The 44,008-nt window shown below is 72.3% G+C and carries 42 protein-coding genes (1 of these 42 cut by a window edge); 28 read left to right on the top strand and 14 right to left on the bottom strand.

Features of this window, described 5'->3' with window-relative positions:
- Positions 1 to 1,781, bottom strand: a 1,781-nt coding sequence (locus tag BLQ63_RS22105; protein ID WP_143015041.1) for an HNH endonuclease signature motif containing protein, incomplete at its 3' end; no start/stop codon positions are given.
- Positions 1,782 to 2,208: 427 nt separating this feature from the next.
- Positions 2,209 to 3,510: a BNR-4 repeat-containing protein gene (locus tag BLQ63_RS22100; RefSeq protein ID WP_091039710.1), complete on the bottom strand. Its 1,302-nt coding sequence runs from the start codon at positions 3,508 to 3,510 to the stop codon at positions 2,209 to 2,211.
- Positions 3,511 to 3,696: 186 nt separating this feature from the next.
- Here BLQ63_RS22100 and BLQ63_RS22095 point away from each other — a divergent pair, with 186 nt between their 5' ends.
- The 7 genes from BLQ63_RS22095 (at position 3,697) to BLQ63_RS22065 (ending at position 11,347) form a co-directional block, all read left to right on the top strand.
- Positions 3,697 to 4,455: a GAP family protein gene (locus BLQ63_RS22095; RefSeq protein ID WP_091039696.1), complete on the top strand. Its 759-nt coding sequence runs from the start codon at positions 3,697 to 3,699 to the stop codon at positions 4,453 to 4,455.
- Positions 4,456 to 4,605: 150 nt separating this feature from the next.
- A complete protein-coding gene (locus tag BLQ63_RS22090) occupies positions 4,606 to 6,297 on the top strand; it encodes an ABC transporter transmembrane domain-containing protein (RefSeq protein WP_091039695.1) in 1,692 nt (563 codons plus the stop codon).
- Positions 6,290 to 8,029 carry an ABC transporter ATP-binding protein gene (locus BLQ63_RS22085; protein WP_091039694.1) on the top strand — a complete coding sequence of 580 codons (1,740 nt, stop codon included), beginning with the start codon at positions 6,290 to 6,292 and terminating at the stop codon, positions 8,027 to 8,029. Before BLQ63_RS22090 ends, BLQ63_RS22085 begins: the two co-directional genes overlap by 8 nt.
- Before the next feature lie 75 nt (positions 8,030 to 8,104).
- Positions 8,105 to 9,046 (top strand): alpha/beta hydrolase family protein, encoded by a 942-nt coding sequence (locus tag BLQ63_RS22080; protein ID WP_091039693.1) that lies wholly within the window; start codon positions 8,105 to 8,107, stop codon positions 9,044 to 9,046.
- A gap of 24 nt (positions 9,047 to 9,070) precedes the next feature.
- The gene (locus tag BLQ63_RS22075) at positions 9,071 to 9,259 is read left to right on the top strand and encodes a hypothetical protein (RefSeq protein WP_091039692.1); all 189 of its coding nucleotides are present in this window, start codon (positions 9,071 to 9,073) and stop codon (positions 9,257 to 9,259) included.
- 145 nt (positions 9,260 to 9,404) lie between these two features.
- Positions 9,405 to 9,746 (top strand): YbaB/EbfC family nucleoid-associated protein, encoded by a 342-nt coding sequence (locus tag BLQ63_RS22070; protein WP_091039691.1) that lies wholly within the window; start codon positions 9,405 to 9,407, stop codon positions 9,744 to 9,746.
- A gap of 146 nt (positions 9,747 to 9,892) precedes the next feature.
- Positions 9,893 to 11,347: a family 43 glycosylhydrolase gene (locus tag BLQ63_RS22065; protein WP_091039690.1), complete on the top strand. Its 1,455-nt coding sequence runs from the start codon at positions 9,893 to 9,895 to the stop codon at positions 11,345 to 11,347.
- 22 nt (positions 11,348 to 11,369) lie between these two features.
- On the opposite strand, the gene BLQ63_RS22060 is transcribed toward BLQ63_RS22065, so the two are convergent.
- A complete protein-coding gene (locus BLQ63_RS22060) occupies positions 11,370 to 11,948 on the bottom strand; it encodes a CGNR zinc finger domain-containing protein (protein ID WP_091039689.1) in 579 nt (192 codons plus the stop codon).
- Between the two features lie 47 nt (positions 11,949 to 11,995).
- Here BLQ63_RS22060 and BLQ63_RS22055 point away from each other — a divergent pair, with 47 nt between their 5' ends.
- The 5 genes from BLQ63_RS22055 to BLQ63_RS22035 all read left to right on the top strand — a co-directional run bounded on the left by BLQ63_RS22055 (position 11,996) and on the right by BLQ63_RS22035 (position 17,297).
- Complete coding sequence (locus tag BLQ63_RS22055) at positions 11,996 to 12,712, top strand: metallophosphoesterase (RefSeq protein ID WP_091039688.1); 717 nt, start codon at positions 11,996 to 11,998, stop codon at positions 12,710 to 12,712.
- A gap of 102 nt (positions 12,713 to 12,814) precedes the next feature.
- The gene (locus BLQ63_RS22050) at positions 12,815 to 13,123 is read left to right on the top strand and encodes a GNAT family N-acetyltransferase (RefSeq protein WP_091039687.1); all 309 of its coding nucleotides are present in this window, start codon (positions 12,815 to 12,817) and stop codon (positions 13,121 to 13,123) included.
- Between the two features lie 100 nt (positions 13,124 to 13,223).
- Positions 13,224 to 15,926, top strand: a complete 2,703-nt coding sequence (locus BLQ63_RS22045; protein WP_091039686.1) for an AAA domain-containing protein — start codon at positions 13,224 to 13,226, stop codon at positions 15,924 to 15,926.
- A 74-nt stretch (positions 15,927 to 16,000) separates the two neighbouring features.
- Complete coding sequence (locus tag BLQ63_RS22040) at positions 16,001 to 16,288, top strand: ArsR/SmtB family transcription factor (RefSeq protein WP_091039685.1); 288 nt, start codon at positions 16,001 to 16,003, stop codon at positions 16,286 to 16,288.
- A 13-nt stretch (positions 16,289 to 16,301) separates the two neighbouring features.
- A complete protein-coding gene (locus BLQ63_RS22035) occupies positions 16,302 to 17,297 on the top strand; it encodes an LLM class flavin-dependent oxidoreductase (RefSeq protein WP_091039684.1) in 996 nt (331 codons plus the stop codon).
- 129 nt (positions 17,298 to 17,426) lie between these two features.
- Here the strand turns inward: BLQ63_RS22035 and BLQ63_RS22030 are convergent, their stop codons facing one another.
- Positions 17,427 to 17,792, bottom strand: coding sequence for a branched-chain amino acid transporter permease (locus tag BLQ63_RS22030; RefSeq protein WP_091039683.1), 366 nt, complete (start codon positions 17,790 to 17,792; stop codon positions 17,427 to 17,429).
- Positions 17,785 to 18,519 (bottom strand): AzlC family ABC transporter permease, encoded by a 735-nt coding sequence (locus tag BLQ63_RS22025; protein ID WP_091039682.1) that lies wholly within the window; start codon positions 18,517 to 18,519, stop codon positions 17,785 to 17,787. Before BLQ63_RS22025 ends, BLQ63_RS22030 begins: the two co-directional genes overlap by 8 nt.
- 117 nt (positions 18,520 to 18,636) lie before the next feature.
- On the opposite strand from BLQ63_RS22025, the gene BLQ63_RS22020 reads away from it, so the two are divergent.
- On the top strand, positions 18,637 to 19,779 hold the full coding sequence (locus tag BLQ63_RS22020; RefSeq protein ID WP_091039681.1) for a nucleoside/nucleotide kinase family protein: 1,143 nt from the start codon (positions 18,637 to 18,639) through the stop codon (positions 19,777 to 19,779).
- 150 nt (positions 19,780 to 19,929) lie between these two features.
- Here the strand turns inward: BLQ63_RS22020 and BLQ63_RS22015 are convergent, their stop codons facing one another.
- A complete protein-coding gene (locus tag BLQ63_RS22015) occupies positions 19,930 to 21,072 on the bottom strand; it encodes a Gfo/Idh/MocA family protein (RefSeq protein ID WP_091039680.1) in 1,143 nt (380 codons plus the stop codon).
- A 201-nt stretch (positions 21,073 to 21,273) separates the two neighbouring features.
- Between BLQ63_RS22015 and BLQ63_RS22010 the strand changes: the two genes are divergently transcribed.
- From BLQ63_RS22010 to BLQ63_RS21975, 8 genes are all read left to right on the top strand, one after another.
- On the top strand, positions 21,274 to 22,665 hold the full coding sequence (locus BLQ63_RS22010) for an ABC transporter substrate-binding protein (protein WP_091039679.1): 1,392 nt from the start codon (positions 21,274 to 21,276) through the stop codon (positions 22,663 to 22,665).
- A gap of 62 nt (positions 22,666 to 22,727) precedes the next feature.
- A complete protein-coding gene (locus tag BLQ63_RS22005; RefSeq protein WP_091039678.1) occupies positions 22,728 to 23,666 on the top strand; it encodes a carbohydrate ABC transporter permease in 939 nt (312 codons plus the stop codon).
- The gene (locus tag BLQ63_RS22000) at positions 23,663 to 24,646 is read left to right on the top strand and encodes a carbohydrate ABC transporter permease (RefSeq protein WP_091039677.1); all 984 of its coding nucleotides are present in this window, start codon (positions 23,663 to 23,665) and stop codon (positions 24,644 to 24,646) included. The genes BLQ63_RS22005 and BLQ63_RS22000 overlap by 4 nt, the downstream gene beginning before the upstream one ends.
- Positions 24,643 to 25,527 (top strand): NAD-dependent epimerase/dehydratase family protein, encoded by an 885-nt coding sequence (locus BLQ63_RS21995; RefSeq protein WP_091039676.1) that lies wholly within the window; start codon positions 24,643 to 24,645, stop codon positions 25,525 to 25,527. The genes BLQ63_RS22000 and BLQ63_RS21995 overlap by 4 nt, the downstream gene beginning before the upstream one ends.
- A gap of 38 nt (positions 25,528 to 25,565) precedes the next feature.
- A complete protein-coding gene (locus BLQ63_RS21990) occupies positions 25,566 to 26,822 on the top strand; it encodes an enolase C-terminal domain-like protein (protein ID WP_091039675.1) in 1,257 nt (418 codons plus the stop codon).
- Positions 26,819 to 28,093, top strand: a complete 1,275-nt coding sequence (locus tag BLQ63_RS21985; RefSeq protein ID WP_177155056.1) for an ROK family transcriptional regulator — start codon at positions 26,819 to 26,821, stop codon at positions 28,091 to 28,093. The genes BLQ63_RS21990 and BLQ63_RS21985 overlap by 4 nt, the downstream gene beginning before the upstream one ends.
- On the top strand, positions 28,090 to 28,959 hold the full coding sequence (locus BLQ63_RS21980) for an aldose epimerase family protein (protein ID WP_091039674.1): 870 nt from the start codon (positions 28,090 to 28,092) through the stop codon (positions 28,957 to 28,959). Before BLQ63_RS21985 ends, BLQ63_RS21980 begins: the two co-directional genes overlap by 4 nt.
- A 9-nt stretch (positions 28,960 to 28,968) precedes the next feature.
- Positions 28,969 to 29,814, top strand: coding sequence for a sugar phosphate isomerase/epimerase family protein (locus BLQ63_RS21975; protein ID WP_091039673.1), 846 nt, complete (start codon positions 28,969 to 28,971; stop codon positions 29,812 to 29,814).
- Positions 29,815 to 29,876: 62 nt separating this feature from the next.
- Here BLQ63_RS21975 and BLQ63_RS21970 read toward each other — a convergent pair whose 3' ends face one another.
- A complete protein-coding gene (locus BLQ63_RS21970) occupies positions 29,877 to 30,884 on the bottom strand; it encodes a LacI family DNA-binding transcriptional regulator (protein WP_091039672.1) in 1,008 nt (335 codons plus the stop codon).
- Between the two features lie 143 nt (positions 30,885 to 31,027).
- Here BLQ63_RS21970 and BLQ63_RS21965 point away from each other — a divergent pair, with 143 nt between their 5' ends.
- Both BLQ63_RS21965 and BLQ63_RS21960 read left to right on the top strand, forming a co-directional pair.
- Positions 31,028 to 31,732 (top strand): ThuA domain-containing protein, encoded by a 705-nt coding sequence (locus BLQ63_RS21965; RefSeq protein WP_091039671.1) that lies wholly within the window; start codon positions 31,028 to 31,030, stop codon positions 31,730 to 31,732.
- Complete coding sequence (locus BLQ63_RS21960; protein ID WP_091039670.1) at positions 31,717 to 32,808, top strand: Gfo/Idh/MocA family protein; 1,092 nt, start codon at positions 31,717 to 31,719, stop codon at positions 32,806 to 32,808. The genes BLQ63_RS21965 and BLQ63_RS21960 overlap by 16 nt, the downstream gene beginning before the upstream one ends.
- A gap of 217 nt (positions 32,809 to 33,025) precedes the next feature.
- Here BLQ63_RS21960 and BLQ63_RS21955 read toward each other — a convergent pair whose 3' ends face one another.
- The gene (locus tag BLQ63_RS21955; protein WP_091039669.1) at positions 33,026 to 33,856 is read right to left on the bottom strand and encodes an AraC family ligand binding domain-containing protein; all 831 of its coding nucleotides are present in this window, start codon (positions 33,854 to 33,856) and stop codon (positions 33,026 to 33,028) included.
- On the opposite strand from BLQ63_RS21955, the gene BLQ63_RS21950 reads away from it, so the two are divergent.
- Positions 33,855 to 34,286, top strand: a complete 432-nt coding sequence (locus BLQ63_RS21950; RefSeq protein WP_091039668.1) for a DUF2000 domain-containing protein — start codon at positions 33,855 to 33,857, stop codon at positions 34,284 to 34,286. The two genes, BLQ63_RS21955 and BLQ63_RS21950, sit on opposite strands and share 2 nt — an antisense overlap.
- A gap of 39 nt (positions 34,287 to 34,325) precedes the next feature.
- Here the strand turns inward: BLQ63_RS21950 and BLQ63_RS21945 are convergent, their stop codons facing one another.
- The 5 genes from BLQ63_RS21945 to BLQ63_RS21925 form a co-directional block, all read right to left on the bottom strand.
- Complete coding sequence (locus BLQ63_RS21945; RefSeq protein WP_091039667.1) at positions 34,326 to 35,258, bottom strand: UbiA family prenyltransferase; 933 nt, start codon at positions 35,256 to 35,258, stop codon at positions 34,326 to 34,328.
- A 261-nt stretch (positions 35,259 to 35,519) separates the two neighbouring features.
- Positions 35,520 to 36,692, bottom strand: a complete 1,173-nt coding sequence (locus BLQ63_RS21940; protein ID WP_091039666.1) for an ABC transporter permease — start codon at positions 36,690 to 36,692, stop codon at positions 35,520 to 35,522.
- Positions 36,679 to 37,362, bottom strand: a complete 684-nt coding sequence (locus tag BLQ63_RS21935; RefSeq protein WP_245681046.1) for an ABC transporter ATP-binding protein — start codon at positions 37,360 to 37,362, stop codon at positions 36,679 to 36,681. The genes BLQ63_RS21940 and BLQ63_RS21935 overlap by 14 nt, the downstream gene beginning before the upstream one ends.
- Positions 37,359 to 38,405 (bottom strand): peptidoglycan-binding protein, encoded by a 1,047-nt coding sequence (locus tag BLQ63_RS21930; protein WP_143015040.1) that lies wholly within the window; start codon positions 38,403 to 38,405, stop codon positions 37,359 to 37,361. Before BLQ63_RS21930 ends, BLQ63_RS21935 begins: the two co-directional genes overlap by 4 nt.
- Positions 38,402 to 38,911: a hypothetical protein gene (locus tag BLQ63_RS21925; protein WP_143015039.1), complete on the bottom strand. Its 510-nt coding sequence runs from the start codon at positions 38,909 to 38,911 to the stop codon at positions 38,402 to 38,404. The genes BLQ63_RS21930 and BLQ63_RS21925 overlap by 4 nt, the downstream gene beginning before the upstream one ends.
- A gap of 142 nt (positions 38,912 to 39,053) precedes the next feature.
- On the opposite strand from BLQ63_RS21925, the gene BLQ63_RS21920 reads away from it, so the two are divergent.
- A complete protein-coding gene (locus BLQ63_RS21920; RefSeq protein ID WP_091039663.1) occupies positions 39,054 to 39,722 on the top strand; it encodes a response regulator transcription factor in 669 nt (222 codons plus the stop codon).
- Positions 39,719 to 40,870, top strand: a complete 1,152-nt coding sequence (locus tag BLQ63_RS21915) for a sensor histidine kinase (RefSeq protein WP_091039662.1) — start codon at positions 39,719 to 39,721, stop codon at positions 40,868 to 40,870. The genes BLQ63_RS21920 and BLQ63_RS21915 overlap by 4 nt, the downstream gene beginning before the upstream one ends.
- A 6-nt stretch (positions 40,871 to 40,876) precedes the next feature.
- Here the strand turns inward: BLQ63_RS21915 and BLQ63_RS21910 are convergent, their stop codons facing one another.
- Complete coding sequence (locus BLQ63_RS21910) at positions 40,877 to 42,034, bottom strand: GyrI-like domain-containing protein (protein WP_091039661.1); 1,158 nt, start codon at positions 42,032 to 42,034, stop codon at positions 40,877 to 40,879.
- 158 nt (positions 42,035 to 42,192) lie between these two features.
- On the opposite strand from BLQ63_RS21910, the gene BLQ63_RS21905 reads away from it, so the two are divergent.
- Positions 42,193 to 43,278, top strand: coding sequence for a LacI family DNA-binding transcriptional regulator (locus BLQ63_RS21905; RefSeq protein WP_091039660.1), 1,086 nt, complete (start codon positions 42,193 to 42,195; stop codon positions 43,276 to 43,278).
- 43 nt (positions 43,279 to 43,321) lie between these two features.
- A protein-coding gene (locus BLQ63_RS21900) for a ThuA domain-containing protein (protein ID WP_091039659.1) crosses the window boundary here: on the top strand, positions 43,322 to 44,008 show its 5' portion. It continues 84 nt past the right edge of the window; 687 of the gene's 771 nt are visible here — the first part of the coding sequence; the start codon lies at positions 43,322 to 43,324; its stop codon lies off the right edge, out of view.

Genomic DNA, 44,008 nt, shown 5'->3' with positions numbered 1-44,008 from the left:
CTGGGCATGGTGAGGGGCCCGATCCCGCGTGGTGGGTTCGGGCTGCGCCTGGCGTGTGGCGCTTCCCCCAGCAGTGGCCTGCTGGGGCAGGGTAAGAACGGCGGTTCCCCGAAGTCGGTCGACCGAGAAGGGCCCGGCCCCGGTGCGGTGGCGGTGGCGGTGAGGGCGGGCTCCGACCTTGATCGACGCCCTTGGGCGGCTTGGGGTTCGGGGTCCGGTGTTGTGATGGCGAAGCGTTCTCGTGCTTTGGCCCTGGCGGCTTTGATCGCGGCGAGGGTTTGCCGGCGGTCGGCTTCTTGGTCGAGGGCGTCCAGGTCGGGTGTGAGGGTGTCGGACCATTCGGTGCGGTAGAGCCCGGTCGGGAAGGCATCCCAGTCCGAGTCTCGGTGCTCGGCGTCCATGTCGGCGTCGGAGCGCCAGTCTGAGCACCCGCATTCGGTGTTGTCAGTGCCGCTGTGGCCGTGCACCCCTTTGATACCGGTGCCGTCACTGGCGGTGGCACGCTTGGCGTGGGGGTGGTCGTGGTGGGTGATGAGGGCCTGGCCGGGGCCGGTCTTCTCCACCGACCAGCCGGTGGTGTGCACGCGGCCGTGGTGGAACCGGCAGACCAGGATCAGGTTGGCCGCGTTCGTCAAGCCGCCGTCGGCCCAGTGGGTGATGTGGTGGGCTTCGGTCCAGGCGACCGGCCGGTCGCAACCGGTCCAGATACACCCCTCAGGCTGCTCCAGCTCGAGCTTGCGGCGCAGGGCGACATTCGGCAGCCGCAGCGCCCGGCCGAGCTCGACAGCCTCGCCTTCCTCGTAGTCGAAGACCGAGGGGACGACACCGGCTTCACAGGCCAGCAGACGCGCCTGGGCGACACTGACGGGCTGGCCTTCCAGAAGGGGCAGGCGCCCGGTGTCCTGGCCCTGGAGCGTCTGAACGTCGACGGTGAGGTCGAGGGTGGCGGTGTGCCCGTGGCGGGTGGCGGCTTCAGGTGACGTGCCGTATCCGGCGAGGAGTTGGTGGAGGGCTTCGGCGTGCCGGTTCGCCTGCGGGGGCAAGACCCCTTCGGCGTCCTGCTCGTCTTGGCGCGGTGGCGGGCAGGCGGTCTTCAAGTACTTGTCCAGGAGCCTGCCGGTGGCATCGGAGAGATCGCCTTCCAGGTGCCACATGCCGTTGCCCTGCTCGGTCAGCTCCAGGCGTTGCAGGGACTGCTCGCCCAGGGCATCGAGGAGTTCGGTCTCCTCGGCGATCGCGGCCCGCAGCTCATCGAGGTGGCGGCGCAGGTCCTTGAACGAGGCATGCGCGCAGTACTCGCTGACCATGGCTTCGGGGGTCGTGCAGGTGACGTCGGGGTCGAAGGGTGAGGCGACCGGGGCCCTGAACGGTGTCTTGGCGAACTGGCGCATGGCCGGGGTCTGGTCGAGCTGGCGGACGGCATAGGCGACCTGGTCGATCCTGGCCGCTCCGGTCGTTGCCGCCCGTGCCAGGACGGTGAACTTGCGGGCGAGGCGGGCGATGGCCGCGATCGAGCCTGCCGTGTTGAACGTGAAGTCGAACTGCGACAGCAGCAGATCCCGCAGCGCGGAGAACCCGAACTGGGAGCGGTGGAGATTGGCCTCGTTCATCGCGATCACCGCCGACAGGACTTGCGCATGCTGGGCATTGATCAGCGAGGCGGCCGCATCGAGCGTGGAGCGGAGGGCCTGCGCCCGCGAACGGGAATCGGCCGGAACGAGGAGAGAGCCAGCAGCGGGGGCGGTGAGCGAGTGGTCCGGGGTGGTGGTGCACGTGCTCATGGGTCTCGTCTCCCTTCCGCTGTTCTCGAAGGTGTTCCCGCTTTTCGATCCCGCGTTCTATACCAATAGTGACATGCCAACCGCGCACTGTCATCACTCGATGGAGTGAACATTCCATTGAGGACCATCAATGTCGCCCTTGAGACCGCCTGCACCGCAACACAACCCGCCACCCGCCTCAGCGCTCCGCGCCTCGGGACCAGGGGGCCTGACGGCCGCCACCCGACCCCACCCGCCACTCACCTCTTCGTCGCCGCCCGCTCTGACCCCGCCCCCATCACCCCCGCCAGACGACGAGCCACCCCACTCCAAGTCCACCCCTCCACCGCCGCCTTCCCTGACCTCCAGCAAAACTTCACCCTGACTCGGCGACGAACCGCAGTTCGACCTGACATCACTCGCAGGTCCTCGCCTGACGGCATCGTCCCTAGCGCACCCGGTCGAGCAGGACTATCTCGCACGCGTAGTGCTGCGACGCCGTCATTGAGCCGCGGAACCACAGCAGCGGGGCCCGCGACGGGTCTCCCGGCGCCACGATCGGCCGCAGATTGTCCACATCGGAGTTCTCGGTGACCGGCGTCCACGTCCACGACGCCCCGCCGTCGGCGGTCTGCCCGGCGAAGATCTCGTGGTGCGCCAGCCGCTCCCCGCTTCCCGGGTCGACCGGCGTCGAGACGTACACGGCGTCGAGGTCGTACGGGTCGATCGCGGCCAGGCCCGTGTAGTCCTCCTCGTGCGGCATCAGACCCGGCCCCGCCTGCGCCATCTCGCTCACCTGCCACTCGCCACCGGGAGCCAGGCGGGCGTAGAAGAACCGCAGGTCCGGCACCGGGCGCTTGCGGAAGAACCGCTCCTCGGGGTCGCCGCCGAAGCGCGCGGTCAGCACCGCCGCCACCGTCCCGTCCCCGGACCGGCGGATGTCGGTGGTCCAGCAGTGGGAGATCCGCTCGCCGCCCCATTCGGACCCGGCCGCCAGCACCGTGGTCAGACCCTCCTGCGAGAACGCTTCCCCTTGCAGCGCTTCGGGGTCGAGCACGCCGCCGTCGCTGCGGCGGAGCACCCCGCCCTCCAGGTAGCCGTGGTAGACCGAGTTGTCGAAGTCGCGTGGGTGGTGGTCGGTGGTGACCAGGTCGATCCGCTCGCCGGCCCCGCCCGCGTAGCGCGTGTAGCCGTTGACATAGCCGACCTTCGGACGGGTGAAGAGCTTGCCCGCGTACGCCCACGTGTCGCCCTCGTCGTCCGAGACGAGCGCACACTGGTCGTCGTTCACCGCCCTCGCGAAGCAGTACAGGCGACCGTCCACGGCCCGCAGGTTCGAGTAGGTGACGCCCCGGCCCCCGGTGAGGGCGCTCCAGTCGAAGGTCCGCTCGGGACCCCACCGGGTCGCGTCATCGGGCTCCGAGACGCGCCAGCGCGTCAGGTCGTCGGTCTTGTGCCTGGTGTAGACGGCCAGCCAGCGCCCGTCCGAGCGGCGCCACAGGGCGGGCACGTCGTGGTCGTCGGCCTCCAGGCGCTCGTGCAGCACGACCACTTCGGAAGCGCCGGTGCGCAGGTCCACGACCGCGAGCTCGACGTTGCCCGAGCGGGCCTCGCCGCCGGGCCCCTCGGCGGCGGCGATGGAGCCGACGACGAGGGTCTGCGACGCGGGGTCGACCAGCGCCCGCTCGTCCTGGAACCAGCACCACGCGCCGTTGTCGTTGACCACCCGGGGTTCGGGACCTGGCTGCATGCGGACCTCCTTCGGCGGGTCCGCGAAGCGCGGACGCATCGAGACCCGACACTATCTGCAAACGTTCTCCAATCCGAACGAGGCCCCTCCGCTCCTTTCGGATTGCCACCAAAGGTGCACGCGCCCTGCGAAACCTCACTCCCGCGACCGACGCGGACCGCCCCCGCGACTCCATACGCTCCACGTATGGACCTCACCCTCGCCGCCTCACTCGCCGCGCTCGCCCTGATCGACTCGACGAGCTTCGGCACGCTGCTCATCCCGATCTGGCTGCTGCTCGCGCCCGGACGCGTCAAGGCCGGCCGGATGCTCGTCTACCTCGGCACCATCGCCGTCTTCTACTTCGCCGTCGGCATGGCGATCGTGCTCGGCGCGACCACCTTCATCGAGGACATCGGCGCCCTCATGGAGACCCGCGCCGCGATGTGGGTCCAGCTCGTCCTCGGCGCCGGCCTGCTCGCCCTCAGCTTCCGGTTCGACTCCAAGAAGCGCAAGGAAGGCGGCGGCCGCGTCGCGCGCTGGCGCGAACGGGCCCTCGGCATCGAGGAGGCCGACGCGGGCGGCACGGACGGCGGGACGCGCACCAGGCGCGGCTCGGCGCTGTCCCTGGTCGGCCTCGCCGCCGGCGCCGCCACCCTCGAGGTCGCGACCATGCTGCCCTACCTCGCCGCCATCGGCATGGTCACCGCCGCCGGTCTCGGCGCCGCCGGGACCACCGCGACCATGGCCGGCTACTGCGCCGTCATGATCCTGCCCGCGCTCGTGCTCCTTGGCGCCAGGCTCGTGGCCCGCGACGCCGTCGAACCGCTCCTGGTGAGGATCAACAACTGGATGACCAAGAACGCGGCCAGCACCACCGGCTGGGTCATCGGCATCGTCGGGTTCCTCCTCGCCCGCGACGCCGCCGTGCGCCTGGGCCTGCTCGACGCGCTGATCAACCGGTGACGCCCGCGGACGTGGGCGGGCACACCTTGCCAAGCAAGTTAGCCTTGCCTAATATTTCGGTGACCGCCCCGCCGCCCGCAGACAGGACCCCATGCCCCCGCGCTATCGCAACCAGCCCGCCCGCCGTGCCGCGACCTCCGGGCCCCGGCCATGAGGCTCCCGCGCTGGTTCCAGGCCCCCGCCGAGCCGATCCCCGTGCGACCCATCCGCGTCGACGCGGACACCACGCCGCGCCGGCTCGCCGCCCGCGTCATCCTCGGCGCCCCCGGGTACACCGCGCCCGCCGGGGCGCTGGCCGTCGGCCACCAGATCGGCGAGGCCCTCGTCCCGGTCATCATGGGCTTCGCCATCGACCAGGCCGTCGCCACCGGCGACCCCGTCCGGCTCGCCCTGTGCCTGGTCCTGCTCGCCGCCGACTTCGCGATGCTCTCCTACAGCTACCGGTTCGGCTCCCGCATCGGCCTGCTCGGCATGGAGGCCGTGCAGCACCGGCTGCGCACCCTCGTCGCCGGACGCCTGCTCGACCCGACCGGCGTCGCCGGCCGCGCCGGGCTCCCGGGCACCTCGCTCTCCATCGCCGCCACCGACGTCAACGTCCTGTCCCGCGCCGTGTTCATCGCGGTCTTCCCCGTGGGCCAGTTCGCGGGCATCCTGCTGTGCGCGGTGGTGCTCCTGGCGATCTCCTGGCAGATCGGCCTCATCGTCCTCATCGGCGTCCCGCTCCTGCTGCTGCTCATGGACCGCGCTGGCGGGCCGCTGCGCCGCCGCTCCGAGCGCCAGTCCGAACTCGCCGCCGAGGCCTCCGGGAAGGCCGCCGACCTCCTCGCCGGTTACCGGATCCTGTCCGGCCTGGGCGCCCAGGCCGCCGGGGCCGACCGGTACCGGCGCGCCAGCCGCGACGCCCTCGACGGGAGCCTCCACGCCGCGGGCGCCCAAGGCGTCTTCGTCGGCTCCATGAACCTCGCCACGGGCCTGTTCGTGGCCGGACTCGCCGTCGTCGCCGGACTGCGCGCCCTCGACGGGGACCTCACCGTCGGCCAGCTCATCACCGTCGTGGGCATCACCCAGTACATCATCGGGCCGATCGGGTCGTTCGCCTCCGCGTTCGGGCCCATGTGGGCGGGCGCGCTCGCCGCCGCCGCCCGGGTCCTCACCGTCCTCACCCTCGCCCCGAGAGTCGAGAACCCCGGGACCGCCAGCCCCGAACCGGGCGAAGGACACCTGCGCCTCACCGGCGACGACGACCTCCACATCGCCCCCGGCGAATGCGTCGGCCTGCGCGCCGGACCGGCCGAGGCCGCCGAGCTCGCCGCGGTCCTCTCCGGCGCCGCCGAGCCCCGCAGCGGCACCGCCACCTGGCAGGGCCGGCCCCTCGGGGACTTCGACCTGGACGCGTTGAGGGCCTCGATCCTCGTCGTCCCCCACCACGCGGCCCTGTTCGACGGCACCATCCGCGAGAACGTCGCCCTCGGCACCGCCTCCGAAGAACGGACCGCCGCCGCCCTCGAAGCCGCCGACTGCGCCGAGATCGTCGAATCCGCCCCCGACGGTCTCGACGCCCAGGTGGGCGACGACGGCCTGCGCCTGTCCGGCGGCCAGCGCCAGCGCCTCGCCCTCGCCCGCGCCCTCGCGCAGCACCCGCCGCTGCTGGTGCTCCACGAGCCGACGACCGCCGTCGACTCGGTGACCGAGGCCCGCATCGCCGAACGGCTCCGCGCGGCCCGCGGCCCCTACTCGACCCTCCTGATCACCGACGCGCCCGCGCTCCTGGCCGTGTGCGACCGCGTGATCGGCCCCGACCGCGCCGAAACGAGCCGCAGTGACGAGCACGCCCATGAGTGACCACGGCACCCGCGAGGCGCTGCCCCTCGCCGACGCCGCGCAGGTGCGCGCCGAAGTGCGCCTGGCCCTCAAGGGCGGGACGTGGAAGGTCGTCGGCGTCGTCGCGCTCCTGACCCTCGGCGCCGCCGCCGGCCTGGTCACGCCCTGGGCCCTCGGCTCCCTCGTCGACGCGGTCGCGAACAGCGAAGGCGCCGAACGCATCTGGTGGATCGCCGGTGCCATCGCCGCCGGCTCGCTCGTGGCCGCCATCGCCGACGGCGTCGGCCAGGTCGGCGCGACCCGCCTGGTCGAGCGCGTCCTCGCCTCCACCCGCGAGCGCATGGTCGCCCGCGGGCTCGCCCTGCCGCGCGCGGCCCTCGAACGCGCCGGCGCGGGGGACCTCGTCAGCCGCTCCGGCGACGACGTCAACGTGGTCGCCGAAGCGGCCCCGCTGGTCGTCCCCGCCGTCGCCGGTTCGGCGTTCTCCATCGCCATGACCGTCGTCGGCATGGCCGTCCTCGACTGGCGCTTCGCCGTCGCCGCCGTGCTCCTGGTCGCCCCCGTCCACGCGCTCACCCTCAACTGGCACCGCAAGACCGCGCCGGACGTCTACGAGGCCGAGCGCGCCGCCATGGCCCACCGCGCCCACCACCTGCTCGCCTCGCTGCGCGGCATCGAGACCGTCCACGCCTTCGGGCTCTCGCGCCCGCACGGCAAGCGCATCGCGGCCGTCTCGTGGGCCGTCGCCCAGTGGTCGGTGCGGGCCCAGACCGTCGTCAACGGGTTCTTCGCACGCTTGAACTTCGCCGAATTCCTCGGCATGGGCTCGATCCTCGTCGTCGGCTTCTGGCTCGTGCGCGAAGGCCAGGGCACCGTCGGCGCCGCCACCACCGCGATGCTGTTCTTCCTCAGGCTCTTCGACCCGATCAACCGGCTCATGATCGTCGTCGACGACCTCCAGTCCGCGCTCGCGTCGATGCGCCGCATCGTCGGCGTCATCGGCGCCGACCGCTTCAAGGCCCCCGAGCACACCGAGCCCGAGAGCGACGCCGCCGCCGAGGTCGAGGCCCTCGACTTCGCCTACACGCCCGGGCACCCGGTCCTGCGCGGCATCGACTTCCGCATCGGCCCCAAGGAGACCGTGGCGCTCGTCGGCTCCTCCGGCGCCGGCAAGAGCACCCTCGCGGCGCTCATCGCGGGCGTCCTCGAACCCGACGCCGGGCGCGTGTCCGTCGCCGCCCGCGAAGGCGGCCCGGCCGTCGCCCTGGTCACCCAGGAGGTCCACGTCTTCGACGGGACCCTCCGCGAGAACCTCGACCTGGTGCGCCCCGGCGCGACCGACGACGAACTCGAGGCGGCGCTGCGCCGCGTCGGCGCCGAATCCCTTCTGGCCCTTGCAGACGGGCTCGACACCGGCATCGGCGACCGCGGCCTCGAACTGACCCCCGCGCAGGCCCAGGCGCTCGCGCTGGCCCGCGTGGTCCTGCTCGACCCGCGCCTGGCCGTCCTGGACGAGGCCACCGCCGAAGCCGGCAGCGCCGACTCGGCCGCGCTCGACGGGGCCGCCGCGGCGGCCCTCGAAGGCCGCGCCGGACTGCTCGTGGCGCACCGCCTCGACCAGGCCGCCAAGGCCGACCGGATCGTGGTCATGGAGCACGGCCGCATCGTCGAGGAGGGCACTCACGAGGGCCTGGCCGCCGCCGACGGGCCGTACGCCCGCGCCTGGAGCCTGTGGACGCGGGGCCGCTCGTGAACGGCACCGGCGGGCGTTGACGGCCGCACTAAGATCGAGCGACCAGCACGCCCTCCGAGCCCACAAGGACCCACCGTGACGACAACGGCCGACACCGAAGCCAAGGCACCCAGGAAGCGCCGCCGCGGGCTGCGCGCCGCCCTCATCTCGCTCATCGTGATCCTCGTGCTCGCCCTCGGCGCGCTCGGCGGCGCCGGCTGGTACTTCTCCGGCGAGGTCATCGACGTCGACCACTCCGCGAGCGAGTACGACCTCACCGTCGAGGCCGTGGACGATGCCACGGTGACGCTCCCGCGCGGCAAGCACACCGAGAAGCCCGGCACCTGGGGTCTGTCCTGGGAGGACGGACAGGCGCTCATCGGCGACGTCGTGGACTCCGATGAGGACAGCGTCACCCGCGCGCTCGACCGCGTCCTCTACGGCGACCTCGCCGAAGGCACGAAGGTCCGCGTCGACACCTACGGCTTCCGCGGCGACCCCTCCACCGCGCTCGGGCTCGACTTCACCACGGTCGACATCCCGACCGACCTCGGCGACATGCCGGCCTGGCACCTGCCCGGCGACGGCCCGACCTGGGTCATCACCGTCCACGGCCGCAACGCCGACCCGGGGGAGACCCTGCGCGGCATCGACACCTACCAGAGCCTGGGCTACCCCGTCCTCGCCGTCACCTACCGCAACGACGAGGGCGCGCCCGAGGCCCCCAACGGCAAGCACAGCCTCGGCGCGCACGAGAGCGACGACATCGCGGACGCGGTGGACTACGCGCTGGCGAACGGCGCCGAGGACGTGATCCTGCACGGCTGGTCGATGGGCGGGGCGATCGTCACGACCGCCGCCCGCGAGCTCGAGGACCCCGCGGTCGTCAAGGGCATCGTGCTCGACTCGCCCGTGGTGGACTGGAACTCCACACTCGACATGCAGGCGGCGGACCGGGACGTCATCGCGCCGATCACCTGGGCCGCCAAGCGGATCGTGGAGTGGCGCGCCGACCTCGACTTCGACGACCTCGACTAGCGGAACTTCGCCGACGAGTTCGACATGCCGATGCTGCTGTTCGTGGACACCGCCGACCTGACCGTCGACCACACCGCGACGCTCGACTTCGCCGAGATGCTCCCGGCCGACCGGACCACGGTCGTGACCACCGCCTCGGGCCACACCGCCTCCTGGAACGAGGACCCGGCCGCCTACGCCGCGGCCCTGGAGACGTACCTGTCGAGCCTCTGATCCGCCGGGTCCGCACGTCCGAGAACGTCGTTACGCCGGACTTGCGGACCCGCGGACTCGGCCGTGAGGCGAACGGCCGGTGAATCCCGAAGGGACATTTGTGAACGGCGAGAGCCGTTGTAGCGCAACGTGGCAGAATTGACCGATGATGGATAACCATGGCCCCGACGAGCGCATCCCCGAGCGGCCGTTGACGTCCGGCATCGCCGAGGGCGTCCGCGCATTCGTCAAGCAGATGACCGACCTCGGGCGGCGGGCCGAACCCCTGCGGCACCTCCTGGAGCCCTCCGGCATCCGGGCCGAGGCCCCCGGCGGCGAGGTGGCCGTGACCGTCACCGCCGGCGGCGCGCTGATCGCCGTGGACTTCGGTGCGGGACACGAGGAGATGGACGAGGACGACCTCGCCGCGCTCGTCCTCGCGACCTACGACCGAGCGCTGGCCGACGCCGAACGGCACCGTCGCGAAGGGATCGAGGAGACCGCCTGACGCCATGACGGCGTTCCGAGCAGGACGCTCAAATATTCGCGTGGTTCGATGTATTGACTTGGCGGACCGGCCTGGTTACCGTGAACATCACCTGGTGGCCACCATGTTCGGATCCGTCCCAGTTCGATCGACCACACGGAGTTCCCATGCACCGCGCACCCCTCAACCGCCGACGGCTCTTCCAGACCGCCGGCGCCGCGGCCCTCGTCACCGCCGCCTCCACCTTCGGCATCCCCGCCCCGGCCTCGGCCGCGCCCGGCGTGCTCTACAGCAACGCGCTCGTCCAGCAGCGCGCCGACCCGCACATCGTGCGCCACACCGACGGCCACTACTACTTCACCGCCAGCGTCCCGGCCTACGACCGGATCATCATGCGCCGCTCCACCACGCTCCAAGGCCTCGCCACGGCGCAGGAGTCCACCATCTGGTCCAAGCACTCCAGCGGGCCCATGAGCCACCACATCTGGGCGCCGGAGATCCACTACATCGACGGCAAGTGGTACGTCTACTTCGCCGCCGGCCGCGCCGACGACATCTGGGCCATCCGCATGTACGTCCTCGAGAACGCCGGCGCCAACCCCATGTCCGGCACCTGGACCGAGCGCGGCCAGATCGCTCTGCAACGCGACTCGTTCTCCCTGGACGCCACCACGTTCACCAACGGCTCCACCCGCTACCTGTGCTGGGCGCAGAGCGACCCCGAACTCGGCTCCGGCACCAGCCTGTACCTCGCCGCCATGTCCAACCCGTGGACGATCACCGGCACGCCGGTGCGCATCTCCAAGCCCACCAACTCGTGGGAGGTCATCGGCCACAAGGTGAACGAGGGCGCCGCCGTCGTCAAGCGCAACGGCCGGATCTTCATGACCTTCTCGGCCAGCGCCACCGACGCGAACTACGCGGTCGGCCTGCTGACCGCCTCGCAGAGCGCGAACCTGCTCAGCGCGTCGTCGTGGACCAAGAGCGCACAGCCCGTGCTGCGCAGCAACGACAACACGAGCCAGTTCGGCCCGGGCCACAACTCGTTCACCGTCTCCGAGGACGGCCAGAGCGACATCCTCGTCTACCACGCCAGGCCCTACAAGGCCATCAGCGGCGACCCGCTGTACGACCCCAACCGGCACACCAGGATCCAGAAGTTCTACTGGAACGCCGACGGCACCCCGAACTTCGGCGTCCCGGTGGCCGACGGCGCGACGCCGTACCGGTTCGCCGCGTACGGCGCCTCGGGCGTGTACCTCAACCACTGGGAGTTCCGCCTGCGCGCGAACGCGACCGCGGCGATGCTGGCCGACTCGCAGTTCCGGATCGTGACGGGCCTGGCCGGTTCGGGCACCGTCTCGCTGGAGTCGGCGAACTACCCGGGCTACTACCTGCGGCACAAGAACTACGAGATCTGGGTCGAGCGCAGCGACGGGACGGCGCTGTTCCGCTCGGACGCGAGCTTCCACCGCCGCAGCGGCCTGGCCGACTCCGGCGCGGTGTCGTTCGAGGCCTCCAACGCCGCGGGCCGGTACCTGCGCCACGTCGACGGCCTGGCCTACGTCCAGACCGCCGCGACCGACGCCGAGCGCGCCGCCGCGACCTTCCGCCTCGAATAGCCGCCGAGGCGCCGCACCGCGGTCAGCGACGGCGTTCGGCGAAGCGGGCGGCGCGGGCCCGGTTGCCGCATGCGGTCTTGCACCACTGCTGGCGGCCGTGGTCCTGCACGAAGTAGCGCACGCAGCGCGGGGCCTGGCACGAGCGCAGCCGCGGCGCCAGCGGCCCGGTGAGGAAGTCGGCGACCCCGAGCGCCAGCGTGCCCTCCACGAGGACCTGCCCGGTCGCCTCCGTCTCCAGTCCGCGGCGGACGCCGTGCTCGCCGATCGCGAAGACCGGCCTGGCCTCGAGCGCCGCGAGGGCGGCCGTGAGGCGCTCGCCCGCTTCGCCGTCGCCCATGCGCGGCTGCCGCTCGACGCGGCTCGCGGGGTGCGGCGCGACCGCGGCCGCGAACGCCGAGCGCGCGGCGAAGCGGATCGCGCGGACGGCCTCGGCCTCTTCGGGGCGGCGCGGCGGCAGGCCGGGGAAGTGCCCGGCGAGCCAGGCGTCGACGTCGCGGTCCGCGGCGAGGCTGTCGGCGACGCCGCCGTGCCCGTCGTGCGCGATGGTGCCGACGAGGGCGAGCGCGGTCGCGCCGTCGGCGCCGTCCGGAAGCGCTGGCATTGGTACCACCTAACGGTAAAACGGAATTTAATGTTAGCGTGGCGGGCATGAGCCTCACCCTGCTGCACCTGAGCGACCCCCATCTCGACGGCGAACCCGAACGCGCCCAACGCCTCCGTGCCGTCCTCGACCTCCTGCCCGCCTCGCGCCGGCCCGACGCCACCGTGGTCACCGGCGACGTGGCCGACACCGGCGCCGCCGCCGCGTACGACCAGTTCCGCGCCGAGATGGACGGGCGCGAACCGTGGCTCGCCGCCCCGGGCAACCACGACCACGCCGACCGGTTCGCCGAGGCGTTCGCCTCCGGCGCACCGGTGAGCGCCCTTGACGTCGGCCGCCTGCGCGTCATCGGCATCGACGTCACCGTCCCCGGCAGCGACCACGGCGAACTCCGCCCCGACGCCGCCGAGGCCGCGGCCGCCCTGGCCGAGGGGGCGACCGCCACGGTGCTCGCGTTCCACCAGCCGCCCGCCCCGATCGGACACGCCTACATCGACTCGATGCCTTTGGTCAACCCCGACGCCCTCGCCGGCCTCGTCGCCCGCATCGGCACCGTCGCCGCGATCCTCTGCGGCCACGCGCACACGGCCGCGGCCGCCACGTTCGCCGGCGTCCCCCTGCTCCTGGCGCCGGGCATCGTCTCCGCCCTGGGCGCCGACCCCGACCGCACCCCGCTGACCGACCGCGAGCACCCGCCGGGGCTGGCACTGCACCGGTTCGACGAGGACGGCACCGTCACGACGTCCTTCCACTACGCGGTCTGATTCCCGAAAGGCGGCCCCTCCCGCTATCGAAACGCGACTTCGCGGGTACTCCGCAGAATCGGGCCTACAGTGATTCGAGAACGCCCGACGAAGGAGGAACGCATGGCCGTGGAAGTCGCCGACGCACCCGAGCGCAGCCGATACGAGGCGTGGATCGACGGTGAACTCGCCGGATTCGCCGAATACCGGCGCAAGGACGGCACGATCACCTTCTCCCACACCCATGTCGAATCGTCCGCGCAGGACGCGGGCGTGGGCTCGGCGCTCGCGCGCCACTCGCTGGACGCCGCCCGCTCCGCGGGCGAGCAGGTCGTGCCCGTCTGCCCGTTCTACGCCGGGTGGATCGAACGCCACCCCGACTACGCCGACCTGCTCCACGCCGATGCCCCGCGGCTGGGGGAGGAGACGTAAGCAGCCTCGACGGCCGGCCGGCCGAGACCCCCTGCCGCGGGTCCGGCCGGGCCGCCGCGGTTGACCACGCGGATTCGTGACCACGCCCTAGACTGCGCTCATGCCCGCGGCCCGACTCCTCAACGCCCTCGCCGACCTCGCCCCGGCGGCCAAACCGCCCACCTACGACCACCTCGGCGCCATGGCCGTCTGGGGCACCGCCCTCGACGCCGTCACCGGCGGCGCCGAACTCGCCTCCTACGACGAACTCCACCGCGACGAACGGCTCCTGCGGCAAGGCTGGGGCGTCGTCATGGGGCGCATCGAGATCGACGGCAAGCCGCACAAGGTCCGCCTCCCGCTCGTCAGCCGCCCCGTCCGCCTCACCGCCGACGGCCGCGGCGGCAGGCAGCGGATCGTCCCCGCCGGCGACACCACCGTCCACGCGGCCCTCGCCGGCGGCGAATACGCGCCCCTGCTCGAAGCCGTCTTCGACCCCGAGGCCGACCCCGCCACCGCATGGCTCGCCGAAGCCGCCGCCGCGGCCGGATTCGCCGGCGCCGCCGTCACCGAGAAGGCCCCGCGCGACAAGGACCCGATGGCGGTCGTGGCCCGCCCCGTCGTCTACATCGACCGCGACGCCGCCCCCACCCCCATCGCCGCGGGCCTGCGCGACTGGGCCGCGAAACCCGGCCTCGAACACACCGCGTTCGCCGCGATGTACGACCCGCGCACCGACGCCGCACCCGAGGCCGACACCCCGCCCCGCTGCGCCCTCCCGCTCAGTCGCGAGCAGACCGCCGCCGTCGTCCAATCCCGCACCCAGCCCGTCACCGTCATCGCGGGCGCGCCCGGCTGCGGCAAGAGCCACACGCTCGCGGCCATCGCCCTCGACGCGGTCGCCGCCGGGGAGTCGGTGCTGCTCGCCACCCAGTCCGTGCACGCCGCCGACGTCCTCGCCGCCCTCCTCGAACGCCACCCCGGACCCGTCCCCGTCCACTTCGGCGACACCGAGCGGCGCGACCGGTTCCAACTGCGCCTGGGCTCGGGCACCGTCAAGGGGCACAAGGCCGGCGCGGTCGACAAGCACCGCCGCGCCGCCGACGACGCCACCGCGTACACCGACCGCGTCGAAACCGAGATCGCCACCTGGCTCGACCTGGAGGACAAGCGCCGCCGCGCCCGCGACCTCCCCGACTTCCTCCTCAACGACTTCCCCGGCCTGCGCGACGCCGACCTCGACGAGGTCGAACGCCACCTGCGCCTCGCCGAGCGCGAGGACGGCGGCTGGTGGGCGCGCCTGCGCGCACGCCGCTCCACCCGGCGCCTGGCCCGCCTCGCCGGCGCCGACGGCAACCCGGTCGCACTGCGCCGCGCCGTCGAGGCCGCACGCGACCAGCGCGGCATGGCCCTCCTCGCGTCCAACGGCGGCCTGCACCTCGAATCACTCTGGCGCGCACTGGAACAGGCCGACACCGACGCCGCGGCCGCCGTCGGCACCGCCCTGCGCTACGAAGCCGAATCGGACGAGCGGCGCTCCGGCAGGTCCCGCCGCGCGCTCGCCGGCCTCGCCACCGGCCTGCGCGCCGCGCGCACCGGCCGCCGCGCCCTGCTCGCGGGACTCGACGCCGACGCCCTGCTCAAGGCGATGCCGCTGTGGGTCGGCACCGTCGGCGACGTCGAAGACCTCCTCCCGGCCGTACCCGGCATGTTCGACCTCGTGATCCTCGACGAGGCCTCGCACATCAACCAGCTCCGCGCCGCGCCCGCGCTGGCCCGCGCCCGCCGGGCCGTCGTCGCCGGCGACCCGAGGCAGCTGCGGTTCGTCTCGTTCGCGAGCGAGGACAGGCTGACCGAGGTCCTCGGCCGCCACGGCCTCACCGACCGCGCGCCCCAGCTCGACACGGGCCGCGTCAGCGCCTACGACCTCGCCACCGGCGCCGGGCCGGTCGTCGAGCTCACCGAGCACCACCGCAGCGTCCCCCACCTCATCGGCTTCTCCGCCGCGCGGTTCTACGACGGCCGCGTCAAGCCCGTCACCACGCACCCGCGCAACCACGAGGCCGACGCCATCCACCTCCACCGCGTCGAGGCCGCCGCCTCCGGCAAGGGCGTCGTGAAGTCCGAAGTGGACGCCTCGCTGGAACTCCTGGCCGAACGCGTCGAGGCCGGCGACCGCGGCATCGCGGTCATCACGCCGTTCCGCGCCCAGGCCGAGGCCATCGAGGCCGGGATCGTGCGCCGCTTCGACCTGGACGCGATCCGCCGCCACGGCATCCGCGCCGGGACCGTGCACGCGTTCCAGGGCAGCGAGGCCGACACGGTGATCGCCGCGCTCGGGGTCGCCGCCGCCGATCCGGCCGGGCGCCGCCGGTTCGCCGCCGGGGCCAACCTGTTCAACGTGATGATCACCCGCGCCCGGCACCGGCTGCACGTCGTGACCGCGATCGGCGACGCCGACGGCCTCATCGGCGCGTTCCTCACCTACGCCGACAGCCCGCCCCGCTCGCCCGAACGCGCCCGCCACCCCGACGCCTGGACCCGTGAGACCGCCGACGCCCTGGCGCACAGCGGGGTCAAAGTGCGGACGGCCTATCCGGTGGGGCACTGGAGCGTGGACCTCGTCGTGGGCGACGGCGAGGACGCGCTCGGCGTGATCACCGCCGTCCACCCCGAGGGGCCCGCCGCCCACCTCGCCCGCCACCGGGCCCTGCGCCGCGCCGGATGGCGCCTGGCGGACGCGTTCCCCTCCACCTACGGCGACGACCCGTCCCGCGCCGCGGTCGCCCTCCTCACCGACTTCAAGGCGGGCTCGGCGCGGTGACGAGGCTCATGGTGCCGCCGACCCGGCCGCCGGGATAGTTTCGGCAATAAGCGAAATACCGAAGGACGGCCGACGTGCTCGACGAATGCAAAGCCCTGTCCAACGAGACACGGCTGCGGATCCTCGACTGGCTCAAGGACCCCGAGGCGAACTTCGCCTGCGGGGACACCGCCGAACTGGGCGTGTGCGCCGGGCTGATCCAGCTCAAGGCGGGCACGTCCGCCTCCACGGTGTCCGCGCACCTGGCGGTCCTCCAGCGAGCCGGCTTCCTCCGGGCCACCCGCCGCGGCCAGTGGATCTACTACCGCCGCGACGAAGCGCGCATCCGCGCCTTCACCGAGACGCTCCACCGCAGTCTGTAGAAAGGCACCGAACATGCCCGTAGCCCTGTCGATCCTCGACCTGGCGCCGATCGCGCCCGGACGGACCGCGCGCGACAGCCTCGCCGCGAGCGTCGAGCTCGCCCGCGCCGCCGAACGCAGCGGCTACCGGCGGGTCTGGTACGCCGAGCACCACAACATGCCGACCATCGCCTCCAGCGCGACCAGCGTCGTCATCGGCCACGTCGCCGAGCACACCGACACCATCCGGCTCGGCGCCGGCGGCATCATGCTGCCCAACCACTCCCCGCTGGTGATCGCCGAGCAGTTCGGGACCCTGGAGACGCTGTTCCCCGGCCGCATCGACCTCGGCCTCGGCCGCGCGCCCGGCACCGACCGCAACACCATGCTCGCCATCCGCCGCGCCTCGACCTCGGCCGACGCGTTCCCGCAGGACGTGCTCGAACTCCAGGGCTACCTGCGCGGCGAGTCCCGCATCGAGGGCGTCCAGGCCGTGCCGCGCGCCGAAGGCGTCGTCCCGCTGTACCTGCTCGGCTCCTCGCTCTTCGGCGCCCAGCTCGCCGCGCGCCTTGGCCTGCCGTACGCCTTCGCCTCCCACTTCGCACCCGACGCCCTGCACGAGGCGGTCGCCGCCTACCGGGAGCAGTTCGAGCCGTCCGAGCAGCTCGCCGAGCCCTACGTGATCGCCGGCGTCAACGTCTTCGCGGCCGACACCACCGAGGAGGCCCTGGCCCAGAGCAAGATCTCCTACCGCAACCGCGCCCGCGCCTTCATCAAGCGCGGCCAGGGCGGGCCCGAGTTCACCGACGACGAGATCGACGCGTTCCTCGGCTCCGTCAACGGCCAGCAGCTGTCGGCCATGACCAGGTACACCGCCGTCGGCACCACCGAGGTGGTCGGCGAGTACCTGAAGGACTTCGCCGCCGCGGCGAGGGCCGACGAGCTCATCACCGCCCACCACGCCGAGCAGGTCGCCGACCGCATCCACTCGGTCGAGCTCACCGCGAAGGCCTTCGCGCCCGGCGAATAAGCGCGCTGCCGCTCGATCAGGGCGGTCGGACCCGACCCAAGGCGGGCGGCGACAAGGGCCGGGCGGCCGTTCCATCGCCGCACGACTGAAGGTCAGCCTGGTCCCGGCCGCGCTCCTTCGGCTGCGGTCTCAGAAGAGGCCGGCGAGTGCGCCGGCCGCGTCGAGGTTGACCAGCAGCACATAGGCGAAGGTTCCCGCGCCGACGCTCAGCAGGGTCCTCCGGCCGCCGAGCAGGTGCACCGCGACGGTGACGCCCACGGCGACGAGGGCGCTGACGGCGTTGGCCGGATCGTCGATCAATGTGCCGCGCAGTGTCACGGCGGCCAGGATCGCGAGCACGCCCACGGGCATCCACAGCGTCAGGCTCCGCACCAGGGCCGAGGCGCGCAGCGGCTTCAGCGCGGCGAACGGCGCGGCCCGCAGGGTCAGGTTGATGGCGAAGACGGTCACCAGGACCGCCGCGAGGTACCACGGGTCGAGCGTCACGTCAGGCATCGGAGTCCTTTTTGGAACGGTAGACGCCGAACGCGAAGCGGGCCAAGAGGAGCAGCACGTACAGCAGCAGCGCCACGAAGAGCGCCGCGTCGGGCGCGAGGACGATCGCCGCGGTGAAGCTGAGCCCGGCCAGCACCAGCGACGGCACCTGGGCCTTCGAGCGGGCGGTGTCGAGGGTGAGGGTCACGAACAGGGCGCAGAGCGCGAATTCGAGGCCCTTGACCGGGCCGGGCATGACCGAGGCGATCGCGACGCCCGTCAGGCCGCCGCCGACCCAGTAGAGCTGGAACGCGACCTGCAGCGTCAGGAGCCGCCACGGGCTCCACTCCTCCTTGGCCGCGGCCGTGACGGCGTAGGCCTCGTCGGTGAGCGCGTAGACCGAGTACGCCTTCGCGAACCGGTTGCGCACCACGTGGAGCGGGAACGAGAAGGCGTAGAACACGTGCCGGAAGTTCACCAGGAGGGTCGTGAGCGCGATGGTGGCGACCGGCGTGGCCGTGACGATCAGGCCGATGAGCAGCAGTTCGAGCGAGCCCGCGTACGCCATGACCGACAGGGCCGGGGCGATCCACCACGGCAGGCCCGCCTGGACCACCAGGAGGCCGAACGCGATTCCGATCGGGAACATGCCGAGCCCGGCGGCGAGCGAGTCCCGGATGCCGGCCGCGACCTCGGTCCGGCGCGATCGGGCGGGCGGCGCCTGGGCGGGCGCGGAGCTGAGCGTCATGCACCGATGATCGCACCGATGGTGCACTTCATGAACGCGAGTATTGCTCCGGTGATGCCGTCGCGATCCGCCGAAAACGATTGACAGCAGCTCCTGAGCACCGCTTACGCTCGGCCCATGGACAGCACTCCGCTCCTCTGGCTCATCGGCGCCGCCGGTTCGGGCAAGACCGTCACCGCTTGGGAGATCTTCGCGCAGCTCGCCGCCGAAGGCGTGCGGGCCGCGTACGTCGACGCCGACCAGGTGGGCATGGCGCATCCCGTCCGGCCCGAGGACCCTGACAACGAGCACGTCAAGGCCCGCGGCATCGGCGCGGTCTGGTCGGGGTTCCGCGCCGCCGGCGCGCAGTGCCTCATCGTGTCCGGCGGCGTCGGGAACGTCGCGACCGTGGCCGACTTCGCCGCGCAGGTGCCCGGGGCGGCGATGACGATCGTCCAGCTCGCGGTGGGATCCGAGGAGCGCCGGACCCGGCTCATCGGGCGCGGCGGCTCCGAGTACCTGATCGAGCCCGCGGCCGCGCTCGCCGCGGCGCTCGAACGCGACCCCCTCACCGAGCACCGCGTCGACACGACCGGAACGACCGTGAAAGCGGCCGCGAAGCTGGTCCGCGAACGCGTCGGCGACTGGCCCGGCGCGACCCCGAGCGCCTGGCCGCCGCGCGATCTCGACCCGCCTTCTTCCACTGGGGACGAACGCGTGCCGATGGTCTGGGTCTGCGGCCCTTCGGGAGTCGGCAAGTCCACCGTCGCCTTCCCGGTCTACATGCGCCTCCTGGCCGCCGGCGCCAGGGCCTCGTACATCGACCTCGCCCAGATCGGCTGGGTCCGGCCCGCCGCCGCCGACGACCCCGGCGACCACCGCCTCAAGGCCCGCAATCTCGCGGCCCTGTGGCGCGCCCACCGCGCCGCCGGATCCGAGTACCTCGTGGTGTCCGGCTCCGGCGGGGGAGCGGCGGGCGTCCGCCACTACCTCGACGCGATGCCCGGCTGCGTCCCGACGATCGTCCGCCTCGACGCCGCACCCGACGTGATCGCCGAGCGCCTTCGCATGCGCAGCAAGGGCATCGGCGTCGAGCTTCCCGGCGACGAGATCCGGGGCCTCGCGGGAGCGGACCTCGAGCGCCGCATCGAGGACGCGCACGCGGAGGCGGCCCTCCTCGAACGGGACGGGATCGGCGACCACCGCCTCGACACCGGCGACCGCGACCCGGACGACCTCGCCGACGAGATCTACGCCTTGATCGGCCTGCGGGCCGACTGAGGCGGCTCCGCCGAGCGCAGCCGCGAGCGGGCGGGCGGCTCAGTAGAACAGCGTCGGCCACATCAGCTCTCGCCTCGCCGCCGCCGCCGCGAGCGGGCGGGTCGGCGCAGCCGATGCGGCGAAAGGCCCCTCGGAACGCGACGCGGCGGCCTAAGCGGCAGCGCCGTCCTCGGTGCGCGTGACCTCGGCGTCGTACTTGCCGTCGATCACGTCGGCAACGCGGATCGGCCGCCCCAGTGTCGCCGACAGGTAGACCGCGCGAACCGTGGCCAGCGCGAGGAACCCGTCGTCGAGCGTCACCAGCGGCGCCCGCCGCTCGCGGATCGCCCCGACGATGTCGGTCCACTGCGTCAGGTGCGGGTTGCCGTACTGGCCCGGCTTCAGCTCCTCCAGCGCGGCGTTCTCCAGCTCGCGGCGTACCTGGTCGCCGCTCCACTCGCCGTCCTCGGCGTCGCGGGCGTGGAAGAACGTCAGCTCGTCGGCGGCGATCACGGCCGACCCGTCGGTGCCGTGGACCTGAAGGCGCACACCGAGGTCGGGGTAGGCCGTGGTCGAGGCGTGGAGTGTGGCGAGCGCACCGGACGCGAACCGCAGGATGGCGACCGCGACGTCCTCGACCTCGATCCGCTCGTGCGCGAGCCGCGCGGTGTGGGCGACGACGTCGACCGGCTCGCCGAGGAACCACAGCAGCAGGTCGAGCGTGTGCACGCCCTGGTTCATCAGCGCCCCGCCGCCGTCGAGGGCCCAGGTGCCGCGCCACGCGGCCGAGTCGTAGTACTCCTGCGTCCGGAACCAGTCCACATTGGCCGTCGCGGAGGCCACCCGGCCGAAGCGGCCGGCGTCGAGCGCGCGCCGCACCGCCAGCGAGGCGGTGTCGTGGCGGTGCTGCGAGATGACGGCCACGACCTGGTCGGGCCGCTCGGCCGCCGCTTCGCGAAGGCGCCGTGCGGGTTCGAGCGCCACGTCGAGCGGCTTCTCGACCACGACGTGCAGGCCCGCTTCGAGGGCTTCGAGCGCGAGTGCGGCGTGCGTGCCGCTCAGGGTGCAGACGACGACCACGTCGATCCCGCCCTCGGCGAGAGCGGCGGCCAGGTCGACGTGGACGCGGGGCGCGGCCTGCCCGAGCCCGGTGAGCAGCTCCGACACCGACTCGGCACTGGGGGCGTAGGGGTCGACGAGGGCGGCGACCTCGAGGTCGGGGGAGTTGGCGGCGACCTCGGCGTGGAGGCGGCCGATCACGCCGCAGCCGACGACGGCGAGGCGGAGGGGCGAGGCGGTGGGCGGAGTGCTCATTGCTTGGTCTCCTTGGTGATCGCGGTCGGAGGGGAACACGGTACGTCCGGGCCGGGGCCCGTCCCGGCGGCGTCCCGGCTAGCGGGCGGAAAACTCGGGGACCGACAGCCCTTGACTTAGTAACACTAATGGATTTACTTTATTGGCTACATGTTGACCAGCCCGCTCGGATCACGGGCCCAAACCCTCTCAGGAGTTTCAATGACGAAACTGACACGCCGGCACGTGCTCGCGGCCGGCTCGTCCGGTGCGGTCGTCGCACTCGCGGGCACCGCCGCGTGCAGCGACCCCGGCGCCGACAGCGCGAGCGGCGACCTCGACCCCTCGGCCGACGTCACCATCTCCGTCGGCGACCAGCCGACCGAGGACAAGCCCGAAGAACTCGCCGCCTTCAACAAGCGCATCGAGGAGTTCGAGGCCGAGAACGCCAACATCACCCTCGAGCCCTCCACCGAGGTCTGGGAGGCCCAGACCTTCCAGGCCAAGCTCGCCGGCGGCACCCTCCCCACGGTCATGGGCGTCTCGCTCACCTACAGCTACGAGCTCATCGACAACGGCCAGCTGCCGAACATGACCCCCTACCTGGAGGAACTCGACCTCGTCAAGGACCTCAACCCCCTCGCCCTCGACAACGCCAAGGACGAGAACGGCGACATCTACACCATCCCCACCGGACTGTTCTCCGTCGGCATCGCCTACAACCGCAGGATCTTCGAGCAGGCCGGACTCGACCCCGACACCCCGCCCGCCACCTGGGACGAGGTGCGCTCCTTCGCCCAGACCATCAAGGCGAACGTCCCCGACGTCACCCCCTACGCCCAGATGACGACCAACAACACCGGCGGCTGGATGCTCACCACCATGACCTACAGCAACGGCGGCCGCGTCCAGAACGACGCCGGCACCGAGGCCGTCATGGGCGAGGAGACCATCGCCGCCCTCCAGCTCCTGCACGACATGCGCTGGACCGACGACACCATGGGCCGCGAATTCCTCTTCGACCAGGAGGCGGTCCGCCAGGCCTTCGCCGGCGGCACCATCGGCATGGTCCTCCAGGCGCCCGACGTCTACATCACCCTCATCCGCGACTACGGGTTCGACCCGGCCGACGTCGGCGTCGGGGCGCTGCCGCAGGGCGGCGCCGGGAACAACGGCACCCTCACCGGCGGCACCCTGAAGCTCTTCGACGCCAAGGCGACCCCCAACCAGCTGCTCGCCGCCGCCAAGTGGATCAAGTTCTACGAGCTCGAGAAGTACTACGACGAGGCCGCGGCCCTCGCCGACGCCGAGTCGAACGCCGCCGACGGCAACCCCGTCGGCCTCCCCGGACTCCCGCCGGTCTCCCAAGAGGTCTACGACCAGTACCTCACCTGGATCGAGCCGCACATCAACGTCCCGCTCGAGCAGTTCGCGAGCTACACCTCCTCGACGCTCGAACTCATCGCCGAACCCCCGGCGGGCACCCAGCAGACCTACGCCGCCCTCGACCCGGTGGTGCAGCAGATCCTCACCGACGAAGGCGCCGACATCGCGCAGGCCGTCGCCGACGCCAACGAGACCGTCCAGGGCATCATCGAGCAGGCCGCCAGGTAACACCGAGCCGGCCGGCCGGGCCCCGCACCGGGCCCGGCCGGCCCTCGGAACGGAGACCACCCATGACAAAGACCCTCGACGCGCCGCCGGCCGCGACAGCGAGGCGCCGCAAGCGCTTCAACCTCACCCGATGGGCCCAGGGAGGCGGACTGCACGCCGTGCTCTTCGCCGTCCCGGTCGTGCTCGTCTACGTCTACTTCAGCTGGGGCCCCGTCATCCAGGGGCTCATCCTCAGCTTCCAGAAGACGAACCTCGTCCAGCCCGCCGAATGGGTCGGCTGGAGCAACTTCACCTACGTCCTCGCCGACCCCGGCCTCGTCCAGGCCTCACTGAACACCGGCTACTTCGCCCTGCTGGCCCTCGTGTTCGGGTTCCCCGTCCCGATCATCCTGGCAGTGCTCATCAACGAGCTGCGCAAGTACGACACGCTCTACAACGCCCTCGCCTACCTCCCGGCGATCGTCCCGCCCGTGGCCGCGATCCTGCTGTGGAAGTTCTTCTACGACCCCGACGCCGCAGGCATGTTCAACACCGCGCTCGGGTGGATCGGCCTCGGCCCCTTCCCGTGGCTCAACGCCGAGAACAGCGCCATGTCCTCGATCGTCCTCTACGCCACCTGGGCCGGCGCCGGCTCGACCGCGATCATCTACATCGCCGCCCTCGCCACGGTCCGCACCGAGCTGTACGAGGCCGCCGAGATCGACGGCGCCGGGATCTGGCGCCGCATCTGGCACATCACGCTCCCGCAGCTGCGCAACGTCATCTTCGTGATGATGCTGCTCCAGATCATCGGGACCTTCCAGATCTTCACCGAGCCGTACCTGTTCACCGGCGGCGGACCCAACAACGCGACCCAGACGATCCTGCTGAAGATCTACAACTACGCGTTCGTCAACGGCGACTTCGGGGCCGCGACCGCGCTCAGCGTCCTCCTCGCCGCCTTCCTCGGCCTGCTCTCGGTCGCCTACTACTTCGTCACCAAGAGATGGAGCACCACATGAGCGTCGCAGACAAGCTGCTCAAGGCCGCTCCAGCGATCACCGCGGGGGAGGACCGCCCGCAGCCCCCGGCCCGACGCGGCCCGCGCCGCACGGCCGAGCCGAAGGACCGCGGCGTCATCTCCGCCTCCGACCGCAAGCGCCCCGCCGTCAAGGCCTGGCTCCGCATCGTCCAGACGATCCTGCTCGTCGTCCTCATCGTCTCCGGCCTCGGACCGCTCCTGTGGGCCGCGAAGGCCTCGATCTCGCCCAGCAACGACATCGTCTCCGACCCCATGGGGATCTGGTTCAGCCCCAACGAATGGGGCAACCTGCTGCTGGCCTGGAACGGCGCCCGGATCGGGCAGTCCCTCGGCAACACCGTCATCCTCGCCCTCGGCTCGACCCTGTCCACGCTCATCGTCAGCGTGGCGGCCGCGTTCCTGCTCAGCGTCCTGCGCCCCCGCTGGGGGCCGTGGCTGTCGGGCGCGATCATCGCGACCCTGTTCCTGCCCGGCGTCGTCTCGTTCGTGCCCCTCTACCTGACCATCCTCGACATGCCGCTGCTCAACGTCAGCCTCCAGGACACGTTCTGGGCCGTCTGGCTCCCCGCCGGGGCCAGCGCCTTCAACGTCGTCGTCCTCAAGCGGTTCTTCGACTCGATCCCGCGCGAGTACATGGAGGCCGCCAAGATCGACGGCGCCGGACCGATGCGCATCCTCACCATGGTGGTGCTGCCCCTGTCGCGGCCGATCCTCGGCGTCATCGTCCTGCTCTCGGTCGTCGGATCCTGGAAGGAGTTCCTCTGGCCCATGCTGGTCCTGTCCAACCCCGACCTCCAGCCCGTCTCGGTCATGCTGCCGAGGCTCGCCACCGGGAACTCGCCGCTGTCGGTGCAGATGGCGGCCGTGTTCCTCACGATCATCATCCCGGTGGTCCTGTTCGCGATCTTCCAGAAGCAGTTCCTGCGCGGCGTCGGCACGGCCGGAGGAGTCAAGGGATGAAGCAGCTCGACGGAGCCCGCGTGCTCCTGACCGGGGCCTCAGGCCGCATCGGCACGGTCGCCGTCCCGCACCTGCGCAAGGCCGGGGCCCATGTGACGACCCTGTCGATTCAGGAGAACCCGGACCTGGAGGCCGACCGCGTGCTCATCGGCGACACCCGGTCGCAGGAAGACGTCGCCGCCGCGCTCGAAGGCGCCGACCTCGTCGTGCACCTCGCCGCGCTGGCGCACCGCGACATCGCGCCGCCCTACGACGTCTACTCCACCAACGTCGTCTCGACGTTCAACGTGCTCGCGCAGGCCGGCGCCGCCGGGATCTCGCGGGCGGTGGTCGCCGGCAGCATCAACGCGTACGGGCTGCCGATGAACCGCCACGAGGTCGTCCCCGCGTACTTCCCGCTCGACACCGACATCCCCGTCGACATCGCCGACTGGTACTCGCTCTCCAAGCACCACGGGGAGAGCACCGCGCGGATGGCCTGGCGGCAGTGGGGCATCGACGTGGTGACCCTGCGGTTCCCCCACGTGCACAACGAGAAGGCCCTGCTCGCGCAGTCCCGGGAGCACGCCGGCGACCCGAGGGCCGGGCTTCGCGAGGCGTGGTCCTACCTCCACACCGCCGACGCCGCCCGCGCGATCGAGCTGTCCCTGACGGCGAACACCACGGGCGCGCACGCGTTCTTCCTCGCGGCGAACCGCACCAACGCGCCCTACCGCACCGAGGACCTGCTCGACGCGTTCGCGCCCGACACGCCCCGGCTGCGCCGCTTCGTCGAACGCGAAGTGCCCGTCGACCTCACGCCCGCGCGCGAGCTCATCGGCTTCGAAGCGCACCATGAGATCCCGGTGACGACACTCGACCTGCCCGCCGCATTCCGTTGACCGCCATAATGGAGAACCAGCAAGGAGCGCCGACACCCATGTCCATCGAAACGTTCGCGAACCCGTGGCCGCCCCGCGAGGACGTCGCGATCACCTCGGTCCGGGCCGTCACCACCGCCCCCGAGGGCATCGCGCTCGTCGTGGTGCGCATCGACACGAACGTGCCCGGCCTCTACGGCCTCGGCTGCGCGACGTTCACCCAGCGCTGGAAGGCCGTGGTGACCTTCGTGAACGAGCACCTGGCCCGCCTGCTCATCGGCCGCTACCCGGGCGACATCGGCGACCTCACCCGGCTCGCGGCGTTCACCGGGTACTGGCGCGGCGGCCCCGTCACCAACAACGCCATCTCCGGGATCGACCAGGCGCTGTGGGACATCGCGGGCAAGCGCGCCGGGATGCCCGTGCACGAACTGCTCGGCGGCAAGGTGCGCGCCGCCGCCGACACCTACCTGCACGCCTCCGGCCGCGACGCCGACGAGGCGATCGACCAGGCGCACGAACTCATCGAAGCGGGACAGCGCCACGTCCGGCTCCAGCTGTCGACCCCCGGCGGCGGCGGATACGGCGCGCCCGCGATGCCCACCGAGTACCCGAACGCCCCGTACCGCAACGGCTGGAGCGCCCGCGACTACCTGCGGCGCACTCCTGCACTGTTCGAGGCCGCCCGCGACAAGCTGCCCGACAACGTCGAACTGCTCCACGACGTCCACTCCCGCCTCACCCCCAAGGAAGCCGTGTGGCTGGCGCGGGCCCTGGAGGACTACCGCCTGTTCTTCCTCGAAGACGTCCTGGCGCCCGAGCACTGGGACCGGCTGCCCGAGGTGTGGGCCGCCAGCCCGGTCCCGATCGCCGTGGGGGAGTTGACGACCTCGCTCACCGACGCGGTACGGCTGGTCCAAGGCGGCGGCGTCGACTTCATCCGCAGCCACGTCTCCGACATCGGCGGCCTCACCCCGGCGCGCAAGCTCGCCGACCTCGCCGAGCTGTGCGGCGTCAGGACCGCCTGGCACGGACCCGGCGACACCTCGCCGATCGGCGCCGCCGCCAACGTCGCCCTCGACGTCACCTCCGCGGCCTTCGGCATCCAGGAGGGCCACGTGTACGGCGAGGCCGTCCACGAGGTGTTCCCCGGTACCCTTCGCATCCAGGACGGCTGGCTGCACCCGAACGACGCCCCGGGCTGGGGCATCGACATCGACGAAGCGGCGGCCGCCCGGTACCCGGCCGAGCTGTCCGGGCACGACGCCTGGGCCGCCGGGGTCCGCCGACCCGACGGAGCTCTGGAGGCGCCGTGAACCGACCCACCGTCCCGCCGGCGGGGAGCGGGCCGCGTCCCTACGCGACCCGCGACCCCGACCGCCTGAGACCGGGCGCCAACCAGTCCGATCTCGGCTCCTTCAACGAGGCCACGATCATCGAGACGATCCGGCAGGCCGGGGTCATCTCGCGCACCGAGATCGCGGAGCAGACCGGACTGACGCAGCAGTCGGTCTCGCGGATCCTCCGCGTCCTGCTGGAGCGCGGCCTGCTCGCCGAGGGCGCGCAGGAGCGCGCCGAGCGGCTCGGCAAGCCCCGCACCCCGGTGCGCCTGCGCGCCGAGGCCGCCCACGCGGTCGGCGTCCTCGTCGACCCCGAGCTGGTCACCGTGGTCCTCACCGACCTCGACGGCCGCGCGCTCGAGAAGCGAAGGGTCCCACTGGACGACGAGACCGCTCCCGGCACGCTGGTCGAGATCATCGCCGGATGCGTCGAGGACGTCGTCTCGGCCTCCGGCATCGCGCGCGAGACCTTCCTCGGCGTCGGCGTGGCCGCCCCGGGGCCGATCACCATGGACGGCGAGCTGCTGGACCTGCCGCTGTCGCAGGCCTGGCGGAACGTCCCGCTGCGCGCCCTGCTCGCCGAGCGCCTGGACTGCCCGGTCGTCCTCGAGAAGGACGTGGCCGCCGCGGCGGTCGGGGAGCGCTGGGTCGGACGCACCGAGCGCGCCAGCGACTTCGTGTACCTCTACTTCGGCACCGGCGTGGGCTCGGGCCTCGTCCTCAACGGCGAGACCTTCCGCGGCGCCAGCGCCAACGCGGGCGAGTTCGGGCAGCTGTGCGCCGTCCGGATCGGCCGCGTCGACGGGACGGGCCGCCCGCAGCTGGTGCGCGAGTGCAACCCGACCGCGGCCCTGCCCGAGATCGCCCGCGAACTCGGCTACAAGGGCGCGGCGGCGACCTTCCGGGAGTTCTGCGCCGAGGTCGGCGCCGGCGATCCCGCCGCCGCGGGCGCCGCGCGCCGGATCGCCGAGGTGATCGCGCTGGGCGCGGTCGCGCTCATCGACCTGCTCGACCTGCCGCTCCTGGTCATCGGGGGCCCGGCGTTCGAGCCCGAACTCGAGGAGATCGTCGTGGGCACCATCGACGAAGCGGTGAACACCATGCCGACCGCCCACCTCGCCCGGCGCGTCGCCGTCGAGCGCTCGCTCGTGAAGGTCGAGGCCGGCGCGATCGGCGCGGCCTCGACGATCTTCCACGCCTCCTTCGCGCCCTCGGTGCGCCGCACCCGCCAGTACGGGCTCGGGTGAGCGGGGAAGCGGCGCCGCACCGGCGCCTCCGGCTCGGCTCGCCCGGCGGCGAGTTCACGGCGGCCGTGGACCCCGACGGGGCGTGCGTGTCCTCGATCGTCCACGCCGCCACCGGCACCGAGTTCCTGCTGCGCCTGCCGTGGGAGGACGAGGACTGGACCGGGGTATTCGCGTTCGAGGGGTCCAATCAGGAGTGGCACCGCCGGTACGCCGGCGGCTGGCACACGCTCGTGCCGCACGCGGGCGACGCGCGCACCGTGGACGGGGTCGAGCATCCGTTCCACGGCGAAGCCGCCTGGCGGCGCTGGCGCGTCATCGAATCGAGCCCCTTCTCCTGCACGCTCGAAGTCGTCCTGCGCACGGTGCCGCTGACGGTGCGCCGCCGCGTCCAGGCCACCGCGACGGGCCTGGCGGTCCGGCAGTCGGTCGCGAACCACTCCGGCCGCGAGGTCGCCTTCAGCTGGACCGAGCACCCCGCCTTCGGGAGCGCGCTCATCGGCCCGGGCACGACGGTGCGCATCGGCGACGACCCGATCGAGGCGGTCTTCCCGGACGAGGAGGCCCCGCACGGCGGCTTCCAGACCGTCCGCGCCAAGGGCCGCGGCGCGGTCGAACTCCGCAACGCGGACAAGGGAACCGCCGCGGTGCTGCACTGGGACCCCGAGATCCTCCCCTACCTCTACGTCTGGCAGGAGCACCGCAAGACGACCGGCTTCCCGTGGTGGGGCCGGGCCGACACGATCGCGCTCGAACCCGCGTCCCGGCCGTACGAGTCCGACGGCGGCCCGCTCGGGCCGCTCACCCTCGCGGGCGGCGCGACCCTGACCGCGGACTTCGCGCTGGAACTGACCTGCACCAACCTTTGAGGAGCCGCAATGAGCCGGATCGGCGTCCAGGCCTACACACTGCGAGACGAGTTCGCCCGGCGAGGCGTGTTCGAGACCTTCCGCCTGGCCCGCGAGATCGGGTACCGCACGGCCGAGGTCTCCGCGGTCGCGATGACCCCCGAGAACGTGGCCGAACTCGTGCGGGTCCGCGACGAGCTCGGCGTCGAGTTCGCCTCGATCTCCGGCGGCGTGACCGGCGAGGAGTCCCTCACCGCGACGTTCGACAAGTTCGTTTCGGACGCGAACGCCTTGGGCGCGAGCATGATCCGCATCGGGATGCTCCCACCGGAGTCGATGGCGACCCCGGAGACCGTGGGCGCCTTCGCCGACACGTGCAACGAGATCGCGGCCCGCCTCCGGGACCACGGCATCAGCCTCCACTACCACAACCACCACGTCGACTTCGCCAAGTACGACGGGAGGTTCCTCCTCGACGTCGTCGCCGAGCGCTCCCCGCTCGTGGGCCTGGAGATCGACGCCCACTGGGTCCAGCGCGGCGGGCTCGACCCGGTCGCGACGCTGCGGAAGTACGCCGGGCGCGTCGCCATGGTGCACCTCAAGGACTACCGCATCGCCCGCCTGGACCCCGAGGCCTACGCGGCCCTCGCCGCGGGCGACCGCGAGCCCTGGCAGGAAGGCCTCAAGCAGGTCGTCCAGTTCGCCGAGGTCGGCGAGGGCAACCTCGACTGGCACGCGATCATCGCGGCCGCCGACGAGGCGGGCGCCGTGCACCTCCTGGTGGAGCAGGACGAGTGCTACGGCCGCACCGCGTTCGAGAGCCTCCGGATCTCGTACGACAACCTCGTCGCCATGGGCTACGGGGACCGCTTCTGACGCCGCACCGCACCGCCGATGCCGCGGTCACCTGGGCCCGGACCCGCCGAGGCGCGCGGGGCTCATCGCGCCGCGGTCGAGCCGCGCACGATGAGTGTGGTCGCCAGCTCTTCCCGCGGGGCGTCCGGGGGCGGGTCGGCCATGATGCGCAGCAGCATCCGCATCGCGGACTCGCCCATCTCGGTGATCGGCTGGCGCACCGTGGTCAGCGCGGGGCGCAGCCACTGCGCCTCGGGCAGGTCGTCGAACCCGACGACGCTGACGTCCTCGGGAATGCGCAGCCCCAGCGACTCCGCGGCCTCGTACACGGCCGCGGCGATGTTGTCGGTGCACGCGAAGACCGCCGTGGGCGCCTCTGCGCCGTCGAGGAGCGAGCGGGCCGCCGTCGCCGCGCCCTTCTCGGACCATTCGATGTGGACCACCCGCAGTCGCGTCGACTCCACACCGGACTGCATTGCGGCCGAACGGAACCCGTCGACCCTGGCCTGGCTGTAGAGGTGCCTGCGGCCGGCCCCGAGCACCCCGAGCCGGCGGTGCCCGAGCCCGATCAGGTGCTCGGCGGCGGCGCGGCCGCCCGCCCAGTTCGCGGCCCCCACGCTCGCGACGGTGCTCGGCGGCGGCGTCACCGGGTCGAGCAGGACCACCGGGACCTGCGCGGCGGCCAATGTCGCCAGCTGCTCGGCCGTCACGTCGACCAGCGCGAGCACCGCGCCGCGCAGGTTCCGCTCCAGCAGCCGGGTCAGCCAGGCGTCGTCCCTGCGGGCCACCGAGAGCATCAGGTCGACCCCGGCCGCCGTGGCGGCGCGTTCGACGCCCATGAGGGCCCGGTTCGCCCAGGTCCCCTCGACCCCGCTCAACACCAGGTCCACAAGAGACGGACGATCGATCCGCGGCACCGCGCCCCGGCCCGAGCGCCCGCGGTACCCCAGATCGGCCACGGCGCGCATCACCCGCGCCCGCGTGCCCGCCGAGACGTCCGAGCGTCCGCTGAGGACCTTCGAGACCGTCGGCACGGACGTGCCGGCCGCCGCCGCCACGTCGGCGAGGGTCGTCCGCTGGCCGTTCTGCATGGACGCAGCCTAGCCAACCGCGAAAAGTTGCGCAAATTCAGCCCGCAAAACAATCCTTGCTTCATGGTCGGACTCGTGAAACAATGATCGCCGGCGCCCCTCTCCACTCACAATTTGCGCAACTTTTGGAGCGAATACCTCCCATGGCAACACAGAGCAAGCGCGCGCTGGTCGTGCGCGGCGGATGGGACGGGCACCAGCCCGTCGAGGCCACCGACTCGTTCCTGCCCTTCCTGAACGAGCACGGGTACGACGTCCGCGTCGAGGACACCACCGCCGTCTACGCGGACGCGGGCTACATGGCGACGGTCGACCTCATCGTCCAGACCAACACCATGAACAAGATCGAGCGCGACGAGCTGAGCGGCCTCATCGCCGCGGTCGAGAGCGGCACCGGCATGGCCGGCTGGCACGGCGGCATCGCCGACTCCTACCGCAACAGCTCGGACTACCTCCAGTTCATCGGCGGCCAGTTCGCGACCCACCCCACCAGGGCCCCGCGCGAGGAGCTCAAGGGCGAGGCCGCCGACTGCTTCGTCCAGTACACGGTCAACATCGTCCCCGAGCAGGCCGACCACCCGATCGTCAAGGGCATCGACGACTTCGAGCTCGACACCGAGCAGTACTGGGTCCTCTCGGACGAGTACAACGACGTCCTCGCGACCACCACGATCCCCGTGACCTCCTACCACCCGTGGCACCGGCCGATCACCTGCCCGGCCGTCTGGACCCGCCAGTGGGGCCAGGGCCGGATCTTCGTGTCGACCCCGGGCCACGACATGGGCGTCCTCGCGGACCCGAACGTGCGCACCATCATCGAGAGGGGCATCCTGTGGGCCAGCCGCTGAGGATCGGCATCGTCGGCGTCGGGGCGATCTCCGGCGCGTACCTCTCCACGTTCGAGCGCCTGGACGCGGTCCGCCTCACCGCGATCGCCGACGTCGACGCCGAGCGCGCCAAGACCGTCGCCGCGGAGCGGGGCGTCCGCGCCCTCTCGGTCGACGAACTGGTGACCGACCCCGAGGTGGACCTGGTCCTCAACCTCACCATCCCGGCCGCGCACGCCGAGATCGCGCTCAAGGCCATCGCGGCCGGCAAGCACGTCTACGGCGAGAAGCCGCTCGCCGCGACGCTCGAGGACGCGAAGCGCATCGTCGACGCGGGCCGCGAGGCGGGCGTGCGCGTGGGATGCGCGCCCGACACGGTCCTCGGGACCGGCGTCCAGACGGCCCGCAAGGCCATCGACGACGGCGCGATCGGCGCCCCGGTCGCCGCCACGGCCACGATGATGACGCCCGGCCACGAACGCTGGCACCCGAACCCGGACTTCTACTACCAGCCCGGCGGCGGCCCGCTGCTCGACATGGGCCCGTACTACGTGACCGCGCTGGTCACGCTCCTCGGCCCGGTCGCCTCGGTGATCGGCGCCGCGAGCCACACGCGCGAGACGCGCACGATCGGCTCGGGCCCCCGTGCGGGCGAGGTCGTCCCGGTGGACATCGACACCCACGTCACGGGCGTGCTCCGGCACGAGTCCGGCGCGCTGTCGACCCTCGTGATGAGCTTCGACTCGGTCGCCACCCGCGCCTCGAACATCGAGGTCCACGGCCAGGCCGGATCGCTCATCGTGCCCGACCCGAACAACTTCGACGGCGAGGTGCGCCTGCACGCGCTCGGCGGCGAATGGGAGACGCTGGAGCCGAGCGCCGGCTACCGGGACGCGGCGCGCGGCTACGGCCTCGCCGACCTCGCGGCCACTGCGGAGGGCGTGCCCGCCCGCGCCGACGGCGACCTGGCCTACCACGTGCTCGACATCATGACCTCGCTGCTGGCGTCCGCCGACGGCGGCGCCGCTGTCACCGTCGCGAGCACCTGCGACCGCCCCGCGGCGGTCCCGCTCCAGGACGCGCCGAAGGCGGTCTGACCGACCGGGCGGCGCCGTCAGGGCCGGCAGGCTGCTGACGGCACCGCCCGCAGTGCATGGAAATGGTGAGACTCGGCCGACGGGCACGCCGGAAACCTCAGCGGGCCTCGGGGTTGGGCCCCCGGTCTGCAAGGGTGCCGGGCGGGTACGACACTCCGGCGGCTCGACCGCGACGCCATGAGCGGGTTCACTCCCGCGGAGCCGAGCGGCCGACTCCTCAGGCCGCGTAGCGGGCCGGCGTGGTGCCCACGATCCGCTTGAAGTGGCGCGTCAGGTGCGACTGGTCGTGGAAGCCGGTGCCCGCCGCGACGGCGTGCGCCGGCCGGCCGGCGAGCAGCATCCGCCTCGCCCGGTCAACCCGGCGGCTCAGCAGATACTGGTGCGGCGCGATGCCGAACTCGATCCCGAAGGCCCGCACCAGATGTGCCGGGTGCGCGTACAGCAGCGCCGCCGCCTCCCGCAGACTCACGCCCGCGGTGATCCGCTCGTCCAACAGATCCCTCATGCGATGGGCGAGCCGCCGGTCCCGCTCGGGCGCCGCAGTGCCGTGCTCCCGGCGCAGATGCCCGCGCAGCCGCTCGGCGATCAGCTCGACCCGGCTCTCGGCCTCCAGCTCGTCGCCGGGGCCCAGGACGCCGTGCAGGCGGTGGATCTGCTGCCGCAGCAGCGGATCGGCGATCTCGGGGCTGTCGACCGCGCGGCCGGCGAGCGCGCCGTCGAGCAGCGTCGCGTCGAGGTACAGCACCCGCTTGCGGAACCCGTGCGGCGTCGCCGAGCGGCCGTCGTGTGCCACCAGCGGCGGCAGCAGCGTGACCATGCCGTCCAGCGCGCCGTGCTCGTGCCGGTCCAGGTCGTACCTGACCGCGCCCTCGTCGATGATGAGCAGCGTCCACGTGTCGTGGACGTGCATCGGATAGGCGTGGTCGGTGAAATGGGCGTGGAAGGCCTCCGCGATCCCGCCCACGGGCGGCCGCCAAGCCCTGATCTCCGAAGCCACGTTAAGAACGTACAAGACTCGGAGCCGGACGATTCGTAGCGTTGCACGCATGGAGCAAGAGAGTGCACCCGTGCGTTTCGACACCAAGATCGCGGTCCTGCTGCGCGAGGACCTCGCGGTCTGGCAGCGGCTGAACGTGACGGCCTTCCTCGTTAGCGGGATCGGGACCACCGAGCCCGAGGTGATCGGCGAGCCGTACGCGGACGCCGACGGCGTCGGCTACCTGTCGATGTTCCGCCAGCCCGTGATGGTCCTCGAAGGGTCGGCGGAGGTGCTGGGCGCCGCGCACGCCCGGGCCGTCAAGCGTGGGCTGCGCCTGTCGGTCTTCACGACCGAGCTGTTCGCCACCGGCAACGACCAGGACAACCGCCTCGCCGTCGGCGCCGTGGCGACCGACAAGCTCGACCTCGCCGGGATCGGCGTCTACGGTCCCCGCAACGCGGTCGACCGGGTCGTCAAGGGCGCCCGCATGCACCCCTGACCTGTGACGCGGCGCGCACCGGCCGTGCGCGCCGCGGCGTCAGAGGGCGTCGATGTACGTCAAAGCGAAGCCCGCGCACGGGACCACGTACGCGCAGGCCACGACCGTGATCGCGGTGAACGACGGCCGGTCCCGCAGCAGGCGCCGGTACATGACCAGCAGCACCGGCGTCGCCACCAACTGGAGCGGCACGAGCGAGGCGTCGAGCACGATGCCGTTGAGCGACAAGAGGAACGCGAGCACCGCGCTCGCCGTCCACAGCGCGAACCCGAGCTCGAAGACCGCGCGGGGGCCGAGGGACACCGCGATCGTCCCGATGCCCGCCGCCCGGTCGGCGTCGCGGTCGGCCGCGGTCGTCGGCAGGTACAGTCCGGCTGCCGCCAGTACGCCGACCACGGCGATCGGCCACGGGAAGCCCTGCGCCCCACCGGTGAACGCGACCCACCCGCCCAGCGGACCGACCACCCCGATGACCGCGTTCGCCAGCAGATCGGCCCCCGGCCTGGCCTTCAACCGGATCGGCGGCGCGCTGTAGGCCCACCCGAGCAGCACCACCAGCGCGCACCCCACGGTGAACAGCGCCCCGAGCGGGATCGCGGCCAGCACGGTCAGGACCCCCGCGGCCACCGCGATCCGGAACGCCCCGCGCGCCGAGATCCGGCCCGCGACCAGCGGCGAGCCGGCCTTACGCGGGTTGATCCGGTCCGTGGCCAGGTCGTGCGCGTCGTTGACCGCGAGCACCGCGAGCCACAGGAGCGGGCCGGACACCAGGAGCAGGTGCGCCATCGTCACCACCTCCTGTCCACGAGGGACGATGCGGTGCGTCGCGAGCACGAACCCGATCTCCGCCATCACGATCGACGCGATCCAGAAGCGGGGCCGGGACACGGCCAGCACGTCGAGCGCCCGGCGGCGCGGATCCGCCCGGTCGAGCCGGACCGCCGGGGGCGTTTGCAGGCGTGGCGAAGTCATGGATCCAGTCTCGAATCACGGGGGCCCGCGGGCCTCCCTCCGCAGCGTGAAGCGGCTCCCTCGCGCGAGGGAGCGCGGGCCTCCGGTGGACCCACCGGGAGCGCCGCGATCCGAAGCGCCGAACCGGGTGCCGACTGCGTACTCGTTCGCCGCGTTGTCGGCCGCCCGGCCCGGATCCGTCGCGATTCGCTCCGATCCCAAGGCCCGCAGTAGGCGACGGCGCGCGGGCGGCCCGGCCCCCCTCCGGCCGGGCCGCCCCGATCACGGCGCGGTCAGCGCCTCCGTGGGGGAGAGCCTGGCGGCCTTCACCGCCGGATACAGCCCGGCGATCGCGCCGATCGCCGCCGTCGCCGCGACGCCCCCGCCCAGCACCCACGCCGGAATCGTCGGCGGCCAGCCCTGCCACGTGGCGTACGCGGCCGTGATGGCCGAACCGAGCACCACCCCGCCCGCGCCGCCCAGCAGCGACAAGAGCAGCGACTCGGCCAGGAACTGGCCCCGCACGTCCGCCCGGGTCGCCCCGAGCGAGCGCCGCAGCCCGATCTCGCCGCGCCGCTCCAGCACCGAGATGACCATCGTGTTCGCCACCCCGACACCGCCCACCAGCAGCGCCACCGCACCGAGCCCCAGCAGCAGCCCCGTGAAGGACGCCTCCGCGGCCTCGGCCGCGACCAGCGCGTCCGAAGGGCGCGACACGTCGACCTCCTCCGGGTGCTCGGGATTCGCGGTCGCCCCGAGCACCGCCTGCACGTCGGCCACCGCCGACTCGGCGGCCCTGGTGTACACCTCCGTGGCGTGCAGGTCGAAGTCCAGGTACGTCTCGGCGGCCTCCCAGCCGACGAGCGCGGCCGTGTCCAGCTCCGGCGCCAGCTCGACCGGCTCGAGCACCCCGACCACGGCGAACCACTGCCCGCCCAGCCAGATCTGCACGTCCGGCCCCGCGGTCACCCCGAGCGCCGCGGCGGCGTCCGAACCGAGGACCGCCGCCGGGAAGTCCCCGGCGGCCCCGTCGATCCACTGCCCGGCCGCGACCTCGCCGCCGACCACGTCGAGCAGGTCCGCCTCCGCGGCCTTCACGGTGATGCCGCCCGACTCGTTCTCGGGGATCTGATCGGTCCGGTACACCTTCGCGTCCGCCACCGTGCCCGTGGCCGCCGCCGACTCGACCGGCGCGATCCGCTCGATCATCGTCACCGCCTCCAGCGGCAGCTGCGACTCGCCGCCGAACAGCGCCTGGCCCGGCCCCACGGTGAGCAGGTTCGTGCCCAGCTCGTCGAGCTTGCGGTCCAGCTCGGCCGAACTCGACGCCGAGATCCCCACGACCGCCGTCATCGCCGCGATCCCGATCGCGATCCCGATGGCCGACAACGTCACCCGCAGCGGGCGCGTGCGCAGACCGTGCACCCCGACGCGCAGCAGATCAGTCCAGCGCATCGCGCACCACCCGGCCGTCCTTCATCTCGATGCGCCGCGGCAGGCTCGCGGCGATGTCGCGGTCGTGCGTGATGATCACGACCGTCGTACCCCCTTCGTGCAGTCCCCGCAGCAGCGCCATCACGGTCGTCCCCGACACCGAGTCGAGGTTGCCCGTCGGCTCGTCGGCCAGCAGCAGGCTCGGCCCGCCCACGATCGCCCGGGCGATCGCGACGCGCTGGCGCTCCCCGCCCGACAGCTCGTGCGGGCGGTGCCCGACCCGGTGCGACAGGCCCACCCGGTCGAGCGCCGCCGCGGCGGCCTCGCGCCGCTTCAGGCGCCGCTCCCCGCCGTACAGGAGCCCGTCCGCGACGTTGTCGAGCACCGACATGCCCTGCGCGAGATGGAACTGCTGGAACACGAACCCGAGTTCGGCCGCCCGCAGCCGCGACAGTCGCCGGTCCGACAGCGCCGAGACGTCCTCGCCCGCGACCCGCACCGTCCCCGACGTGGGCCGGTCGAGCGTCCCGGCCAGGTTCAGCAGCGTCGACTTGCCCGATCCCGAAGGGCCGCAGATCGCCACGAGCTCGCCCGCCCCAATCGCGAGCGACACCTCCTCCAGCGCCGTGACGCCCGGATAGGTCTTCGAGACCGCCTCCAGCGCGACCACGTCCACGACGGCACCGCTCACGACGGCACCGCCACGGTCATGCCCGCCGCCAGCTCGGGCGACTCGACCTCGACGCGCCCGTCGGCGAACACGCCGGTCTCCACCGGCACGAGCGTCGTCGCCGCGCCGTCCACGACCTCCACGCCGTAACCGCCCTCGCGCAGCGCCAGCAGCGCCTCCACCGGAACGGTGAGCACGTCCTCGCGGGTCTCGGCGACCAGCTCCACGGTGACCGGCGCGGACACCAGCTCCCCGAGCAGCGACTGGTCCTCGATGCGCACGGTGACCTCGACGGTCTCCGGCTCGTCCTCCTCGGGGTCGGTCGACCCGCTCACGGCCTGGCCGACCTCGGCGACCACGCCCGCGGCCTCGCCCCCGTCCGGGAGCGTCACCGTCACCGCCTGGTCCACGGCCACCAGGTCCTGGTCGGCGATCTCCAACTGCACGCTCACGCGCCGCTCGTTCGCCGTGTAGCCCAGGATCGGGCCGCTCGCCGGATCGCCCACGGCCGCGACCTGCTCGGCGACGCGCACCTCGTCGGGCGAGAACAGGACCGCGCCCACCGCGACCGCGCCGGTCTCCTCCATCCCGTTGTCATCCTGCCACTCCTCGACGGCCTCGGCCGTCGCGTCCGTGTAGGCGTCGTCCTCGGTGAACCCGCCGTAGCCCAGATCGGCCAGGTTCGACTCCAGCTGCGCCACATCGGGTCCCTCGACCCCCGGCGCCAGGTCCCTCCACAAGGGGAGGTCGCCCAGCATCGCGACCACCGGCACGTTGTCGACGTCGTACACCGCGTCGCCCGCACCGATCACCGTGCCCGCCTCCGGCAGCCAGGTCACGACCCCCGGCGCCGTCCCGTTCAGCGTCCGGACCGCCCCGTACGAGAGGGTCCCCACGACCTCCTCGGACTTCGCGAGGTCCTGCTGCTCGACCGCGGCCGTCGCACCGGGGTCCTCGGCCGACGCCGCCGGCTCCTCCCCGGACGCCAGGTACACCGCCCCGCCCGCGGCCAGACCGGCCGCCGCGACCGCGCCGACCGCGATCGCCACCGTGCGGCGCCTCATTCGCCGCGCATCTCTGCGAGCAGCGGCTGGCACGCCTCGAGCGCGGCGTCCCACTCCGGGTCGGCCTCGCCCTCTTCGAGCAGCGCCGGCCCGAAGCCGTCGTCACCCGGGTCCGGGAAGTCCTCGATACCGTTGTCCCGCATGCACTGCGAGAACTCCAGCATCGCGGCCTGGATCTCGGGGTCCGAGAGGTCCACCTCGCCGGAGGCCAGGTGCTCCTGGCAGGCCTCGACGGCCTCGGGCTCGTCCTCCATGACCTCGCGCAGCTCCTCCGCACCCTCGAAACCGCCCTCCGGATCGGGGTCGGGGAAGTCCACGCCCTGGTCGCGCATGCACTCGGCGAAGGCCTGGAGGCCCTCCTCCTCGGAGGCCGCCTCGCTCTGCGACGCCTCGCCCGTGGCCGAGCCGTCGGCGCTGGCGACCGAGTCGTCCGGCTCCTCGCTGCAGGCCGCGAACAGCATCAGCGCTGACAGCGCCGTCGCCGCGAGCCATACTCGTTGCATCATGTGCCGTCTCCTTTCAGAGACCATCGACATTGGTGCGGCAAGTGAAGCCCCCATCGCGTGTGTTCTCCGTGAGCGTTCGCGCTTACGCTGCCCTTACGGGGGCCCGAGCAGACTCGACGGCGAGCGACGGGAGGGACGCGGCATGCGCGTGCTGGTGGTGGAGGACGAGCGGATGCTCGCGGACGCGATAGCGAAGGGCCTGCGCGCGGAGGGCATGGCCGTCGACGTCTGCTACGACGGCGACGCCGCGCGGCTGCGCCTGGCCGCGTACGACTACGACGTGGCGGTCCTGGACCGGGACCTGCCGCGCGTCGGCGGCGACGACCTCACCCGCAAGATCGTCGCCGGGCCGCACGCGACCCGGATCCTCATGCTCACCGTCTCCTCGGGGATCGACGACCGAGTGAAGGGCCTGTCCCTGGGCGCCGACGACTACCTCGGGAAGCCGTTCGCGTTCAGCGAGCTCGTCGCCCGCGTGCGCGCGCTCGCCAGGCGGGCCTCGCCCGCCGCGCCGCCGGTGCTCGAACGCGCCGGGATCAGGCTCGACACGGTCGGGCGCCAGGTGTTCCGCGGCGAGCGGTACGTGCCGCTGTCGAAGAAGGAGTTCGGGGTGCTCGCCGAGCTGATGCGCCCGGGCGCCGCCGTCGTGTCCTCGGAGCGGCTGCTGGAGAAGGTCTGGGACGAGCACATCGACCCTGCGACGAACGTCGTCCGAGTGACGATGATGACGCTGCGCCGCAAGCTCGGCGACCCCGTCGTCATCGAGACCCTCCCGGGCTCGGGATACGTGATCCGCGAGGAGCGCCCATGAAGCTGCGCACGAGACTGACCCTCTGGTACGGCGGCGCGTTCTTCGCCGCCGGGGCCGTGCTCATCGCCGTCGTGTACCTGATCGTGCGCGACCGCATCGCACAGAACCTGCCCGACTTCGGCGCCTCGACGGACGAGATCCTCGCGGTGCGGTCGCAGCTCGGGGTGGACGAGCAGGAGCTCCTGTCGTTCATCCAGATGGCGGTCGACCGCCAGGAGGCCGCCAACGACGCGACCCTGCGTGCGGTCCTGATCTGGTCGGTCGCGGCGCTCGTCGTCGTGGGCCTGCTCGCCGTCGTGTTGGGCTTCCTCATGGCCTCGCGGGTGCTGCGCCCGATCGACGCGATCACCGACACCGCCAAGCGCGTCGCCGACCGGTCCCTGCACGAGCGCATCAACCTCAAGGGCCCCGGCGACGAGCTCAAGCGCCTCGCCGACACCTTCGACGGGATGCTCGGGCGCCTCGACCGGGCCTTCGAGGGCCAGCGCCGCTTCGTCGCGAACGCCTCCCACGAGCTGAAGACGCCGCTGGCGATCAACCGGACCCTGCTCGAGGTGGCCGCGGCCGAGCCCGGCGCCGACCACCGGATTCGGGACCTGGCCGCGAACCTGCTGGCGGTCAACGAGCGCCATGAGCGGCTCATCGACGGCCTCCTGACGCTCGCCGGGAGCGAGCAGGCGCCCGCCGATCCCGCGCCGGTCGACCTGGCCGACGTGGTGGCGCACGTGGCCGCCCAGTTCGCCGCCGAGGCCGACGCCGCCGGGGTGACCGTCGAGACCGAGGCCGCCGAGGCCGTGGTCGTCGGCGACGCCGCGCTCCTGGAGCGCCTCGTGTCGAACCTGATCGCCAACGGCATCAGGCACAACCATTCGGGCGGGACCCTACGAGTCGCGACCGGGACGGCGGACCGGCGGGCCCGCCTGACGGTGGCGAACACGGGACCGGTGGTGGCCGCCTACGAGATCGACGCGCTGTTCCAGCCGTTCCGGCGCGGCGAGGGCCGCGACCGCATCGAGTCGGTCAGAGGCGTGGGCCTCGGATTGTCCATCGTGGATTCGGTCACCCGGGTCCACGAGGCGGACCTCGCCGCCGTCTCCGAACCCGAGGGGGGCCTGCTCGTCACGGTCGTGTTCCCCGAGCCGGCCTGAGGCGGTTCAGCCGACCGGTCTGACCGGCTGCCTGAGGACGGTCTTGAGCTTGGCGGGCGCGGTCCGCCTCGGGTCGCTGAGGTAGATCTCGTGGTGGTCGCCGTTGAAGGTGAACCCGTTGGCGGGCATGTACTCGCGGTGCAGCCGGTCCAGCACGGGGGCCTCGTCGTCGTAGGAGCCGACGTGCATGATCTGGACGCAGGCGCCCTCGGCGAGGGTGAGCAGTCGGACGTCGGCGAGCGTGGGGTTGCCCCGCTTCCTCGCGGCGGTCTCGACGGCGTCGCGGACCATCGCCCCGGTGATCCACTCCGGCTGGCCGATCATCATGGTCCACGACCATGAACCCTTGTTCCGCTTGGTGAACGCGGCGGGGTCGTCCGCTCGCCACAGGCCTTCCAGCGGGGCGACCACGAAGTCGCGCCCGAGGGTGTTCCTGCTGGCGAACTTGAGCGTGTAGGCCACGCCGTACAGGGTCTCGACGGCTTCCGCGTACGCGGAGGAGGTGTTCGGATCGCCGTGCCCGTCGACGGCGATGTAGCGCAGCTCCGGCACCTCCACCACCGTGAAGTCCTTGGCAGACGGCGCGTACAGCGCCCGGTGCGCCTTCTTGACGTCGTACTTGTCCATGGTGCCCTCCTCGGTGAATGCGGCCAGCGTGGTCTCGGTCCATGCGAGATCGGCCGCGAGCATGGCCTCGCTGTAGTCGAAGATCGCCGCGGCGGAGGCGGGCAGCGGCTCCTGCGCCGAACGGGTCGCCGCGACCTCCTTGAGCTGCTCGCGCAGCGCCTCCAGTCGCAGTGCCAGCGCGGCGGCCACGTCGGCGTCCGGCAGGACCGGGCTGTTGGCCATGGCGATCAGGACGCGGGAGCGCAGCGGCGCCCGCGCCGCCAGCGCCTCCCGCGTCGCGGCCCCGCACAGGGCCCGGCCCGCGTCCGTCGCGCGGAAGACCGCGCGCGACCTGCCCGAGGCGGGCGCGCCGGTCCCCTCGATGAGGCCGCGCTTGGCGAGCTTGTCGAGCACGTAGTAGATCGAGGAGAAGCCGAGCGAGGTCCACTCGCGGACGCCGCGCTCCTCGATGACCCGCTCCAGCTCGTACCCGTGGCGCGGCCGCTCCACGAGCAGGCCGAGCACGGTGAACTCCCCGTCGGTCAACGCTGCGGTCATCCTCTTATTCTAGTACTGGAATATCGCTGCCGCGGCCAAGGCGCCGCGAACCTTTTTCGAGCTTGACCGCCCGGCGACTTTATGCTTAAAATCCCCGACGGCGCGTCACCCGGACCGCCGCCGAGCACGCGCCCGCCGAGACGGAACGGAGGACCGACGTGAGTCCCAAGCCGCCCGACCCCCGGCGCAAGCCCAGCATGACGGACGTCGCCGATCTCGCCGGCGTCTCGGTCATGACGGTCTCGAACGTCATCAACCGGCCCCAGATCGTGGCCGAGGCGACCCGGGACAAGGTCCACGCCGCGATGCGCGACCTGCGCTACCGCAACAACCTGGTCGCCCGCAGCCTCAGGCTCGCCCAGCCGCGCCAGATCGGCTACGTGCTCCCGCCGCCGGACCAGTCGGGCAACCAGTACATGGACCGGTTCCTCCACGACCTCGCCGTCGGCTGCCAGGACGCCGACCGCAACCTCACCCTCATCACCGAACTCGACACCGAGGCGCTCATGACCGCCTGCGAGGACCTGTACTTCGGCCAGTCCGTGGCCGGGTTCGTCATCTCCAACGTCGGCGCCGAGGACTCCCGCCCCGTCGAACTCCACAAGCGCGGCATCCCGTTCGCGGCCTACGGCCGTACCGGAGAGGCGTTCGCGAGCCCGTGGAGCTGGGCCGAGGGCGACGCCGCGCTCGGCATCGAGATGGCCGTCGACCACGTCGCCGACCTGGGGCACCGCGAACTGGCCTTCGTGGGCGCCAACCACTCCAGCATCACCATGGTCCAGCGCGAGATCGGCTACCGCGACGCCTGCCTGCGCCGCGGCCTCACCTCCTCGGTCGCCGAGGACCGGATCATCCACGCCGACAGCCACCTGGCCTCCGGCGTCCGCATCGCGACCGAACTGCTCGACCGCACCACCGACTACTTCGACTCGCCGCCGACCGCGATCATCTGCAAGTCCGACCAGCTCGCGGCCGGCGTCGTCATCGCGCTCCAGGGCCGCGGCCTCGTGCCGGGCCGGGACGTCGCCGTGACCGGCTACGACGACACGCCGCTGACGTCCTTCGGCACCGTGGGCATCACCTCGGTCCGCCAGGCCTCCGCGCTCATCGCCGCCGAACTCGTCCGACTCGTCATCGACCAGCCCGACGAACCCGAGCACCTGCTGCTGCGGCCCGAACTCGTCGTCCGGTCCAGCACCGATCCGGCCGCGGGAGCGCACCCGGACCCGCCGAAAGTCTTTTAAGCTCACAACGCGCTCATAACAGGAACAGAAGGAGACCGACGAAATGACAACCGAACCGATCCGCGTCGTCGTGTGGGGCGAGAACCGCCACGAGCAAGTCGAGGCGTCCGTGGCCGAGCGCTACCCCGACGGCATGCACGGCGCCATCGCCAAGGGCGTCGGCGAATGGCTCGGCGACAAGGCCGCCATCACCACCCACACGCTCGACGAGCCCGAGCACGGCCTCACCGGCGACGTGCTCGGCGAGACCGACGTCCTCGTCTGGTGGGGCCACGCGGCCCACCACGAGGTGAGCGACGAGGTCGTCGAGCGCGTCCACAAGCACGTCCTCGCCGGCATGGGGCTCATCGTGCTCCACTCCGGACACTGGTCCAAGATCTTCACGAAGCTCATGGGCACCACCTGCACGCTGCGCTGGCGCAGCGAGCACGACCGCGAACTGGTCTGGACCGTCAACCCCCAGCACCCGATCGCGCGCGGCATCCCGAACCCGATCGTCATCCCCGAGCAGGAGATGTACGGCGAGTACTTCGACGTGCCCACCCCCGACGAGCTCGTCTTCATCAGTGGGTTCACCGGCGGCGAGGTCTTCCGCTCCGGCATGACCTACCGCCGCGGATTCGGCCGGATCTTCTACTTCAGCCCCGGCGACCAGGACTTCCCCGTCTACCACCACGCCGACGTCAACCACGTGATCGCCAACGGCATCGAATGGGCCAGGCCCGACCGC

The sequence above is a fragment of the Glycomyces harbinensis genome, from assembly GCF_900101745.1.
Lineage (GTDB): Bacteria > Actinomycetota > Actinomycetes > Mycobacteriales > Micromonosporaceae > Glycomyces > Glycomyces harbinensis.
Note: the sequence above shows the minus strand (reverse complement) of the source record. Positions and strands in the feature narration are given on the sequence as shown.

Bases quoted from the DNA above. Each gene is read 5' to 3' on its own strand.
- BLQ63_RS21925 (WP_143015039.1), bottom strand. From the start codon at position 38,911: ATGATGCAACGAGTATGGCTCGCGGCGACGGCGCTGTCAGCGCTGATG.
- BLQ63_RS22050 (WP_091039687.1), top strand. From the start codon at position 12,815: ATGGCCGTGGAAGTCGCCGACGCACCCGAGCGCAGCCGATACGAGGCG.
- BLQ63_RS21975 (WP_091039673.1), top strand. From the start codon at position 28,969: ATGAGCCGGATCGGCGTCCAGGCCTACACACTGCGAGACGAGTTCGCC.
- BLQ63_RS21920 (WP_091039663.1), top strand. From the start codon at position 39,054: ATGCGCGTGCTGGTGGTGGAGGACGAGCGGATGCTCGCGGACGCGATA.
- BLQ63_RS22100 (WP_091039710.1), bottom strand. From the start codon at position 3,510: ATGCAGCCAGGTCCCGAACCCCGGGTGGTCAACGACAACGGCGCGTGG.
- BLQ63_RS21940 (WP_091039666.1), bottom strand. From the start codon at position 36,692: ATGCGCTGGACTGATCTGCTGCGCGTCGGGGTGCACGGTCTGCGCACG.
- BLQ63_RS21915 (WP_091039662.1), top strand. From the start codon at position 39,719: ATGAAGCTGCGCACGAGACTGACCCTCTGGTACGGCGGCGCGTTCTTC.
- BLQ63_RS22015 (WP_091039680.1), bottom strand. From the start codon at position 21,072: ATGAGCACTCCGCCCACCGCCTCGCCCCTCCGCCTCGCCGTCGTCGGC.
- BLQ63_RS22045 (WP_091039686.1), top strand. From the start codon at position 13,224: ATGCCCGCGGCCCGACTCCTCAACGCCCTCGCCGACCTCGCCCCGGCG.
- BLQ63_RS22055 (WP_091039688.1), top strand. From the start codon at position 11,996: ATGAGCCTCACCCTGCTGCACCTGAGCGACCCCCATCTCGACGGCGAA.
- BLQ63_RS21930 (WP_143015040.1), bottom strand. From the start codon at position 38,405: ATGAGGCGCCGCACGGTGGCGATCGCGGTCGGCGCGGTCGCGGCGGCC.
- BLQ63_RS22010 (WP_091039679.1), top strand. From the start codon at position 21,274: ATGACGAAACTGACACGCCGGCACGTGCTCGCGGCCGGCTCGTCCGGT.
- BLQ63_RS22060 (WP_091039689.1), bottom strand. From the start codon at position 11,948: ATGCCAGCGCTTCCGGACGGCGCCGACGGCGCGACCGCGCTCGCCCTC.
- BLQ63_RS21990 (WP_091039675.1), top strand. From the start codon at position 25,566: ATGTCCATCGAAACGTTCGCGAACCCGTGGCCGCCCCGCGAGGACGTC.
- BLQ63_RS21995 (WP_091039676.1), top strand. From the start codon at position 24,643: ATGAAGCAGCTCGACGGAGCCCGCGTGCTCCTGACCGGGGCCTCAGGC.
- BLQ63_RS22085 (WP_091039694.1), top strand. From the start codon at position 6,290: ATGAGTGACCACGGCACCCGCGAGGCGCTGCCCCTCGCCGACGCCGCG.
- BLQ63_RS22095 (WP_091039696.1), top strand. From the start codon at position 3,697: ATGGACCTCACCCTCGCCGCCTCACTCGCCGCGCTCGCCCTGATCGAC.
- BLQ63_RS22020 (WP_091039681.1), top strand. From the start codon at position 18,637: ATGGACAGCACTCCGCTCCTCTGGCTCATCGGCGCCGCCGGTTCGGGC.
- BLQ63_RS22070 (WP_091039691.1), top strand. From the start codon at position 9,405: ATGATGGATAACCATGGCCCCGACGAGCGCATCCCCGAGCGGCCGTTG.
- BLQ63_RS22030 (WP_091039683.1), bottom strand. From the start codon at position 17,792: ATGCCTGACGTGACGCTCGACCCGTGGTACCTCGCGGCGGTCCTGGTG.
- BLQ63_RS21965 (WP_091039671.1), top strand. From the start codon at position 31,028: ATGGCAACACAGAGCAAGCGCGCGCTGGTCGTGCGCGGCGGATGGGAC.
- BLQ63_RS22075 (WP_091039692.1), top strand. From the start codon at position 9,071: ATGCCGATGCTGCTGTTCGTGGACACCGCCGACCTGACCGTCGACCAC.
- BLQ63_RS22035 (WP_091039684.1), top strand. From the start codon at position 16,302: ATGCCCGTAGCCCTGTCGATCCTCGACCTGGCGCCGATCGCGCCCGGA.
- BLQ63_RS22090 (WP_091039695.1), top strand. From the start codon at position 4,606: ATGAGGCTCCCGCGCTGGTTCCAGGCCCCCGCCGAGCCGATCCCCGTG.
- BLQ63_RS22025 (WP_091039682.1), bottom strand. From the start codon at position 18,519: ATGACGCTCAGCTCCGCGCCCGCCCAGGCGCCGCCCGCCCGATCGCGC.
- BLQ63_RS22005 (WP_091039678.1), top strand. From the start codon at position 22,728: ATGACAAAGACCCTCGACGCGCCGCCGGCCGCGACAGCGAGGCGCCGC.
- BLQ63_RS21910 (WP_091039661.1), bottom strand. From the start codon at position 42,034: ATGACCGCAGCGTTGACCGACGGGGAGTTCACCGTGCTCGGCCTGCTC.
- BLQ63_RS21945 (WP_091039667.1), bottom strand. From the start codon at position 35,258: ATGACTTCGCCACGCCTGCAAACGCCCCCGGCGGTCCGGCTCGACCGG.
- BLQ63_RS21950 (WP_091039668.1), top strand. From the start codon at position 33,855: ATGGAGCAAGAGAGTGCACCCGTGCGTTTCGACACCAAGATCGCGGTC.
- BLQ63_RS22065 (WP_091039690.1), top strand. From the start codon at position 9,893: ATGCACCGCGCACCCCTCAACCGCCGACGGCTCTTCCAGACCGCCGGC.
- BLQ63_RS22000 (WP_091039677.1), top strand. From the start codon at position 23,663: ATGAGCGTCGCAGACAAGCTGCTCAAGGCCGCTCCAGCGATCACCGCG.
- BLQ63_RS21955 (WP_091039669.1), bottom strand. From the start codon at position 33,856: ATGCGTGCAACGCTACGAATCGTCCGGCTCCGAGTCTTGTACGTTCTT.
- BLQ63_RS21970 (WP_091039672.1), bottom strand. From the start codon at position 30,884: ATGCAGAACGGCCAGCGGACGACCCTCGCCGACGTGGCGGCGGCGGCC.